Annotated in this window: 48 protein-coding genes and 2 pseudogenes (1 of these 50 only partly in view); 47 read left to right on the top strand and 3 right to left on the bottom strand. The window is 50.9% G+C overall.

Annotation, left to right across the window (positions count from 1 at the left end; translation table 11 throughout):
* The first annotated feature begins 327 nt into the window (after window positions 1–327).
* From BLS62_RS27210 to BLS62_RS30855, 15 genes are all read left to right on the top strand, one after another.
* Window positions 328–1074 carry a hypothetical protein gene (locus tag BLS62_RS27210; protein ID WP_143521619.1) on the top strand — a complete coding sequence of 249 codons (747 nt, stop codon included), beginning with the start codon at window positions 328–330 and terminating at the stop codon, window positions 1072–1074.
* Window positions 1075–1255: 181 nt separating this feature from the next.
* Entirely contained in the window at window positions 1256–2527 is a 1272-nt protein-coding gene (locus BLS62_RS27205) for an autotransporter outer membrane beta-barrel domain-containing protein (protein WP_093189932.1), read from the top strand.
* 454 nt (window positions 2528–2981) lie between these two features.
* Window positions 2982–3722: an amino acid ABC transporter ATP-binding protein gene (locus tag BLS62_RS27200; protein WP_093177470.1), complete on the top strand. Its 741-nt coding sequence runs from the start codon at window positions 2982–2984 to the stop codon at window positions 3720–3722.
* A 30-nt stretch (window positions 3723–3752) separates the two neighbouring features.
* Complete coding sequence (locus BLS62_RS27195) at window positions 3753–4550, top strand: transporter substrate-binding domain-containing protein (protein WP_093177467.1); 798 nt, start codon at window positions 3753–3755, stop codon at window positions 4548–4550.
* A gap of 84 nt (window positions 4551–4634) precedes the next feature.
* Window positions 4635–5327, top strand: coding sequence for an amino acid ABC transporter permease (locus tag BLS62_RS27190; RefSeq protein ID WP_093177464.1), 693 nt, complete (start codon window positions 4635–4637; stop codon window positions 5325–5327).
* A gap of 11 nt (window positions 5328–5338) precedes the next feature.
* The gene (locus BLS62_RS27185) at window positions 5339–6028 is read left to right on the top strand and encodes an amino acid ABC transporter permease (protein ID WP_093189929.1); all 690 of its coding nucleotides are present in this window, start codon (window positions 5339–5341) and stop codon (window positions 6026–6028) included.
* Between the two features lie 371 nt (window positions 6029–6399).
* On the top strand, window positions 6400–9108 hold the full coding sequence (locus BLS62_RS27180; RefSeq protein ID WP_244283670.1) for a DEAD/DEAH box helicase: 2709 nt from the start codon (window positions 6400–6402) through the stop codon (window positions 9106–9108).
* Window positions 9109–9110: 2 nt separating this feature from the next.
* On the top strand, window positions 9111–10097 hold the full coding sequence (locus tag BLS62_RS27175) for an SWIM zinc finger family protein (RefSeq protein ID WP_093189923.1): 987 nt from the start codon (window positions 9111–9113) through the stop codon (window positions 10095–10097).
* Window positions 10098–10273: 176 nt separating this feature from the next.
* Window positions 10274–11254 (top strand): IS5 family transposase, encoded by a 981-nt coding sequence (locus tag BLS62_RS27170; protein WP_093189921.1) that lies wholly within the window; start codon window positions 10274–10276, stop codon window positions 11252–11254.
* A 521-nt stretch (window positions 11255–11775) separates the two neighbouring features.
* Window positions 11776–13014, top strand: coding sequence for a group II intron reverse transcriptase/maturase (ltrA, locus tag BLS62_RS27165; RefSeq protein ID WP_200798628.1), 1239 nt, complete (start codon window positions 11776–11778; stop codon window positions 13012–13014).
* A 385-nt stretch (window positions 13015–13399) separates the two neighbouring features.
* A complete protein-coding gene (locus BLS62_RS27160; RefSeq protein ID WP_093189915.1) occupies window positions 13400–14269 on the top strand; it encodes a class I SAM-dependent methyltransferase in 870 nt (289 codons plus the stop codon).
* 40 nt (window positions 14270–14309) lie between these two features.
* Entirely contained in the window at window positions 14310–14765 is a 456-nt protein-coding gene (locus BLS62_RS27155; RefSeq protein WP_093189913.1) for a hypothetical protein, read from the top strand.
* A gap of 385 nt (window positions 14766–15150) precedes the next feature.
* Window positions 15151–15612 carry a DUF5983 family protein gene (locus BLS62_RS27145; protein ID WP_093189907.1) on the top strand — a complete coding sequence of 154 codons (462 nt, stop codon included), beginning with the start codon at window positions 15151–15153 and terminating at the stop codon, window positions 15610–15612.
* A complete protein-coding gene (locus BLS62_RS32850; RefSeq protein WP_093189904.1) occupies window positions 15572–15949 on the top strand; it encodes a type II toxin-antitoxin system prevent-host-death family antitoxin in 378 nt (125 codons plus the stop codon). Before BLS62_RS27145 ends, BLS62_RS32850 begins: the two co-directional genes overlap by 41 nt.
* Window positions 15949–16278, top strand: coding sequence for a hypothetical protein (locus tag BLS62_RS30855; protein ID WP_143521617.1), 330 nt, complete (start codon window positions 15949–15951; stop codon window positions 16276–16278). Before BLS62_RS32850 ends, BLS62_RS30855 begins: the two co-directional genes overlap by 1 nt.
* Here BLS62_RS30855 and BLS62_RS27135 read toward each other — a convergent pair.
* A pseudogene (locus BLS62_RS27135) lies at window positions 16241–17625 on the bottom strand (IS3 family transposase); the annotation flags it as partial. The gene BLS62_RS30855 and the pseudogene BLS62_RS27135 overlap by 38 nt on opposite strands.
* 736 nt (window positions 17626–18361) lie before the next feature.
* Here BLS62_RS27135 and BLS62_RS27125 point away from each other — a divergent pair.
* From BLS62_RS27125 to BLS62_RS27060, 13 genes and pseudogenes are all read left to right on the top strand, one after another.
* Complete coding sequence (locus BLS62_RS27125) at window positions 18362–20224, top strand: ParB/RepB/Spo0J family partition protein (protein ID WP_093189901.1); 1863 nt, start codon at window positions 18362–18364, stop codon at window positions 20222–20224.
* A 392-nt stretch (window positions 20225–20616) separates the two neighbouring features.
* Window positions 20617–21234 carry a hypothetical protein gene (locus BLS62_RS27120; protein WP_093189899.1) on the top strand — a complete coding sequence of 206 codons (618 nt, stop codon included), beginning with the start codon at window positions 20617–20619 and terminating at the stop codon, window positions 21232–21234.
* A 692-nt stretch (window positions 21235–21926) separates the two neighbouring features.
* Window positions 21927–23321, top strand: coding sequence for a group II intron reverse transcriptase/maturase (gene ltrA / locus BLS62_RS27115; RefSeq protein WP_348271861.1), 1395 nt, complete (start codon window positions 21927–21929; stop codon window positions 23319–23321).
* Window positions 23322–23675: 354 nt separating this feature from the next.
* Entirely contained in the window at window positions 23676–23903 is a 228-nt protein-coding gene (locus tag BLS62_RS31420; protein WP_093189897.1) for a hypothetical protein, read from the top strand.
* A 39-nt stretch (window positions 23904–23942) separates the two neighbouring features.
* Window positions 23943–24332, top strand: a pseudogene (locus BLS62_RS27105) (DDE-type integrase/transposase/recombinase); the annotation flags it as partial.
* Window positions 24333–25429: 1097 nt separating this feature from the next.
* Complete coding sequence (locus tag BLS62_RS27095; RefSeq protein WP_093189891.1) at window positions 25430–26155, top strand: P-loop NTPase family protein; 726 nt, start codon at window positions 25430–25432, stop codon at window positions 26153–26155.
* Window positions 26156–26172: 17 nt separating this feature from the next.
* Window positions 26173–26694, top strand: coding sequence for a hypothetical protein (locus BLS62_RS27090; protein ID WP_093189888.1), 522 nt, complete (start codon window positions 26173–26175; stop codon window positions 26692–26694).
* Window positions 26695–26701: 7 nt separating this feature from the next.
* Entirely contained in the window at window positions 26702–27028 is a 327-nt protein-coding gene (locus BLS62_RS27085; RefSeq protein ID WP_093189885.1) for a TrbC/VirB2 family protein, read from the top strand.
* Between the two features lies 1 nt (window position 27029).
* Window positions 27030–27353 carry a hypothetical protein gene (locus tag BLS62_RS27080; protein ID WP_093189882.1) on the top strand — a complete coding sequence of 108 codons (324 nt, stop codon included), beginning with the start codon at window positions 27030–27032 and terminating at the stop codon, window positions 27351–27353.
* Window positions 27350–29710 carry a VirB4 family type IV secretion/conjugal transfer ATPase gene (locus tag BLS62_RS27075; protein ID WP_093189879.1) on the top strand — a complete coding sequence of 787 codons (2361 nt, stop codon included), beginning with the start codon at window positions 27350–27352 and terminating at the stop codon, window positions 29708–29710. Before BLS62_RS27080 ends, BLS62_RS27075 begins: the two co-directional genes overlap by 4 nt.
* Entirely contained in the window at window positions 29692–30156 is a 465-nt protein-coding gene (locus BLS62_RS27070) for a hypothetical protein (protein ID WP_093189874.1), read from the top strand. Before BLS62_RS27075 ends, BLS62_RS27070 begins: the two co-directional genes overlap by 19 nt.
* A gap of 50 nt (window positions 30157–30206) precedes the next feature.
* A complete protein-coding gene (locus BLS62_RS27065) occupies window positions 30207–31253 on the top strand; it encodes an AAA family ATPase (RefSeq protein ID WP_093189871.1) in 1047 nt (348 codons plus the stop codon).
* Window positions 31250–32029 carry a TrbJ/VirB5 family protein gene (locus BLS62_RS27060; protein WP_093189869.1) on the top strand — a complete coding sequence of 260 codons (780 nt, stop codon included), beginning with the start codon at window positions 31250–31252 and terminating at the stop codon, window positions 32027–32029. Before BLS62_RS27065 ends, BLS62_RS27060 begins: the two co-directional genes overlap by 4 nt.
* 23 nt (window positions 32030–32052) lie before the next feature.
* On the opposite strand, the gene BLS62_RS27055 is transcribed toward BLS62_RS27060, so the two are convergent.
* The gene (locus BLS62_RS27055; protein ID WP_143521616.1) at window positions 32053–32757 is read right to left on the bottom strand and encodes a hypothetical protein; all 705 of its coding nucleotides are present in this window, start codon (window positions 32755–32757) and stop codon (window positions 32053–32055) included.
* A 76-nt stretch (window positions 32758–32833) separates the two neighbouring features.
* Here BLS62_RS27055 and BLS62_RS27050 point away from each other — a divergent pair, with 76 nt between their 5' ends.
* From BLS62_RS27050 to traI, 11 genes are all read left to right on the top strand, one after another.
* Window positions 32834–33655 carry a hypothetical protein gene (locus BLS62_RS27050; RefSeq protein ID WP_143521615.1) on the top strand — a complete coding sequence of 274 codons (822 nt, stop codon included), beginning with the start codon at window positions 32834–32836 and terminating at the stop codon, window positions 33653–33655.
* A 41-nt stretch (window positions 33656–33696) separates the two neighbouring features.
* Complete coding sequence (locus BLS62_RS27045; protein WP_093189860.1) at window positions 33697–33876, top strand: hypothetical protein; 180 nt, start codon at window positions 33697–33699, stop codon at window positions 33874–33876.
* On the top strand, window positions 33860–34618 hold the full coding sequence (locus tag BLS62_RS27040) for a VirB8/TrbF family protein (RefSeq protein WP_093189857.1): 759 nt from the start codon (window positions 33860–33862) through the stop codon (window positions 34616–34618). Before BLS62_RS27045 ends, BLS62_RS27040 begins: the two co-directional genes overlap by 17 nt.
* Entirely contained in the window at window positions 34615–35601 is a 987-nt protein-coding gene (locus BLS62_RS27035) for a TrbG/VirB9 family P-type conjugative transfer protein (RefSeq protein ID WP_093189854.1), read from the top strand. The genes BLS62_RS27040 and BLS62_RS27035 overlap by 4 nt, the downstream gene beginning before the upstream one ends.
* A gap of 1 nt (window position 35602) precedes the next feature.
* Complete coding sequence (locus BLS62_RS27030; RefSeq protein WP_093189851.1) at window positions 35603–36745, top strand: TraB/TrbI/VirB10 family type IV secretion system protein; 1143 nt, start codon at window positions 35603–35605, stop codon at window positions 36743–36745.
* Between the two features lie 50 nt (window positions 36746–36795).
* Window positions 36796–39027: a hypothetical protein gene (locus BLS62_RS27025; RefSeq protein WP_093189847.1), complete on the top strand. Its 2232-nt coding sequence runs from the start codon at window positions 36796–36798 to the stop codon at window positions 39025–39027.
* A gap of 122 nt (window positions 39028–39149) precedes the next feature.
* A complete protein-coding gene (locus BLS62_RS27020) occupies window positions 39150–40085 on the top strand; it encodes a CpaF/VirB11 family protein (RefSeq protein WP_093189844.1) in 936 nt (311 codons plus the stop codon).
* A complete protein-coding gene (locus BLS62_RS27015; RefSeq protein ID WP_093189841.1) occupies window positions 40085–42082 on the top strand; it encodes a type IV secretory system conjugative DNA transfer family protein in 1998 nt (665 codons plus the stop codon). The genes BLS62_RS27020 and BLS62_RS27015 overlap by 1 nt, the downstream gene beginning before the upstream one ends.
* Before the next feature lie 45 nt (window positions 42083–42127).
* The gene (locus tag BLS62_RS27010; RefSeq protein WP_093189838.1) at window positions 42128–43774 is read left to right on the top strand and encodes a DUF5710 domain-containing protein; all 1647 of its coding nucleotides are present in this window, start codon (window positions 42128–42130) and stop codon (window positions 43772–43774) included.
* Window positions 43774–44136 carry a hypothetical protein gene (locus BLS62_RS27005; protein ID WP_093177696.1) on the top strand — a complete coding sequence of 121 codons (363 nt, stop codon included), beginning with the start codon at window positions 43774–43776 and terminating at the stop codon, window positions 44134–44136. The genes BLS62_RS27010 and BLS62_RS27005 overlap by 1 nt, the downstream gene beginning before the upstream one ends.
* Window positions 44137–44139: 3 nt before the next feature.
* Window positions 44140–45252 (top strand): TraI/MobA(P) family conjugative relaxase, encoded by a 1113-nt coding sequence (gene traI / locus BLS62_RS27000; protein ID WP_093189835.1) that lies wholly within the window; start codon window positions 44140–44142, stop codon window positions 45250–45252.
* An 84-nt stretch (window positions 45253–45336) separates the two neighbouring features.
* On the opposite strand, the gene BLS62_RS26995 is transcribed toward traI, so the two are convergent.
* On the bottom strand, window positions 45337–46263 hold the full coding sequence (locus BLS62_RS26995; protein ID WP_159436587.1) for a M48 family metalloprotease: 927 nt from the start codon (window positions 46261–46263) through the stop codon (window positions 45337–45339).
* 621 nt (window positions 46264–46884) lie between these two features.
* On the opposite strand from BLS62_RS26995, the gene repC reads away from it, so the two are divergent.
* From repC to BLS62_RS26955, 8 genes are all read left to right on the top strand, one after another.
* Window positions 46885–48324 carry a plasmid replication protein RepC gene (gene repC / locus BLS62_RS26990; protein WP_159436586.1) on the top strand — a complete coding sequence of 480 codons (1440 nt, stop codon included), beginning with the start codon at window positions 46885–46887 and terminating at the stop codon, window positions 48322–48324.
* Window positions 48325–48660: 336 nt separating this feature from the next.
* Window positions 48661–49089 (top strand): putative periplasmic lipoprotein, encoded by a 429-nt coding sequence (locus BLS62_RS26985; RefSeq protein ID WP_093189829.1) that lies wholly within the window; start codon window positions 48661–48663, stop codon window positions 49087–49089.
* Window positions 49090–49310: 221 nt separating this feature from the next.
* A complete protein-coding gene (locus BLS62_RS26980) occupies window positions 49311–49781 on the top strand; it encodes a hypothetical protein (protein WP_143521613.1) in 471 nt (156 codons plus the stop codon).
* Between the two features lie 166 nt (window positions 49782–49947).
* Complete coding sequence (locus BLS62_RS26975; RefSeq protein ID WP_093189823.1) at window positions 49948–50424, top strand: hypothetical protein; 477 nt, start codon at window positions 49948–49950, stop codon at window positions 50422–50424.
* 731 nt (window positions 50425–51155) lie between these two features.
* On the top strand, window positions 51156–51965 hold the full coding sequence (locus BLS62_RS26970; protein ID WP_093189820.1) for a tetratricopeptide repeat protein: 810 nt from the start codon (window positions 51156–51158) through the stop codon (window positions 51963–51965).
* Window positions 51966–51984: 19 nt separating this feature from the next.
* Window positions 51985–52512: an invasion associated locus B family protein gene (locus tag BLS62_RS26965; protein WP_208991266.1), complete on the top strand. Its 528-nt coding sequence runs from the start codon at window positions 51985–51987 to the stop codon at window positions 52510–52512.
* Window positions 52512–54266 (top strand): ShlB/FhaC/HecB family hemolysin secretion/activation protein, encoded by a 1755-nt coding sequence (locus BLS62_RS26960; RefSeq protein WP_093189817.1) that lies wholly within the window; start codon window positions 52512–52514, stop codon window positions 54264–54266. Before BLS62_RS26965 ends, BLS62_RS26960 begins: the two co-directional genes overlap by 1 nt.
* Window positions 54267–54305: 39 nt before the next feature.
* Window positions 54306–57671, top strand: the beginning of a protein-coding gene (locus BLS62_RS26955) for a two-partner secretion domain-containing protein (protein ID WP_093189815.1). Its footprint extends 6681 nt past the window's final position; the window shows 3366 of its 10047 coding nt (coding positions 1–3366); it begins with the start codon at window positions 54306–54308; its stop codon lies beyond the right edge, outside the window.

The following is a 57671-nucleotide window of genomic DNA, read 5'->3' as shown; positions in this document are numbered from 1 at the left end:
ATCCGCGTTTCGATATATTAGATACATTCAACATTTAGCGAGCCATTTGAGCTAATAGTAAGCCCAGTTTTGAATTTTCAAACCTCTAAGCTTATATTTGAGACCTCAATGTAATTTTACTAGAATTAGAGAAATATTAACTTGCAGTCGGATGTTTATCAATCTATTAAAATTTAACAAATATTTAGTATTCAAACATTAATTGTAGTAAAAACAATTTCATCATTAGTAAATTTCATTTAATTTCCCTAACTTATCATTTCAATACTACATAGAGTGCATGTTATAATTTATGCAACTTTCACACATCACGCAAGGGGATATATTATGTCCGTCATTTCAAGCTCATTTAGTAGCGTTTATAGTTTTTCAAAAACCATGAATAAATCACCAAAAGAGGCTACCAGTACACAAGCAGAAAAGACCAAACCAGCACCTGAGGTTGCCTCCCCTACAAAAAAAGCAACTGATATTCCAAAGTCAAAAGCGATTTCAGAAGTAGCATCCGATGCTCGCTCTGCTTTGGATGCCCGCTATAAAGAAACTGGTGTCACTTCCAGTCAATACCGCAACATCACGGGTACATTCAGACGAGAAACGTTTGATGCTCTTGATTTTGACCGCAGAACTCTCTTTGCAATAGTTAGCAATGAAGGTGGACAGTTCACCACAGAGGAAATGAGTGCAGCTGATTCCGCGATGGACGATCAGGTGCGAAAAGCGATGTACGGAGAAGCTCCAAGCTTGAAACCTCATGCCCAATCATATCGAGATGCTATCAATTTCCTAGATAACGAAGCTAGCCCAGAAGAAAAAGCGTCCTTTGAGTGGGCGAAGGCGCGAGCCACAGCGATGACAAGTTACAAGATGCAAACAGGTCGAATAGATGACGACTTGAAATCTGATAACCCTACTGTCAATCTTTTGTTAGTCGCCTATGAAGAGCTCTTTGAAGCCTATAATAAAGATATGCACTCACGCTTGGAAGATATGCCGTCCTATGCCAATGCCCAACAACAATGGAAGGATGAGAGCACCTTTTATGGTGAGTACAGCATTAACTTTGTCGTCTAATGGTTTTGCAAGGAGGATGCCAATTACATGGCATCCTCACGCGTAGAGATTTTAGTCCATTTCTAGGCATGGTTCAAACCAAGTGAACACTTTTGTGTCTTGCGGGATAAGAAGGAGGCATATTTAATGCCGCCCCATGGCTGAATGGTGTGTGCTCGGTGTTCACTAAAAACTGCTGTTTTTGAACCATGCCATCAAACCGGGTAACTTCGTCAAAGTCGCGTTTCAAGGGGATGCTAGCGTAACAGACAATGGTATTGACCTTGTAACCCAGAAATCTGTTGTGATTAACTTCGACAGCGGCAAAATCAATGATAACCAATATGCCCTGCATTACGCTGTAGATTTTGCTGTGAAGGGGACAAATACCAACGAGATGGAAGTGGGAGAGTATATCAACCGTGTCCAGATGGTAGGCAGTACAAAAGCATTAGCACCAACGATTATATCTCAGGTTGATACTGCAGAGATCTCCGACTATCGCGTTGAGATGACCGATCTTTCCGGCGAATTATATAGCCGCAATCAGGCAGTTGCTTTACGCAACTCTGATTACTTCACGCAATCATTGATGATTTGCGGTGGAAGTGGGGGAGATGTCTTCAGGGTTATTAAGGATGAATCCTGTGGCTGGTTCTACGGTGGCGGAGAATGGTCCAGAACAGGCGGCAACTTCGAGTACAAGGGTACAGGAACAAATACCATGCGATATGCTGGTGGTGCCCAAAAAGCCATTGATGCTAACTGGAACATTAGTCTTGCTGGATCACTGGCTCAAGATTGGTCGAAAGGGTATGGCGGCGCATGGAAATCTCGCAGTGTTACCGGTCAGGTCGGCATTGCCGCAAAGTACAGCTTCGATGCAACCAAACTCAGTGCTGGCTTGAGTTATAGCTTCTCTCACTCGGAGAGCCAGCGCGCTGGTGTGATGTTGTTTGACGGAACAGCTGAAACCGGCCGAAGCACAGATGTAGTAGGTGGTATCCTTCGCCTTTCCCATGACTTTGTTTCTAGCGGTGTTTATGCACGTCCCTATATGGATTTAGGTCTTGCTTACATGACAGGGTACAGTGCGGAGGAACACGGTGCGGGTGCATTAAACTTACAGATCCGCCGGAATTCAGAGGGCCATGCTTGGATGAGGCCAGGCTTTGAACTGGGCTATGAGGGCATCATCCCTGGTCAGGGCACGTTGAACCTGTTTGCAAACATCTCTTTGCAGCAAAGGCTAAGCGGCACTGCAACGGCGGCGTATTCCACGTTGGAAGGTGGACCGGGCGGTGTAGACCCAATGAAGGCACTAGCCAATCTCGGAGAGACTGCATTTGAAGTGAAAACCGGTCTGGAACTCAAGTTAGATGATTTCGGTACAGTTGGCTTACATTTCGAACACAGAACCGCAGGCAATCTTCACGACAATGCGGCACGGTTAAACTTATCCATTCCGTTCTGAGGAGCTTCTCCAATAGAGGGCGAAATCCCCTCGGCCTACTCGACCCACAAAAGTGGTCACTCGATTTAAACCATGCCCACTTTTGGTGCTCTCAATAAATAGACACTTTTAAATTTTACATGGTCAAACACTGTTTAGTTAGGCATTGTTACGTATGTGCAGAATCATCCTCGGCCAATTGAACATTTTTCTTTCGGTAGTCCGCCTTAGCTCATTGTGATGCCGTTGGTGTGGTGGGGCATCGATCCTTCAACGCCCCGCAGCTTCCATATCAGCGCGCCCATCGCAATTGCTGAGCTAAACCAGTGAAGGATACACGCGGATCGAAATGCTAGCGGGGCCTGTCAAAATAACTCTGGATACGGACAACAATGCCGTAACGGCTGGTCCCGTGGGATTTTTGCTTCAGCGATCGCTTGTCCGGCCAGGAAAGGCGAGGTGTATAAGTGAGCCTATGATTGTCATCGAAAAGGTATGCAAGGCATACCACCTTAAAAATCGTTCTGAACCAGTGCGTGCACTGGATAATGTGACTAACCATATCGACCGGGGTGAAGTTGTGGTGATCATCGGGCCTTCGGGTTCGGGGAAGTCCACTTTGTTGCGATCATTGAATGGGCTTCAAGGGGTCGACAGCGGGACTATCACCATTGATGGGCAGATTGTTACTGACAAAAAGACCGACATTAACAAGTTGCGCACCGAGGTGGGCATGGTGTTTCAGCATTTTAACTTATTTCAGCACAAGACTGCGCTCGAAAATATCGCGATGCCCCAACGGATTGTGTTGAAACGTGACCGTAAAGAGGCTGAAGAGATCGCCCATGATCTGTTGCGGAAGGTTGGCATTCTAGACCATGCAAACAACTATCCGTCAATGTTATCTGGGGGTCAACAGCAACGGGTGGCGATCGCGCGCTCACTAGCGATGAAACCAAAGGTAATGCTGTTTGATGAGGCGACTTCGGCATTGGATCCGGAAACCGTGGGCGGCATTCTTGGACTTATGCGCGAACTTGCCGCTGAGGGAATGACCATGATCGTCGTGACCCATGAAATGGGTTTTGCGCGTGAAGCAGCGGATCGAGTGATCTTCATGGATGCAGGTGCGGTGATTGAAGAAAATACACCTGACAACTTCTTCGACAATCCGCAATCGGATCGGGCTCAGGAATTTTTGAGGCAGATTCTCTAATACAATCAACCAATATGAAGGAAAATTGTAATGAAACTAAAATCATTCATAGCAGGTGCCGTCGGTAGTGCGGTTATTGCACTGGCGTCAACTGCGTCCTGGGCAGAATCCACAATGGAAAAGATCGTCCGCACCGGTCAGATGACTATTGCCGTTCAGACCCAAGGACCGCCGATCAGTTTTGTCAACAAAAACGGTGACCGTGCCGGACTGGCGATAGAGATTGCGCAAATGATGGCAGACGACATGGCAGTCGAACTGGTCATCAAGGACTTCGATTGGAAAGGTCTAATCCCAGCGCTGCTGTCGGGTAAAGCTGATTTCATCGCCGCTGACATGACCCCGACGGCAAAACGCCACATGCAGATCGTGTTCACTAATCCGGTCTTCTATTCTGAAACCGTCGCGTTTACACCCATGGATTCTCCATATTCTTCCTGGGAGGAGCTCAACACATCTGATGTATCGGTTGCAACTACGCAGGCATCGTCTTGGGCCGAAACTGCACGCAAGGTTCTTCCCAAAGCTCAGCTGAAAGAATTTGCAGGCGGAACTGCACAGACGGTTCAAGCCGTTGCATCGGGCCGGGCCAACGCTGGTTTGTCGGACACGGCCACCATCGCGGGCTTCATTAGCTCGATCGGAGGCCTCAAGGTTCTGGACGGCAAGCTAGCCCGTGAACCGCTTGGGTTTGCCACCCGCCCGGATTCGTTGCACCTACTGAGCGCTCTAGATAATTATGTGCGCCTGATTGAAGCCGATGGTCGTCTTGAGGATCGCCTAGATTACTGGTGGAATTCCATCGCGTGGGAAGCAGATCACAAATAGCCACGACTTTTCGTCCGGGGCAATTAATGTATTGCCCCGGCTCACCATAAAAGGTCCTCTTCCGACCTTATAAGCGGATTTCACATGGAATGGCTGCAATTTTACTTTAACATCAGGATTGTTGGACAATATGCTGACGTGTTCGCCACGGGCATTGTGCAGACGCTTTGGATAGCTGCCTTGTGCCTTGTCCTGTCTCTGATCTTCGGAACATTTATTGCCCTAGGCCGGATGTCGAAGAATCCACTGATTTGGCGGACCATTGCAGGGTACATTCAGTTCATCCGCGCAACTCCACTGCTGATCCAGATTTACCTGATCTATTATGGCCTTCCGATGCTGTTGCCTTTTGGCAATCTCTTTGACGAAACCCAGACCGGCATCATTGCTCTGACCATCCATACCTCGCCCTATATGGGCGAAATCATCCGCGCTGGAATTGAATCGGTTAATCGCGGTCAAGTCGAGGCTGCCCTGTCGGTCGGAATGTCCTCGCGCCAGACTTTGGTCAACGTCACATTGCCACAGGCGCTAACCAATGTAATGCCCCCCCTGTTGGGCCAGACGGCGGTGCTGATCAAGGATACTTCACTGCTATCAATCATCGCCGTTTTTGAACTGATGGGCGCAGGCCTGCAGATGTTCTCGGAAACTGTGATTGCCACCGAAAGCTATGTCACGACAGCAATTTGCTATCTGGGGATCTACGCGATGATGCTAGTTCTGTCTGGTATCCTGCAAAATAAGCTGGGTGGAAAAGCCTGGAAAGAGAACTAGGGAGCAACGACATGGACATGATTGCTGATAAACTTTCCATCCTCCAAAGCCTTTTTCCGTTCTTGTTGAAAGGGCTATGGATGACATTCCAGATCTCGATGATCTCCATAATCGTGGGGTCTCTGATCGGCTTCTGCCTTGGTGTGACCAAGACGTTGGGGTATTTTTTCCTCAACAAATTGATTAACGGATACTTGCATATTCTGCGCGGCTCACCTTATTTGGTCCAGCTTTATATTATCTTCTTCGTGTTGCCATCACTTGGAATTGCGTGGCTGTCCTTTGACGGATATACCGCCGCGATTGTGTCTCTGTCGCTTTACACCTCCAGCTACGTGACGGAAATCGTTGCGTCGGCCATCTTTGTGGTGCCCCGAGGTCAAAGCGAAGCGGCCCGCTCGGTTGGCATGACCTTGGGACAGACCTACCGCAATGTCGTCATCCCGCAGGCGTTGAAATTGACAATCCCGCCTATGGCCAGTGTCTATGTTATCGTCATCAAAAGCACCGCTGTCTTCTCGGTGATTGGTATCGCCGAACTAACACGGCAGGGGGAAGTCGCGATCATGCGCATGCCTGGTGATATTATGTTCATCTATGGCCTGATTGCGGTTTTCTACTTCATCTACTGTTACCCGGTGCTGTGGTTTTCGAAATGGGCAGAAGGACGATTTGGCTCACTAAGCGCCGAAAATCACTGAGATCGGCATTGCCAAAGCCGTGTTGAAGGAGAACACATAAAAGGGGTCGAGTCCGGTAGGGGACAATGCACTAAATCGCTTTGCGATACTGGCGCTGTTTGTGAGCATTGCACTGGATATGAATTTATTGTGCTGGGTTGGCGTTGGGGTGTGCTGTTGCTGCAACAGTTCTCATAATGAATATTGTCATCGCCGAAAGTGCCTTTGACACAGTCGGTAGAGCTCGTTCTCCTAGAATATGCGGCATGGTTCGAACCACGTGAACACTTTTGTGTCTGTTGCGGGCATAATAGGAGGCGCTGCCGTTAAAGAACAGCTATTACGGTTTTTCTATTGTCAAAGATTGTTCTGTCACCATGACCTGTATCCAGTTGTACCTTACACCCCTTGGCCATCTACTGCTTGAGAGCGCTGAAAAGGCGCCTGTCCTCAATGATAAAGTCGCGGCAAGACTAGCGGGCGCCTTTGAACAAGATACTGGGCATGGTCTATTGCAATTGGGGGCAGGGGAGGTCGGCCAACCCCTACCGCCCACATTTATGTGGTGGCGCGATTTCTCTATCCGCTTCGTAGAAGCCGTGTGTCTTCATGCTTCGAGCGGGGCTGTACAGGCTTCCTCATCGCGAATTCTGGCGACGGTCCCCGCCCTAAACGAGGGCGAACTTGCAACGCTGTTGTTGAGCGCACCAATGATGACGGGCGCTGAATACCTGAGCGCAGACGTTCTCCTCAGGCTTTGGGACGATCTAGGCGCGGCACTTGTCAGCTCTCTTGAGGGTTGTGACGGCGACTTACAGTCTTTTATGCAGGGAATGAACCCATCTTGGAACCTGATTGGCCGTGTCCACTTCAATCTGGCAGTGAACCGCAAAGACCCCGACCATCCATTCGCTTTCATGGCCACATATACCACGCGGCTGTCTACTCAAGCCAAATTGCAGCACATGCCTTTGGGGCGCGCACTGAGCGAATACGCTGGTGCTGCCAATCGAGATAAATTGTTGTCCTTGCTTGTGCCAGTGCAGCGTGCTGCACTGGGGTGCAGTTGGCTTAAAACAGTTGTTGAGAGCGGGGAAGTCTTTCACCCCTTACGCTGGAGCGCCTCGCAAGCCTCCCGGTTCCTGAACAGTGCCCCTCTACTAGAGGATGCCGGGGTGATATTGCGTATGCCTGCCAATTGGTCAGCGGGCCGTCCCAAGCGGCCTCAGGTAACCGCCACGGTTGGCGGCGCACCTGCAGTCGGGGCCGGTCTGGAGGCACTGCTTGACTTCCAGATGAGTGTGGTGCTGGGGGACGAAGCACTTAGCGAAGATGAAATTGCCTCTTTGCTGGCTGGTACCGAAGCACTTGTGTTGCTGCGCGGTGAGTGGGTGGAGATTGATCGCCAGCGTCTTGAGAGCACCATGCGCCAATTTACAAAGGTGCAGGATCTGGCCGATAGCGACGGACTTACATTTTCAGAGGCCATGCGCCTGTTATCCAGCGCTGCGATCAATGATGATGACCAAGCCAGAGCCGTAACGCAGGAATGGGCAAACATAACAGCCGGCACATGGTTAGCCGACACGCTGTCCTCGCTGCGCAATGTTGATGGTGCCAGTGTCGAGCCCGGTCCCGCCTTGAAAGGGAAGCTACGCCCCTATCAAAAAGTGGGCGTCGAGTGGCTCCATCTGTTGTCTGGTCTAGGTCTTGGTGCCTGCCTTGCCGACGACATGGGATTGGGAAAAACCATTCAGGTTCTGTCCCTGTTACTGATCCAAAAAGAAAAGCAGCGGCAAAAGGGGAGCGGGCATAAGCCGAGCTTGTTGGTGGCTCCCGCTTCGCTACTGGCTAACTGGGCAGCAGAGAGTAGACTCTTTTCTCCGGATTTACGTATCAAGATCATGCATTCTTCTGCCATGATGTCGAGCGAGCTGAAACGGATGGGACCAGACGAATTGTCCGCTCAAGACCTGGTGATCACAAGCTACGGCTCGTTGCTACGTATGCCGGTCTTAAGCCAAATGCCATGGCGGTATTTAGTGCTGGACGAGGCACAGGCTATCAAAAACCCCAAAGCCAAACAAACGGTGATGGCGAAGGCGTTAATTAGCGAGGCTCGCATTGCTCTAACCGGAACACCGGTGGAGAATAATCTCAGCGATCTGTGGTCAATTTTTGATTTCATCAATCCGGGGCTGCTGGGAAACATCACAGAATTTAGCCGTTACATCAAGAAGCTGACCGAGCGCGAGCATAATCCCTACGGCCCCTTGCGCGACCTTGTGCGGCCCTACATATTGCGTAGAATGAAGACCGACAAAAAAGTAATCACCGACCTTCCCGAAAAAACCGAAATTAAGGCACTTTGCACGCTGAGCCACAAGCAGGCTGCGCTTTATGGCCAGACAGTTACCGAGCTTACAGCAGCACTAAAGGAAGCCGACGGCATCCAACGCAAAGGTATTGTGCTGGCAACACTGATGCGGCTGAAACAGATCTGCAATCACCCCTCGCAGTGGCTGAAGGATAGTGAGTGGAGTGAAGGCGACAGCGGCAAGTGGGCGCGCCTTCGAGAAATTACCCAGGTTGTCGCCGCGCGTCAGGAAAAAATGCTGGTCTTCACACAGTTCCGCGAGATGACGGAGCCACTTGCAGCGTTTCTTGGCGAGATTTTCGGTCGCCCTGGACTGGTTCTCCATGGTGGCACGTCGGTAAAAAGCCGCAAAGGTCTGGTGCAGACTTTTCAGGAAAACGAAATGGTGCCCTTTATGGTCCTTTCCCTGAAAGCAGGCGGCGCGGGGCTAACGCTCACTGCAGCATCGCATGTGGTTCATGTTGATCGCTGGTGGAACCCGTCAGTGGAAAATCAGGCCACGGACCGCGCTTTCAGGATAGGCCAGAAGAAAAACGTGCTGGTTCACAAATTCGTTTGTCAGGGAACGATTGAAGAAAAAATTGACACCCTAATCGAGGCAAAAAAAGAGCTGTCCGATGATGTGTTGTGCGGTGGTAAGGAGATCAATCTTACCGAAATAAGAAATGAAGACTTACTGCGTATGGTCGCTCTTGATCTAAAAACAGCCATGGAGGCGTGCTAGCGATGTCCTACGGATCCTTTGGCGTATGGGGAGCCCCTTATATCTCGGTTGCAGAGCGGCGCAAAATCGCCGAACGCGAAATAAAGAAGCTACGCAAGAAGGGGCGAAAAATAGCACCCGTCACCGTGGAAGGGCGCAAAATCGCCAATACTTTCTGGGGCAAAGCCTGGTGTGATAATTTGGAACGATACCTTGATTACGAGACGCGATTGCCTCGGGGCCGTTCCTGCGTGCGCCACAGTGCTGTTATCGACCTGCAAATATCTCCTTTGAAAGTCAAGGCGATGGTCAGCGGATCGTCGATCTACGACGTTACTATCAACATTAAGGCGTTAGAACCGGAACAATGGCAGCAAATTTGCGAAGACTGCATAGGCGGCATAGATTCACTCGTAGAGTTGCTGCAAGGGAAATTTTCTGATGCGGTGATGGAGCGGATTTGTCGTCAGGATGAGGGGTTATTTCCCAAACCATCTCAAATCCAGTTTACCTGTAGTTGTCCCGATTGGGCTTATATGTGCAAACATGTGGCGGCTGCAATGTACGGCGTGGGTGCAAGACTCGATCACAACCCAGAACTTCTATTTGAGCTGCGTGCGGTCGACCAGAATGATCTGGTTGTGCGCTTTGGCGGTAAGGTCCCGTTTTCAAACCAGCATGTGGACGCGGCAAAGATTCTCAATACCGACGATATGTCTGCTCTGTTCGGACTGGACATGGAAGGAGACGAGGATACGGGCCTTGCAATTGCAGAAATCCCCGAACGTCCAACGTCTCCTACTCCTGAAAAGGAAAAGCGCGCACGAGCTCGGAAGCCAGGGGCTAAAAGAAACGAAATAAAAAAAGCTTCGGCGGAAACAGCTGAAGTCAAACCATCTGCCAAAAAGAAGACAGTTCGCAGCAAGACTGTCGCAAGACCAGCTGCCACTCGTGTCAAAGGTAAACCAATACCACCCGGTGCAGACAAAACGCCCTCTTCAAAGATATAGAAAAGGCGACGTCTATTATGACGGGCCTTGATGGGTTGGATGCCCCACCCCGACGGCATCATAATGTGCCATTATAGTGATCTTGTTGCATTAATCTCCTGATGAGGGGCGTTGTTGCATTAATCGCCTGATGAGGTGTATCTTCTCTGAACTTTCCTTGTCCGAAGATTTTCCTTATGCCGTTTACACACAACGCTGACCGTCAACACAAGTTCGATAAAGCCCAATTTAAGGTGACGAACTGGCCGCAATACAATGAGAGTTTACGTCGGCGCGGTGACATCACAGTCTGGGTTGAAGAAAGCGTTGCGACAAGCTGGTTTGCTCCTGCGGGTAACCGACGTGGACGACCCGCCAAGTACTCAGAGTTGGCCATTGAAACCTGTTTACGCGTCCGGTCTGCATACGGCTTTGCTTTGCGGCAAACCCAAGGATTTGTGCGTTCAGTGTTTGCCCTGATGGGCCTGACTTTACCAGTTCCTGACTCTTCCACCCTATCTCGCCGCGCAGGTTGCTTGAAACTTTCAAGACCCAAACTTCAAGCGAACTCCGGGCCAGTTACTCTTGTGATCGACAGCACGGGCGTGAAGATGTTCGGGGCTGGTGAATGGCTAGAAACCAAATATGGAACCAAGAAAAAGCGCAGAATATGGCGAAAACTTCATCTTGGACTGGATCTGGAGAGCGGCATGATCGTCTGCTCTGAACTGACGGAAGATACGGTTGGCGATCCAACTGTTGTTCCGGATCTACTGGACCAGATCGAGGGGCCGGTTGCCACGTTCCTTGGTGATGGTGCTTATGACGGCTCCCCGACACGACAGGAAATTGCAGACCGTTATGATGGGGTCGAGATCATCATACCACCGCCCAAAACAGCCGTCCCCAGCCCAGAGGCTGCGACAGCTCCTAGTGCTCGTGATAGAGACATATTTGCCATTGAGAAACATGGCAGAATAGGGTGGCAGAAGCAGACCGGATACGGGCGGCGCTCAAGAGGCGAGACCTTGATGGGGCGCTATAAACAAGTCATCGGGACAACACTGAAGTCCCGTAAGTTTGAAAATCAGAAGACGGAGGCCAAAATCGCTGTCTCCGTCCTCAATACGATGACCGCACTTGGACGTCCGACGTTCGAGCGCGTAGCTGTGACCTGAGTTAAGCGGGTAAGGGTGAGCTGTAAGCTGAATATTCTTTCTGCAACAACGCCCCTCGGAACCGTCTTTCAGGAGGAGGTTCCAAACCACCTTAAGCTGCTGTGGTTAAGAGCCATGGTGGTGAGCGTTAAGGAAAAGGCATTCTAGAAATGTCAGGTGCGTATCAAAGGAGGCGAACGCAAGTGAACCGTTGATGAGGTGTCGAAATGGCTAGATGATGTCAAAACCAGCTACAAGTGGGTAGTTGGGATTAGTTCAGCGGCTACCTGATTACTGGCTGAGCGGCATCCGGCATAAAGACGGCGCGACCTTGATACAGGCTTATGCACGGAACGTGAGAACCTGTCGTCCGGGTGCTAAGGGAGAAGCTCAAGCAGAGGACCTGCAAGAGCCTGAGTACCAAGACCGGGCACAGGGGCGGAGCAGTCCGTAGTAGTGAGGAAAGGTCTTTAATGGACCCGGAGCGAAGGGGCTGCCCTGTTCAGTGGAAATTATTAAACAACCGGCAACGGGATGACTTAATGACAAACACAAAGCCCTTCGATGTTTCCAAACAGCTTGTCTGGGAAGCGTGGAAGCGAGTTAAAGCCAATAGAGGAACCTATGGGATTGATCTTGTAAGCTTGGAAGAGTTTGAGGCTGATCTGCCGAAGAACTTGTACAAGATATGGAATCGGATGTCGTCAGGTTCCTATTTTCCGCCTGCTGTTCGCAGGGTGGATATACCCAAAGATGATGGCCGCACACGACCCCTTGGCATTCCCACAGTGGGAGACCGGGTGGCTCAAACGGTTGTCAAACTGGTGTTGGAACCGCAGATTGATCCAATCTTCCATCCCAATTCCTATGCTTACCGGCCTGGAAAGTCAGCAATCGATGCTGTTGGCCAGACCCGGCAGCGCTGCTGGAAGTATAACTGGGTGGTGGATCTGGATATAATGGGGTTCTTCGATACCCTTCATCATGATCTCCTGATGAAGGCAGTCAAGAAACACACCCAGAACAAGTGGGTGCTGCTTTACATCGAGAGATGGCTGAAAGCGCCTGTTGTCTATCCCGATGGAACAACAGAAAGCAGAACTGTCGGTACGCCACAAGGTGGTGTTGTAAGCCCCTTGCTGGCAAACCTGTTTCTGCACTATGCGCTCGATGTCTGGGTAAGCCGTCACTTTCCGCAGGTTCGTTTTGAACGGTATGCGGATGATGGCGTCTACCATTGTGCTTCTCAAGGTGAAGCGGAAACACTATTGGAAGCGTTAGAGCAACGCTTGAAGGAATGCCACTTATCCCTCCACCCGCAGAAAACTAAGATTGTTTACTGTAAGGATAGATACCGTAAGGGAGCCTATCCTGAGATCAGTTTTGACTTTCTAGGCTTCACCTTCCGGCCAAGACGGGTCATGCCAAAGCATGGAATGGTATCCATTGGATATACACCTGCACTTAGTCGCAAGGCTCTTAAACGGATCGGTACGGTCATCAGGAAGTGGAAACTTCAAAGATGGAGCGGGCGTTCTATTGAAGATATTGCGCGTGTGCTGAACCCGGTTGTGGCTGGGTGGATAGGGTACTATGGACATTTCGGCAGGCGGGAACTCTCTCGCATTTATAACTTGCTCGAATTTGCGCTGATCAGATGGGCTCGGCAGAAATATAAGAAGCTGCGACGTAGTTACCGACAGAGCAAAGCATTCATTGGGCGGTTGCGTAAGCAATCCCCAGAGTTGCTTGTGCATTGGAAACTGTATCGCTTTGGCTGAACAGGAAGAGCCGTATGAGCTGAGAGGTTCACGTACGGTTCTGTGAGAGGCTGGGGGTGAAATCCCCCCGGCCTACTCGACTAATCTTACAACCCAGCTCACTCATGTTTGCCAGTGGGCTTGAAGCTGGCAAGCGCCGGGCGCACCCGCCACATGCCAGCTTCAAGCAAGCCGCACCTCATTCATTTTTTCCTCGTCGTTTTGACCTGATGCAATGCTTCAAGGGCTTACGCCCTCACGTGAGCTAGATCGTCGTTCCCCTGACCACAATCTTCCTCGCCCTTCGGTCTGCGGGAGAATGTGGACAGCCTCTCTCCTCACAAGCTCCCGCACACCCGTTTTAGTGGCAAGGGAAATGAAACGGACCTCACAGGGAGCAAGAACAATGGCTAAACTCACCAAAGCAGAAGCAAAGCGCCACGCACAAGCAGTGGAGATCCTCAACAAAGACGTGCTCACCGAGGACGATAAGGATTTCGTTTTTCAGAACTGGCACGAAGGCGCTGAGTTTGAAAACGGCTCGCGTGGTGCGTTCTTCACCCCTTGGGATCTGGCCTTTGATTTCTCATTTGACTGTGGCGGCCACCGCATCATTGATCTATGTGCCGGCATTGGAATGCTGTCCTTTGCAGTCTACCACCGCTTGAAAGAGCGCAACGACAGAGTGCCGGAAATCGTATGCATTGAACGCAATCCCGCTTATGTCGCCGTTGGCAAGAAACTGCTTCCAGAGGCAACCTGGATTTGCGCAGATGTGTTTGAGTGGGAAGAGCTCAATCTTGGCAGGTTTGATCAGGCAATCAGCAATCCGCCTTTTGGTAAGGTGCGCCGCTCAGGCAATGGCCCGAGCTATAAAGGCGGACTGTTTGAACACCATGTCATAGATATCGCCTCAAAACTTGCTTGCGAGGGTACATTTATCATTCCTCAGAACTCCGCCAGCTTTGCTTATTCTGGTGTGCAGTACCACCGCCAGACGCCAACCAGCGCAGGCGGTGAGTTTGCGGCCAGTCAGGGTTTTGAAATGACGGCGGGAATTGGAATTGATACCGCTTTTTACCGCAAAAGCTGGAAAGGGGTTTCCCCGCTGTGTGAAGTGGCTCTGATCGATTTTTCAGAGTGCCAGGCAAAGGAAACGCAACCTGTCATTAAGCCGGTTCCAATAGCTTCGGTCGTAACCGTGGAGGCTGTTTGCCTTCCTCCTCTTGCTGCCATCTCCAACGCAGCCCCGACCGCTCAGCTCTCCCTCTTTTGAGGGAGACACGGGGCTAATTTTGAAAAGGAGATCTGACACTATGGAAATCAAACAAGATGCAGCGCACTGGTATTGTGAGGGATGCAAGACGGTTCATTTACCTGACCAGGAGCGGCGGGTTGATGATATGGGGGATTATCACTGCGCTAAGGCTTGGAAACGCCTCACCAACCCGCAAAACACGACCTTTAAGCAGCGGGTGAATTATGCGCGGGAAGCATTCTTCCTTGGAGAAGACAGCCGCGCCTTTGATAATTGCTTTGAAACGTATGATGGAGCTTTTGTTGTTGCAGCTCTCATGCGCCTTTGTAAAACCGACCTCAAGTTAAAGCAGGCCATTGAGCGCCATATGAGCAGGGCAGGGCTTAATGAATGGCAGCAGACAACGGCCAGCCTTTCGCACATCCCAACGCACAGGCTTTCTCAAAAGGCAGCAGAGCACAGAGCGTTCGAGCAAAATCGCGTTTCTGGGTATGAGCAGCCAAGTCTTTTCTAATAGCTTCCATTTTTCCAAGTCGTCTTATTAACGGGGCGATCTGGCTTGCAAGTCCTGCGCGGGATCTGCCGATCCCACGTCGAACTTTCAAACCAGCTCACTCATGTTTGCCAGTGGGCTTGAAGCTGGCAAGCGCCGGGCGCACCCGCCACATGCCAGCTTCAAGCAAACCGCACCTCATTCATTTTTCCTTGTCGTTTTGACCTGACGCACCGCTGCAAGGGCTTGCGCCCTCACGTGCCCTAGATCGTCGCTCCCCTGACCACAACTTCCTCGTCCCCTGGACTGCGGGAGAATGTGGACAGCCTCCCTCCTTACTAGCTCCCGCACACCCGTTTTGTTGGCAAGGAATATGAAACGGACCTCACCAAGACGGGAACACAAAATGCCCATCAAAGAAATTCTTCTGATTGCTTTGCCAATCTTTTTAGTCGTCGGATCAATTGGCGCATATGCCCTGCTGCTTAACGACATGCGCAAGCGTCACCGTGTGCAAGGGGAATTGGTTCCTCCTCAAAATTCGAGCAATGCCCCTAAGCCTAAGCAGGAACAGCCAGTGGGCCGACCTGCGAATGTCTTATCTGTTCTTGATCTTTCGACTGCTCACCTGTCACCCCAAACGCTTGCAATGCTCAGCGAGAAGACGCCTGAAACCTTTCCGCTTTACGGTGGCAATCTCATGAATGGCCTGTTTGTCTCCGCGTGCAGAGACTACGATTATAACGACAAGAAACTTCCCATTGATTTGCTAGGTTGTCTCACGGCTGCATGGGCGCAGGACTGCTCGCACATTCTCTTTGACTGTGATGGGCCGATTGATGAGTGTTTGTTTATCTACTCATCGTGAACACTGCGGTGAAAAGGAAGAATGGTGCAAGAATACATACTTTGCGCATTATCTGAATATTCTGTATAATGCGCAAAGTGGTAGCGCCGGAGAGACTGAAATGAAAGAGTACACGTTCACCCAAATTAATAGAGAGTGCGGCAGCGTATTAGACGATGCAATGAGACAGCCGGTAACGCTGTGCAAGAATGGAAAGCCCAAAATCGTGATGATCCCTTATGAGGCTTACGAAGAAGCGAGCAACAACCAAGCCGCTTACAAGCTAGGGGAAGAGCCGCCAGAGGTTTCCGCCCTTCTGGATGAGGGATTAGATAACATATTGAAAGATGACGACTAATGAGACAGGGCGACCTTTTCCAATATCGTTATCTATGGGCATACCAAGCCAAACGCGGAGAAGAAGCGGGACGCAAGAGCCGCCCTTGCTGTTTGGTAATCAAGGTTAGAGATCAACTTGCACTCTTCCCATGCACGACACAGGAACCAGAAGGGCGAGGCCGTATCTACCTCGAAATTCCAGACTTGGAGCGTAAGAGAGCTAATCTTGATACGCGGTCCTTCATTGTGCTTGATGAGTTCAACATCGTTCGGAACGTGTCAACGACTTTGAGACAGTGGCATTTGGACTTTAAGCTTGATTTTCTTTCTCTGGCTTTGGTGGATTGATCCAGACGGCCGTCGGGATTTGAGGTGGTTTTGGCGGTTTTAGTACGAAGCGCTCGGGTGTACTGATGAACGCAGCCTCGAGAGTTGCTTGGCGTGCGGCATAGACAGCCTCGGCCTGTCCAAAGTGGACCTGATCAGGGGTCATGAGTCCGATGCCTGCATGATGGTGTTGTTCGTTGTACCATGCAAAGAATCTGCGGCAAAAGTCGCGAGCTTGCTCGATGGTTTCAAACTTCCTGGGGAATTCGGGCTGATATTTCAGCGTCTTGAAGTGGGCCTCTGAGAACGGGTTGTCGTTTGAGGTATGGGGTCGGCTGTGGGATTTGAGCACACCAAGATCCACCAGCATCAGAGCCGTTGTCTTTGCCTTCATTGGCCCGCCACGATCGGCATGCAATGTCAACTGATCGCGTGGAACAGCATGCTTTCCCATCGCATCCATGAACAGTTCCTTGAACTGGCTGGCGCTTTCGGCCTGCTCAATGCGCCAGCCAACAACACGGCGGCTGAAGATGTCCAAGATGACATAGAGATAGAAGTAAGACCATTTCACCGGGCCCATCAGCTTGGTAATATCCCAAGACCAGACCTGATTGGGAGCTTCGGCTAGAAGTTCCGGCTTTTGATAGACAGGGTGCGTGCGCTGACGGCGACGCTCAATGACTTCGCCCTGAGCGGCCAGTATCCGATACATCGTGCGGATCGAACAGAGGTAGGTGCCTTCATCCAGCAAAGTGGCGAATACCTCGGTGGGGGTCTGGTCGGTAAACCTGGGCCCACACAGATGGTCCAGTACCCGAGCCCGTTCATTTTCCGGCAAGGCACGCGCTGAGGGGGGACGTGGCTTTACCGCGCGTGGCGGAGCAGCCAATGTAGCGCGATGGCGAAAAACGCTTGCCCGCGACAAAGAGAGCGCGGAGCAAACGGCTGAGGTCAGGCCGCTGCCTGAGGGCAGAGCAATCGCGACGGCCATCATGACTTGCCGCTGCGCTCTGGCGTCTGCTCCATCTCGTCCAACAATGTCGCCACTTTTTTTTGGATTGCAAGGATGGCTTCCGCCTGGTCCAGACGCCGCCGTAGTGCTGAAACTTCACGGTTAGCCTTGGACAGTTCGGCCTGTAATGGGTTGGCGGGTGCTTTTTGTGGGCCACGTTGACGCGGCTGCAATGATCCCAATGAGCCTGCAGCGCGCGCCCGACGCCAATCCGTTAGCGCAGAAGAATAAAGCCCTTCGCGCCGTAGAATGGCTGTAACACCACCTGTGTCTGCTGCTTGGTCCGTCTCGTCCAGAATGCGCAGTTTGTATTTGGCTGTGAAACTTCTCCGCTTAGGGATAGCGGTCAACTCGGCTGTAGGCTGCACTGGCGCTGTCACCATGCGGGTTGGCGGTGGCGGGGGCACAATATCATCAGGTCCAGTATCGGGTGAAAGCGGTGTCTGTGAAGGCATAACCATGGGTTCGTTCTCCTACGCCATCAAGTGTAAACTTTGGCCAGTGGAATGTCTCACACTTATTGGCACGGAGGGGTTCGAGATGGACTGCTATACGACTTTGAGAGCCTTAGACCTCAAGGGCAATTCTCAGAGCAATTCTTGCGCAAAATTGCTCGTGTCCTGAAGGATGCAAGAGCTGAAAAAAGACAAATTCAAAACACTCATCGTACGTAGGGGAGCGCAAGCTCCCTTTTTCGTTCTGGCTAACTTTCCAGATCCGGTGATCTAAGTGCGGGGCGATCTGGCTTGCAAGCTCACAGCGTGATCGGCTGATCCCACAGTGCGCTCACAATCCAGCTCACTCATGTTTTCTTAAGAGAGCTGGAAGCAGGCAAGCGGCGGCCGCACCCCCCACATGCCAGCTTCCAGCAAGTTGCGCCTCAATCAGTCTACCTTGTCATTTTGACCTGATGCAACCCTTCAAGGGCTTTGCCCTCACGTGCCCTAGATCGTCGCTCCCCTGACCACAATCTTCCTCGTCCCCTGGACTGCGGGAGATCATGGACAGCCTCTCTCCTCACTAGCACCCGCACACCCGTTTATTAGGCGAGGAAAATGAAACGGACCTTCCCAAGACGGAGACAACACCATGACCAAGACCGCAAATGTAAAACTGCTTTCCAACGTGCCGGTATCCAAACTCACCTTGTCCGCGCTCAATCCCCGTCAGAACGTAGACCACAGCGAGATTGAAATGTTGGCCCAGTCTATTAAGGCTTGCGGCTTGATTCAGAACCTTGTCGGTTTCCCTGAAGGGGACAGTATCGGGATCGTTGCAGGAGGTCGCCGCCTTCGGGCGTTGCAAGTCCTGCAAGAGAGCAAGGATATCCTTCCAAACTACGCCGTTCCTGTGCGCCTTGCAGCGACCGAGGAGCAGGCAATTGAGTGGGCCAATGCAGAAAACACAGCCCGTAAAGACCTCAATCCAGCAGAAGAGATTAAAGCCTATGGTGTGATGCAGGCAAAAGGCCATGCACCTGAAAAGATTGCCATCGCATTTGCCCAGACCGTGCGCCATGTCAAAGGACGCCTGCGCCTTGCTGGACTGGCAGACTGCATCCTTGAAGCGCTGGAAGCTGAAAAAATTACGCTTGATATCGCGGCGGCTTATACCATTTCCAGCGATCAGGAAAAGCAAGCGGAAGTGTTTGGCCGCTTGAATGGGCAATGGAATGGGGATCAGCTCCACACCATCAAACGCAGTCTTATGAATGAGGTTGGACAGAGCAACGACAGCCGAGCGGTGTTTGTTGGGCGAGAGGCTTATGAAGTTGCGGGGGGAGCAATCCGCGAAGACCTGTTTGGGGAGGACGTTTACTATCTGGACAGCACCCTTTTGGAACAGCTCGCCACCGATAAGCTTGAAGCAATCCGCCAGAAGCAACTTGCACAGGGCTGGAAGTGGGCGACCGCCAGTATTGACCTACCGGAGATTTACGAGCGCCAGCAACTCACGCGTCTATTTGCTGAAGATGTGCGCTTAACCGAGGAACAGGAAGAGCGCAGACAGGCTCTTATTGATGCTGAGAATGAGGAGCGGGCAACGCCAGAAGAGCTTGAGGAACTGGAAACGTTCTGTGAGCTTCAGTTCCGTCCAGATCAAAAGAGCGTTGCCGGTGTCTTTATCGCGATTGGTTATCATGGAGAGCTGCGTATGGAGAAAGGTTATGTTGCGGCAGACGATCAGGCCGCAGCGGTTGAAGCTGGTGTGGTAAAGGAGCCAAAAGCAGCAGGCAACTCCAACGAACCAGAAAGCAAAGAGTACTCGCAAGCTCTGATTGAAGACCTGAACGCCATCCGTACCGGTGCCATGCAGGCCGCAATTTTAGGTGATCCAGAGCTTGCCAAAGACATTGCGATTTTCGCGATGATCACGAAAAGCTATGAAGGCGACCTGCCTTGCAAAATCCAGTCAGGGACGTGGCGCAATGAGGCAGAAGATCATGGTCAGAACCTACCTGAAGAACTGACAGTTACAGATGATACCCGTATTTATGGGGAAGACGTTGCACAGAGCTTTGCTGCATTCCGCTTAAAGAGTGAGCAGGAGAAAACAATCCTCCTTACCAATGCGGTTGCGCTTTCCTTTGCGGCTCGTACCACCAGCGCAACCAGACAAGTACCGTTTGTTGAATTGGTGGCCGACACAGTAAACCTTGACCCGCGCAAGACATGGACCCCGAACAACACGTTCTTCAAACGGCTTAAGTCCGGCCAACTGGACGAGGTGAAGAGCTATATTGACGGCAAACCAGCAGGACCAGAATTTGCCAGCCTGAAGAAAGGCGACAAGGTGGCCCGCCTTCATGCGTTGTTTAACAACGAGGCAGACCGCAACGGTCTTTCCGGTGAGGCCAAGGAACGCATTGCAAACTGGATGCCTGAGTGTTTGAAAACTCAGTATCAAGCCCTGTCAGCCAAGGAAGAGGAGAGTGAAAAGCTTGCCGCTTGAGTTGCTGGCAAAGCGCTTGTCTCCTTCTTCCTGTCATTTTAGCGAAGGGTGCCGATTGCGCACCCTTCATAATCAATTCGTCAATCAGACGTTGCACCTCACAACTTCCTTTTGAATGCGGGGCGAGCAGGCTTGCAAGCGGTGGCCGCACCCGCCACATGCCAGCTTCCAGCAAGCCGCACTTCATTCATTTTTCCTTGTCGTAATCATTTGAGGTGAGGCTGTTAGGGCTTGCGCCCTCACGTGACCTAGATCGTCGCTCGCCTGACCACAATCTTCCTCGTCCCCTGGACTGCGGGAGAATGTGGACAGCCTCCCTCCTCACTAGCTCCCGCACACCCGTTTATTAGACATGGAAAATGAAACGGACCTCACTAACGCCGGAGAACAAAATGCTTTTAACTCTCAATATTGTAACCCTCATCCTTGGTTTTGCTGTCACTATTTTGCTTCTCAAACGCAGCTATAAAGTTGCAACTATTCAAAACGAATTGAATAAGACCAAAGCTGATTTTGAAGGTGCGCAACAAGAGCTTAGCGACTTGGGGCAGAAATTCAGTGAAATCGAGAAGGAGCTCACCAAGGCGATCAACGACTATGACAATATGGAGGAACGTTACACCGAGACTTTCGGCAACATGCAAAAATACAGACAGCAGGTCCTGAGTTTAACGGATGAGGCTGAAGAAGAGCAGCCAGAAGAAAAGTTGAATGAAGGCGAGTTCAGCTGCACCATTAGTATCTTGCAGCACGAAGGCTTGATCCACGAGGTTGATGTAGATTTTGTAGAGATCATCAAGGCGATAAGCCCAGCTAAATTAATCGAAACTCTCGCAGATCGTTACAGCCTTGAAGCCTCGTGGAGCGTCAACGCTCGTGATTGGACCGGCGCAGAACACAGCCATAAACACAAACTTACACCGGAAAGCATTGACGCCCAGCACGAGGCAATCGAGGCGCAGCAAATCAAGCGCAGCGAGTTCCAAGGCGTTGGTGAGATTGCGTTCTGAAAATCCAACGGAATAACTGGATCAGTCAAGGGCAGGATGCATTGCTCATAGCAACCAAGGGGTGCATCTGCTAAAAGGAATTGAAAGTTTTAGGGCAAAAGCAGCGGCGCTGAGCCAACCAGCGCATCGGGAAAGATAGGCTCTCCCGACTGAGGCAACAGCCTTGCCCCAAAACCGGAGGTGTGGAAATGTGGTTTATGCCAATTTCTGTTACACTTAAAATGAAAAAAACCCGGTGCGCCGGCACAAACCGGTAAAGAATAGATGGTGGAAGTCCATTACATTGAAGGAGTAGCGACCCACAGTGGCCCCGAGTCATGCGGGTATGATCGTGAGGTCATACGCGAAGCGTTGACAGGTGAAGTGCAGGCTAGCCATTGAGCTGCGATAATTTAAATGTTCTGGGTGCCGACGTTCTCGGGTTTGGCGGAAGGCAACACGAGGCGGTGCGCTATATCGCAAGTGCCGTCCTCGACCCAGCGTGGTCTTAGACCCTAGCATGCACGGACATTCTTTACACGGGAGCCGGGAGGTCTCGGATACTGGCCAGAGCTGACTTCATAAAAGCTGCTGGTCCGCGATGGGAAGACGAGGAGTCGTAGCCAAAGATGAACGGTACCGAGAAGTCCGATCTCGCCATAGTAGCTAAGAAGTCTGCGAACAAAGCTGAAACAATGAAGGTGGCGGAGTAGATGGAGCCAAGGGCGGGAACCAAGGGGAATGCGAAGCAGCAAAACACGCGCCGGGCACAGGACCGGGAAAGCGTGCTAAGTGCGCTGGATCGCATACGCAACGCTGCAAAGCACAAGAAGAAGGATAAGTTCACTGCGCTCCTTCACCACATGAGCCCAGCAAGTCTGCGGGAGGCATTTTACGCAATAAACCGTGATGCAGCCCCCGGAATCGATGGGGTGACGTGGCAAGCATTTGAGGCGGAGAGTGATCAAAAGATTAGAACTCTACACCACAAGGTACGAACAGGAGCGTACCGACCTAAACCGGCTTTACGGACATACATACCCAAAGCAGATGGTCGGGAAAGACCACTCGCGATTGTTACGCTCGAAGACAAGATTGTTCAGAGAGCAACGGCAACCATATTGAACCAAATCTATGAGGAAGACTTCCTCGGGTTCAGTTATGGTTTCCGGCCAGAGCGCGGCCAGCACGATGCGCTGGACGCCCTTTACGTTGGTATTACAACGCGCAGAGTGAACTTCATACTCGATGCCGACATCCTAGGTTTCTTTGACAACGTCAATCAGAAATGGTTGCTCCGTTTTCTGGAACATCGTGTCGGTGACCCTCGTATCATTCGCCTGATCCGTAAGTGGTTACGGGCCGGGGTGCTGGAGGATGGTGTCACATCGATTAGTGATAAGGGAACTGGTCAAGGGGCGTCAATTTCGCCGCTACTGGCTAATATTTACCTGCACTATGTTTTCGATCTTTGGGCAAACCGCTGGCGACAGCGGGAAGCTAAAGGGGCCATGATTGTCGTTCGATATGCGGACGATATCGTGGTTGGCTTCGAGCACGAAACTGATGGATTGCACTTCCAGAAAATGCTGCGGGAACGACTGGGACAATTCGACCTCCAGCTCCATCCCGATAAAACCCGCCTCATCGAATTTGGGCGCCACGCGGCCTATCGGCGAAAGAGGCGGGGAGTATCGCGACCAGAAACCTTCAATTTTCTAGGCTTTACCCATATCTGCGGGCGATCCCGAAAGGGAGCATTTCAACTTCAGCGCAAGAGCAGGAGTGACCGCAGAACGGAAAAGCTAAAACAGATAAAAGAAGTGCTGCGGCGGCATATCAACCGCCCTATTCCGGAACAAGGGGTGTGGCTGAAGCGAGTCCTCAATGGTTATTTTGCCTACCACGCAGTGCCGACCAACTCTCGGTCAATCCGAGCTTTCAGGCATTATGTCAAAACGATCTGGATGCGTGTGCTTCGGCGGCGTAGCCAGAGACATAAGATGTCGTGGCAGCGAATGGAGAACATTGCGGAGGAGTGGTTACCAGTCCCGAGGGTCCTTCACCCTTGGCCTAACAAGCGATTTGCCGTCAAACACCCAAGGTAGGAGCCGGATGCGGTAGTTCCGCTCGTCCGGATCTGTGCGGGGGGCACTCAGTAATGAGTGTCCCTACCGCGAGAAGCAGTTGGTCACTGGAACTTCGGGTTAATTTCAAAAGATAGGTAAAGGGAAGGGGACTTAGGTTCCCTTCCACTCCGGTATACTAATACGAATTTCCCTAAAAATCAAATACCTCGGCTCTCAAAATCCGCTGTGATATTGGGCTTGCTCTGAAGGCTTCCAGGACACGGGCGATCTGCCGATCACACCGCGCCTTCCAGCCTTCAGAGCTGCGCGCATTTTCTCTGGACTTGTCAGTCAAACATCGCGTTTTGGCATCGGCTCCTTGCAGGAGACACGATGCCAAAACGCTCAGCTTGCCTGATCAAGTCCGCCTCGGCGCGGGGCACTGGCTCGCTTGCAGCTCACACAGCACCCCGCGCCTCTCATGCGAGCGTTGCTCGCGAGGCCCTCCGTGCCAATAAGCGTGAGACATTGCACTGGCCAAAGTTTGCACTTGATGACGTAGGAGAACGAACCCATGGTTATGCCTTCACAGACACCGCTTTCAGCCGATACTGGACCTGATGATATTGTGCCCACGCCACCACCAACCCGCATGGTGACAATCAGGTCTGGTCTTGGGATATTACCAAGCTGATGGGCCCGGTGAAATGGTCTTACTTCTATCTCTATCTCTATCTCTATGTCATCTTGGACATCTTCAGCCGCCGTGTTGTTGGCTGGCGCATTGAGCAGGCCGAAAGCGCCAGCCAGTTCAAGGAACTGTTCATGGATGCAATGGAAAAGCATGCTGTGCAACGCGATCAGCTGACATTGCATGCCGACCGTGGTGGGCCAATGAAGGCAAAGACAACTGCCCTGATGCTGGTGGATCTTGGTGTGCTTAAATCCCACAGCCGACCCCATACCTCAAACGACAACGCGTTCTCAGAGGCCCACTTCAAGACGCTGAAATATCAGCCAGAATTCCCCAGGAAGTTTGAAACCATACAGCAAGCTTGGTTTTGGTCGAGGAAATTCACAGTTTTGCTCAGCAGCGAGGCAATTCTCCGAGTTTACCCTGAGTGTGCCTGAGTTTACCCTGAGTGTGCCCGAGTTTACCCCGAGTGTGCCCGAGTTCACCCCGAGTGTGTCCGAGTTTGCCTCATGTGTCCGAGTTTACCCCGAGTGAATGTTGGCAAGATATGCTAACCGGCGCCGGTTAGCGGAAATTCTACGAGTTGAAGCCAACCCGGAGAATTGAGCTTATTCGCACTGCCGTGCTCAACGCCTTTTGCTGCGCAAAATTGGAGTATCTCCAATTAAGTATATCTGTGGATAAAATAATTAGGAATTTGCGCAATTTTGTATCAAAACCCGCAGTTTGACTCGTGATTTAAATATTGAATAAAACTGTACTTATAATAAACCTTGCCCACGGCTTAATCGTGACTGAAATGGGGCTGGTTAAAGGTGTAATAATGCTTTATGCACGTCATCACTTGTTGCGCATGGCAAATGCTATGCGGCTCTGATGGTTATTATTTGGAAGATCATAACCATCAGAGCCTAGCAAGTACCAAACAGAACTTGGCACTCGCATAGGGAGAACCCACAACTCACAAATTGGTCGTAGCTCATCTCATGTCCGTTAACGGCTTGAGGCCTAACGCATTTCGTCTTGGAATGCGATAAGCCGAGCTATGCCTAATTTATTTATCCAAACATTAAACATCAGGGATATCCGTTTTACACGCGGGTAATCGAACAATGGCGCTTCCTTGGGGAAATGCCCGAACTCAGTTTCAGCTTGTGCGTGCGCAGGTCGAGGCCGAGCTCGGGAGAGGTGTATCTAAACGTAAGATCTTTGAGGCCCTTCGTGATGAAGGAAAGATCGATATGACAAAGAGGACCTTTTATAAGTATGCGGCTAAGGCTTTGAATCCTATGGCTGAATTGGCTCAAGGAAGTGCCATTGGACCCCCACCAAAAACGGGGGGGAGCAGGACTAATTCACCCCCGGTTCCGCTCCTCCCATCTCAACCAGCAGCTAAAAACCGGTTCCAGATGGCCTCCAAAATTCCCGATTACGAGTAGTAGGTATAAGTAATATGAAATACGTGAACTTTGTGATGCAAGGAAAAGGCGGCGCCGGTAAGAGTTTTATTTCTCTTTGTCTTGCAGAATTTTATAGAACTAAAGATAGAAATCTTGTTGCTATTGATACTGACCCAGTAAATCCAACATTCTCTTCTTATAAGGCGCTCAATTGTACTCTCATTCAAATGATGGAAAATGCCGAAATCGACCATCGAAGCTTCGATAAAATAATTGAGGGTATAATTAGCGCTCCTGACGAAACTCACTTCGTAATTGACACCGGAGCCACCACATTCCTGCCCTTGGTGAAATATTTGGCCGAAAACGACGTACTGATTCTCTTGGATGAGCACGAATGTGAGGTTGCCATCCATACGGTCGTGAGCGGGGGCGGGGCAATTGATGCGACACTCTCCTGTATTGAGAAGTTGTTCGAAGTATTCCCAGAGCAGAAAATTATCATCTGGAAGAACGAATACTCAGGCCGTGCAGAAAAAAACGGCAAGCCATTCGAAGAGCTGAAGTTGTTTAAAGATAATCAGGCTCGTATTTACGCAGTGCCTACTTTAGAGCAGCGCACCGGCTCCTCCTTCAATCACGACATTCAGACCATGATTGAGCGGCGAAAGACCTTCTCGGAGGCAATTTTGGACGAGAATTTCGGCCTCATGTCGCGCCAGCGCCTTAAAAAAATCTGGTCTGATATCTCAGCGCAACTCGAAGCTATGGCCTTGTAAGCGTGAGTGGGGATGTGATGACAGCAAATTCAGCTCAAATTGATGAGAATCAGCCGAATTTCGACTTTATCGAAACGGAGAAGTCAAGTGCTCTTGAGGGTGCGCAGATCTCTTCCCTTGATGAGGTGAGGGCGCTTATCGCCAAAAAACACAGCGGAAAGTCCGTTGGATCTGATGATCCGATCTGGATGCTCTACTCCATGTTTGAGGTGTTTGTCTCTGATTTGTCGGTGCTGCTGGTGGAGGCTGAAACCCGCCTGACGGGCGAGCGCGAAAAGCTGAAAGCCGTGGTGGGCGAAAGTGCCAAAATACTGGCGGAACAGATGGAAGGCGAGCTTTCCAATCTTGAAACCACTCTTGGTCAGATCCGCCATGATGTTGAGGCCAGCTCAATTGAGGGGCTTTTGAAGCAGCAGGCTCAGTTCTCCGCTGAGCTTGGCGCTCTCACATCAAAACTCAAACGCTCTTCACTGCCGATTTATATCTTCACCGCTCTCAACTGGCTTGCCGTTGGAGCTCTCTATCTCATTATGAAGTAGGTCTGTCATGCAGTCTTCCAAAAACTCAAATTCGTTCCTGACCCGTGAGGTCAAACTCTTTCTCCTTGCCGTTTTGCTCTTAACCCCGACCGCCGTTTTTGCTGCTGGGAGCGGGGACTGGGCCGCACCTGCGGTCACAACTTTTGAAAACCTTGAAAGCGGCATGGTCAAAATCGGCACCGTGGCCGTTGGGATCGGTCTTGTCGGCTACGGGGTTTACTCCGCAATCTTTGGCGAAATGCGCTGGCAAAAAATGTTCCAGTACATTCTTGGGGCCGTCCTTATTGTCGCTGCCCCCACAGCAATCCGCGCTCTTGTCAGCGTAGGAGGCTGACATGAAAGTGCAGGACGGCGTTTATCGGCATCTTCAATCCCCCTCTACCATCTTTGGTATGCCGCCCATGTTTGCAGCTCTTGCACTGGGCGGGGTGTTTTTCATCGGCATCGTCTTAACAACGGTGATTGATCCTCCCATTGCCATGCTGCTCTGCATTTTCGCAATCCCGCCCGCGCTGATTTTCACGATCACGCTGCGCCGCAAGGATGCTCATTGTGAGGCGACACTGTTGCTGCCTCACACCTTCTTCAAGGGAAAAAAAGATCGCTGCCTTGTGGCTGGCGCTCGCTCTTTGACGACGAAAAAAGGATTGAAAAAATGAGCATCTTTGTTTCAACCGCAGCGACTTTGGGATTTGCGGGCGGCGCGGCCTTTTATGCAAACAAGTTGCTGCGCGCGGCTGATGGCGGCGGGTTTGAGCAGGACTGGCTTGCCGATGAGCTGGACTTTGATCATCTGCTTGAAGACCGCACCACCGTTGCCTTGAAGGATGGCACCTTGTTTCGGGTGTTTCGGTTGAAGGGCGTTTCTTACGACACCATGAATATGGCAGAGCAAGAGGCCCTGTTTAAGCAACGCTCCAATATCCTGCACCAACTTGGCGGGTCTGGATCTGCTTTTCGCCTGATAGCCGTCAAACAATTAAAAGATATCTCCTTTGACTCTGAGTGGCCCTCTCCTGCCTTACGCGAGATTGGCAAGGCCGAGCAGGATCTGTTCAAACGCGCTTACACCATGGACTGGTATGTTGTGCTGGAAGCGACCACCTTTGAGACCTTAAACAAACATACCAAAACGCTGCTGTCTGGTTTTGACAGATACCAAATTGAGGTGGTTGAGGGCGCTGAGGATCTAAAGGCACACTGTGAACTGACCGCCTTTCTCACCTATCTGGTGTGCGGGCATATGCCGGAGAATGTGAAACGGGTCAGCCGCTCCATCAACGCAAATCTGCCTGCCTGTGATCTGATCATCAATAAAGACGGGACGATCCTCACGCAGACCCCGCGCAAGCACATTCACAGAACCATTGGTGTGAGCGAATATCCAGACAGTGTTTCCGGGATGATGATTTCCAAAATACTTGCGCTGCCAGCAGAGCTGGAAGTGACGCAAATCTGCATTCCGCTCAATACGGAAAAGACCATCCTTGAATACACCCGCAAGAAGGCAGAGCAGTTAAACGGGTTCCTCACATCTGTTTCTATGGTCGATCAGCTGGAAGCTGCCACGGAAGAGCTGACCAACAACTCAAACACCCTGTATCAGACCCAGCTCCAGTTCACGGTTCGCGCCAAATCGGAAGAGGAGTTAAACACTGTTCTGGACCAGATCTCTGCGATCTTGAACACGCGCCGTGTCAGGCATTCAGTGGAGACAGCTCCAGCGGCAAACTGCTGGTTTAACCGTCTTCCGGGCCGCAATAAGCTGGTGCGTAAATTACGTCTTTTTGACTCCAATATCGCAGCGCTTTGGCCGTTCCAGTATTCGCCTGAAGGGTTGTATTCCTCCCCATTCGGGAACCGTCCTTTGCGTTTGTTCAAGACCCCAACGGGGCAGAACTATGCGCTTCAGTTTCATGTGTTTGATAAAAAAGATGTAGCGGGCCATTACCTTTTGTTTGCCCCAACTGGCGGCGGTAAATCCACGTTTATCATGCATCTGCTAGGCGGCATCGCCAAGTTTCCAGGCGTCCCGAATTACATCTTTGATAGTATGCATGGCGCCCAGTACATGATTGAGGTGATGGGCGGACGCTATCAGTCCTTTGATACGCTTTCCCTCAACCCACTTGATTGTGATCTGTCAGATACAAACGCCCGCCAACGGGCAAACCGCATGATGCGGGTGATGCTGGGAGAGCAATACACCCAGGACATGAGTGATCAGATCAATGATGTGCTCGATATGGCAAGTGTTCTGGATGTTGGGGAGCGGACCTTCAGCAACATTTATAAGACAGCGTTCCCGGTTGACACCCAGATCAAGCAAAGCTTCCAGCAATGGGTGAGCAGTGAGCGACAAGGAGCGGGGGCTTACAGCCATATCTTCAACGCCCCGCGTGACAGCATTCGCTCCTTTTTGGATCAAAGCTATCTGACCGGCATCGACATGACCGAGCCGCTTAAAGACCCTTTGCTTGGACCTGCTCTGGTGACACATATTTCCAGTGCGATTTTTGAAGCAGCTCACGCCAACCGCAATGGCTTTTCAATCTTCATTGATGAGGCTGCAAATCTCCTGAAAAACAAAGGGTTCAGGGACCTTGCAAGCCAGATGTACAAAGAATACCGCAAACTTGGCGGTGTTGTTGGCATGGCGTTTCAGTCGCCCTCAGATCTGGTCATCCATGGCAAGGAAGCAGACGGCATTATCAGCAATGCCCCAACCCTTTTCTTCATGTTCGGCTGTGGTGGCAGTGACGCGGATCTTGAGCCGTTCAACTTAAGTGAAGATCAGATTGCCTTTATTCGCGGTGAAACCGATCTGGCGGGAGGGCGACAGGTTCTTGTTGTCAAGCGAGACAAAGCCTCCAGTTACAATGAGAGCACCATCATTGATGTGGATCTGACCCCTTATGGCGATGCGCTGCGCTTTTATCGCTCTGGCCCGGATCCGGTAGCAGAACTTCGCAAAATTCAAGAAGTGTGGGGGGATCAATGGCTTTCTCACGTTTAACAGCAGACCAAACTCAAACGGGGATGACCGCAATGGGCTCCACTCTTGTTAAAGAAAAGACGACCTCGATCACCCAGGCCATACACTCGATCTTCAAGTCAGTCGAAGTCCTTGAAGGCGATATCCGCCAGTTTGTTTTGCATCACAAACACACAGCTCCCCATGACTTGCACACGGGTGAATTCCAAATTTATGCAGCTGTCTACATCAACGGCGAACAGGAGCAGTTGCCTCGGGTTGAAGGCTTGGTTGTTCTGGCGACCAGAACGCCTGATGCGTTCAGCTACAAATTCATCAGCGAAAATCTTAACCCGCATGCTTGTGAGTGTCCGATTTGTGTCTTGGACTTCCTGACACCGACTAAGCAGCCGTGGGCACTCTTCTGGCGCACAAAATGCCGCAACTCCCAGCTCAACCAGCATCCGTTGTTACGCATGTCCGCTTAGGAGGACTGCAGCCAAAGACTGTCCGGGACCTCTTCAATAGGAAATTTGTAATGCTGACCAAAGACGAGAAGATGCAAGAAACTGCCAATGATGATGCGCGGCACCGGGACAATCTTGACCGGGAGCAGGGCAGAGATAATCTTGACGGCCTGGACAGGGCGGCTCGCGATGATAATGGCGCGGGAGATTTGAAACATCATGAGACAAATACCCTTATCAAGGAGTTTCTAGCGAACCTTGTTCGCCTGGAAAAGCGTGAGGAGTTGCGCAAAGAATTATCTGAGCTGGGTGATATCGACAAACTTTGGATGGAGCGTAAGCGATATCGTGAACTCGAAAAACAGGAAAATCCGAAGGCTAGAAAAACTTTAGATGAGTACACTTTGGCAGATATCAATGCGTTGATGAAGAGAGCCAGTAAAGGGGACGCTGCAAAAAGGGAAGTGATGAATGATCTCGGCGTAGTTGTCAGTAAGTCAATATCTGACACTGTGAATGCAGATCTACGGTCTATTCAAGTTACTCTTGATCACCTGAAAAAATCTGTCCTTAATCTCTCTCTTGATCAGTTCAAAGGTTGCAGACATCAGATTGACCTTAATCCTTTACAAGTGACAGCGGGCGAAGTTCGAGAGGACCTGGCGTCGATAAAGGGCGAGCTTTCCAAGCATAACCAAGACTTAGGACAGCTGAAGGAGGAGCTTGATACCAAGGCCCTTTACACAAAAAAACGTGATGGCTGGCTCGTGCTTGGCGCGGCAGCCATAGCCTTGGTTATGGTATTCAATAATCAGTTTATCGACAGCTCTCAAGAGAGGGATATAGGCGGAATTGAACGCCAGCTTACCCGGCTTCAGCAAACGATAAAATACGTTGCTGAAGAACAGGGTGTGGATTTTCCTGAAGTGGTCCGGGTCAGTCCGCCGCACTATCCTGTGATCACAAAGGTTGAACCGACCCTCCTTCCTTCCCCGCCTCTTTTAAGCCCGGCGGAAAAGCTCGTGATTACGCGTAAACCAGTGATTGAAGGGCCTGTCGTCACATTTTCAGGAAAATCACCTAAACCTGCCACGCAAAAAGCGGAGGTGGGGCAATGAAGATCTCACGGTTTCTCGCGATCACCGCTTTAACACTGTCGCTCAGCCTGACTGCTGGGGCCAGCTTTGCCGCGCAGCCGGTTATTGATGTGAAGGCTTTGGCGGAGTTCAAGAAGCAACTGACGCATATGAAAGATCAGATCAAGACGCTTAAAGAGCAGCTTGATGTGGCTAAGGATGTGCGAGCTGGCGTTGATAATACGCTCAAAAGCATTGGTGAGGTCTCCTCGATCTCCATCCCGTCAATCAACTTCAGCGATATTACCGGTCAGATCATGTCGGACAATTCTTGTCTGGTTCCTGATTTTGACAGCTTGATGCCTAATGTCAGCTTTGAAGACATGGATATGGGCTCGCTGTGCTCCAGATCTGATGCCTACCAGAATGGATTGGTGGCAGAGCCTGAAGACATGGAATCCATGACCTGGGAAGAGAAGGGCGTGACGCAGGACGCCGTCAAACAGGCCCGTGTCAATACGGTGGCCGATTCCGCGTTTAAAGGTCTGGCTCAGGCTGATATGGCGCAGGAAAACGCAGTTCAAACCCTTAAAGCAGCGCAGGAGTTAAAGAGTGCGGGCGCGTCTGCTCAAACCGTCAATGATCGCCTGCAGGTGCTTATTGAAGTCAATACTGCCCTACTGCAAAGCCAGTCTCAAACCAATCAGTTGCTTGCACAGATGCTTAAGGTCTCGGCGGCGCAGTCCATTGTTCAGGGCGTTCCCATCGAGAGCGAGCTGGCTAAAGGCGACATGAAGAAAAAGGGAGGCTCAAAATGACCTCCCTTTGTGTGACGACCAGATCAACCATCTTGCAGGAATTCAAGCAGGCCTTCGCGTTTTCGTTCTTCGTACATGCTCTTGTAAAATTCGCGCGTATCGGGTCTGCGCCAGTTGGGAATGGCACAGCCGTCCATAGCAAAGCCAAGGACCCGAGTGTGCTTGTCGCAATAGTAAGTCTCAAAGGCTTCCCAGTCCTCAGGATGCCACGGCGCAGTGTTGCCGAACTTGCCGTTCCATTTGTATTCCAGCAAGGTCAGGTCGTGGTAGCGGGCAATGGCGGCCTGATCGGTACTTTGCAAAAACACCTCCCGGTCCACCTGGGCGCGAAACTTTCGTTCTGCCTTCGTCTCCTTAAAAATCGAAATACCCTTACGCGCCACTTTCCATCGTGGTTTGAACTCGGCTTCCGCCGCTTGTTCAAAGGCCTTGTAGGTCCCCTCGTATTTTACAAGTTCGGCAGTGACCTCTTCATGGCTTTTCAAAGTGGTCCACGCCCATTTGGCGTAGGCCAGATCCAGAATTCTGGCGGCGTTCATACCATCCATAATGTTTGTGGAGCCATCGCCTTCCAGAACAATAGATCCCTTCAGATTGTCAATATCGGGTTCGGCATGGGCCAGACTGGAAAACCCCAGAAAGGAGAGAGCAATGAGTGATGCCTGTATCAGCTGCCGGTTGATTGAGGAGTACGTCAAAAATGGTGACAAGTACGTCAATGATCTCATGAGTATAGCCTATGATCCTATGGTGACAATATTTGCCAGTCTAGCATGTTTATGGGCGGTCTGGCAGGGGTTTAAGTTGGTCACAGGCACCACGGATATGAGCTGGGTTGTCACCCAGTTTGTGTTTATCTTTTTCGGGTTCGGGGTGCTCACCGCCCTCAAATTCGGTCTTGCCGGACAGGTCTATACGGCCACCACGACCTTGATGTTCGGCATTCCCGGCGCTCTCATGGGCGCAGGCAGTGGCTCCGATGCGATCACGGGCCTGGTCTCCAATCTGGAGACTGCCTTCACGCAGCCGTTCGATATGGGAAAAGCCATGATGAACGGAGCTGGATGGCTCGATAAGGCAGGTGTTGTCGTGTTTGTCGCCGCGCTCATGCTGCCTTTTATTCTCATGATGATTGCCTTTGTCACCCATGTGGCGATTGGCCTGTTCCGCGTCATGATCGTGTGCCTGCTGGCCCCATATGTGATTGCCATCAGCGCGTTTCCTTTTGGCCGGGACAAGATCGGAACCGGGATCTCAACCCTTTTGACCGCGATTTTGACACTGGTCGCGGTCTCACTGGTGTTCTTGCTGGTTATAGCAGGTGTGGGTTCTTTAATGCCAGCTGGGCAGAAGCTCAGCACCGATATCTTCCAAGCAGAAACATGGGGCAAATACGTTCTGGTGATCCTGACCGCGTGGTCCGGTGTGGCGCTGGTGCAAGAAGCGGTCTCGCTGGCAGGCACATTAGCGCAAGTCACACTCAATGCTGCCACCCCCGGTATGATGATGTCCGGTGTTGGTCAAACAGCTGGGGCTTACGGCAAAGGCATTGGCATGGCGGGCAAAGGTGCTGCCAAAGGCTATGAGAAGCTGCGCGATATGTATGTGGGCAAGAAATCTTCCTAGCAAAAACAACAGCCTGACCTTTTAACCCGAGAAGTAATCCAATGACCAAATTGTACGTTCCTGTTCTCTCATTCGCCCTGTTTCTGGCTGGCTGTGCAACCAACGATGAGATGCCATATGAGCCGGTTGATACCGACCTGATGCGGCCCTCGCCTTGCGCCTGTCTGGAGCTTGATTATCAACCCCTGACCTTTGAGTGGATTGATGCTGCAAAAGTTTAAGAGATCGCACGCGAGTGAGGCAGTTGAGAAGCGCGAACCTGCGATGGATGTTGTTGGTCAGGCTGATCGAAATGCTGGAAATGCAAGCCATAAAGCGGTGTTGGAAGCTGATCCATTTGCGTACCAGAGCTCTCACCGCAGGCTGGTGTTACTCTTCAGGATCGCGGTTGGCTACGGTGTTGCAGCTACAGTCATAGCGGTGTTGTTGGCGCAAGCGGTCTCAGTCTTGGTGCCCTTGAAGACAACGCAAATTGCCTTGCTTCGCGTCGATCCAGCAGATGACCGCATCTACCGTGTTGAGCCAATCTCTGTCGAGGTGGATGGTTTTGAATTGATGTTGGAGAAGATGGCGCGGCGCTATGTGGCGCAGATCCTTGCCATTGATCCAATCTCTCAAGCGACGCGGTTTCAGGAAGTTGCTCTTTATTCTGACCAGGACTTTTACCGTGAGTTCCTGAAGGAAAACGAGGGCCGCATCAATGAGGCAATTGAAGATGGTTTGAACCGCTCAATCACCATTGAAAGCGCCAATCAGGTTGATGCGTATGGCGGGATCTATCAGTACGCCGTTGATTTCATCCAGACAGATCGGATTGGCAGGCAAAAGCCGGAACAAGCCAAGCTTCGCGCCTATCTGGAACTGACCACACGTCCGCAAGAGGTCACCACAGTGGAGCGGTTTGAAAATCCCCTTGGCATTCGCATTTTAAAACTGGCTGTTCAGGAAAGACCGACCACATGAAGTCTTATTTCTCCCTTCTTGTCGCAACCACCTTACTTGTTTCAAACACAGCGGCCGCGCAGACAGGCTTGAACCGTGGTCCGCAAACACCAACCCAGCGGATCAATCAGGGTCAGCAGGTCGCCTCCAGTGTGTCTGCAAGCGTCCCTCAAGATGCCTTGCAACAGGCAGCAGCACAGCGGCGCGGCCAGTTTGGCTCCATGAGCCGGACCACAGTCCCACTCGGCCAGATCCAGAAGGCATGGGACAAAGCAGGCAATAAGAGCGGTGTTCATACCCAAGTTGAGTGCGGGACCTGTGTCTACCGTGTCCGCCTTCGCGAGTTCATGCTCACCGTGATCCAGCTTCCTGAAGGCGTGAAGATTGAAAACGCAGATGTGGCTGATGTGAGCTTGTTTGATACGCAGGTTCGCAATGACAACACACTGGTGATCAAGCCACTGGCGGCAGGGGTGGACAGTTCGCTTCAGGTCTACGCCGAAGATGGGCAGGTCTACAGCTTCTACCTTCGCGCCGAGACGGTGAATTCAAAGCATATTCCAGACTTGCGTTTTAAAATCGAAAAGCCGCATTACACCCGGTCTGCTCTGATTGGTGTTGCAGCTGGCGGGGCTCCAAGCCCACTGATGAACATGACCTATCCTGCGCAAGTCCCGGCTACCGAGCCAGTGCCAGGCGATTACGTTAAAAAGGCCAATATTGATCCCTCCAAACTGCGCGGCTGGGGCGACTACAAGCTTTGGGGATCTGATGACAGTTTGAAGCCCGAAATGGTGCTTCGCGATGATCATTTTACCTACATTTTTTATGGCGACAAGTTCAATTCTTTGGAGCTCCCAACAGCCTACGTGGTGGTTGATGGCATTGATGAACTGGTCAATACGCGCCGGTCAGGCTCCACTTACATCGTTGAGAGCACGAATAAACTTGTGACTTTAAAGTCCGGCCAGTCCTTCATGTGCATTGAATACAAGGGGAGCTGACATGAGTGTATGTGAGTTTTTTCTTGCAATGTCGATCAGCTTTGGCGGGGCTTGTGAAGCTGTGCCTGCGCAATCGCGCGGGTTGCCACCAACTGATCCTGAGGTGTTTGAGTACAAACGTCCCCCGGCACCTAAACCGGTTGCACCTCCTGCGCCACTGCTGCCACGCATCATTATGGCTCCGCCGCTCATTATAGAAAAAGAAGTCAGTAGGGACGCACCACCAAGGACGATTATCAAAAATAAATATGTGACGATTGAGAGGATTGCCGAACCGCAAGACCTGAAAGATCCTGACCCGTTCGAGCTGGAGTTACAGGCTGCTCGTGCTGCACGGTTTGGCTCGCAAGGGTTCATAGGTGCGGGCGGTGTTAAAGCCAATGGGGCTGGTGCCAATGTTCCAGGTCTTGCTGGTGGTCTTGCAAAGACAGCGGGCATGAATGTGGCTTCAGCCGGGGCTGATGTTGCTGGGTCCCTCAAAGCGCCAGAGGGAATTGATCCAGAAAACAGCACCTACCGGGCGTCGGGGCGCATCTCTACCAGTGCCGTTGATAACAGCCGGATTGTTGCTGCCGATCGCTACATCACCGGCATCATGGAAACCGGCATTAACAGCCAGCTTGCTGATGAAGGTTCGGTTGTCATTCAGGTGAGCCGGGACGTGTTCGGGTATCACGGCTCCAATATTTTAGTTCCAAAGGGCAGCCGGATGATCTGTCGTTATGAGAGCGCCAAGAAGGTTGGTCAGACCCGGATTAGTTTTACGTGCGAGCGTATCTTGCTGGCTGAAAGCCGCGCCGAGATCTATCAGCTCAAGTCCAAAGTGGGCGATGCACAAGGGTATGGCGGCATGTCCGGGCATGTCGATAACCGGTGGTGGGAAAAATATGGCACGGCCATTACCACCGTTGCCATTGGTGCTGCTGTTGAATCGGCAGTCACGCTTTCCTCTTCCTATGGTTCAAAGAATTCCGACACAGTCTCTTCTGCGCTTTCGGGCATTTCAGAAAATGTGGGCGAACTGTCGGCTAAATTTTTGGAGGACACGGTGAATTTGCGCCCTGTCATCCGAATATCCCAGGGCACCAGAGTTCAGATCAGACCTGAAAACGACTGGTACCTGGCACCACCTACCCAGCAGTAATAAGGGTTTTTTAGATGCGGAATATTTTAAGACTTAGTGTGGTTGGGGCCATGTTGCTGACAAGTACAGCAGCAGGGTTTTCCCAAACAGCCCCGCCACCAACACCCACACAGCAAGCTGCACAAGCTGGCAAACAGAACACGAGCGCGGCGCAGGCCACCGCGGCGCTCAAAGAAAAACTGTTTGCCGTTTCTGTGAAGCAGAAAACGCCAATCTTTGAAGGTAAGGCCGTTGAGCTTGCCTTAAGGATCAAAAAAGCACCTGAGTTCACCACTGCGGTGAACAAAAACGAGGTGTCTGTAGCTGGTGTGAGCGCAGAGGGTTTCTCCCAATATGTCATGCATGATGGGAAGAAGATCGGGCAAGCTGTGCTCACACGCCTGACGAAAGGCGAACGCTTTGTTGAACTCAATGCGGAGAATTTTTCTTCCCAGTTTGATGTCAATGATGAAGCCATTAATCCAGAAGAAACGCTGGATGTATCGGGAAATGAGGAAGAGCTGATTGCAGCTTTAAAGAAGCTCAATTCAGATGAAGAGGCAGGCGAGGACAAAGACAAAGATAAAGAAGGCGAGCGAGAGAAGACCGAGGACGCCGAGCGTGATGAAAACGGTGGATCTGGAAATGGATCAGGCCCTTCAGGGGGCGGTGATAAGCCCGAGACAAATGGCTATGAAACTCCAGAACGTCGCGAGATTGATGACAAGGATGCACCTGAAGACGTGCCCGAAGAGGTTCGTCTTACAGGGGAAGGATGCACGCCGGTCATCGACCGCAATCAGAATCTGATCCTGATGCAGTCCAAAACCCAAACTCTCAAAAAGGGAGTGGTGGTTGAAGAAAGCGCCTGTTCCAACAACGGGGTTAATTTTGCAATTCAGCACAGCTCGGCTTCTTGCGACGACAAGATAGATCTGAGTGCAAAAATCGCCAAACCTCAATTTGTTGAGTACTACATCAATGACAAAGTGGAACGCATCCAGCTATCCGAATGTCAGCCAGATCCTGAAACCACGTTCTCAATTTCCGAACAAGACAGCTGCCCGCTAGATATCGATCTGGATAAAGGGGAAGCCTACGTTGAAACGTCACTGGTTTACACGGACGGTAACAACAATCTTCAGATCGTACGTACTTGTGAGCGCTCAGCTGAGGCTGATCCTATTCCGATGAGCCAGGTCGCAGACGGGTGTTCCATCCGTCATGATTTTGCAAATTCCCTTTCAACTGAAATGGCTATGTGGACTTATGAGCGGGAGGGTCAGTACTTCCAGGCCTCGCCGTGCAGCACGACAGAAAACACTTATCCGCATGAGCAGGTGTTTAAGCAGAACGGCGTTGAAGTGTGCCAGATCATGGTGGATCTGAGTGGGCGCAGGGCAATCCCGCAATACCGGACGCAAATCACCGTCAATGGTTCATCGCAGTACATTGATCAATGTACACCAGATTCATCCGCGTCCATTGATATCAAATCCACGAGTGAGGGGTGTCTCAATCCAGCAGAGTTTAATCACGATATCACAGCGGGTGTCTCGTACGGACTTGAGCGGTTTTACTATGAAAACCCAAGCCGGGTCTATGTAAGTGCCTGCCAGCAGGGCGGCACAAGCTACGTTCACAATGTGGATGTGTCCTCATGGAAGTACAATGATGAGGAGCTGAAGGCGCAGCCTTTGTCGAGCGTCACTATCAATGTGTCTGGGCAGACCTATCCGATTGCCACCAATATGCTTTTGCCCGGTGCCCCGGAGGTAGCCTACAGTGAGGAAGACATTGAAGAAACTCAGGATCTTGCAGGACGTTACTATGAGGGCTGCAACGCATTTATTCCGACAAAACGTAGTAAAGTCTTTGAGCGCCCGGATGGAACACGTCATGCCGTTGCAATCGGTGCAGGCACGCCGATTGATGAAGGTGATCAATGTGTCCGTGAAACGGAAACCATTGAGCGATGGTACGAGGCGCTCGTTACACGTAACGATAATACGGCACGATCATCCGTGGAAGATGCGAATGGGAAGGTCATTAATTATCCAGGAGGAGATGGGTACGATTCATACCATGAAAATGGTCCATATGCCGCTGCGAGCGTAAAGCACGCCAATAGAAATACTTATTGCGAAAAAGCGATCATCACAGTTCTAAATAGAACTGAGATAGTACAGCGGATGATTATTACAAATCCCAACAAGACAGTTACTTACACAGAATGGGTTAGTCTGGATAAAAAAGCGAAACAAACTTCTAAATCGGTGATGAATTCATACTTTGGTTGTTGAATATATTTGACAAAAGCTGGCGCGGGGAGCTGCGTCAGTGCTTCGTGAATTCGTAAAATAACGACAAATCAAACAGTTGATAGGTGTTCAGACCGTACCCCGTCTGAGCAAACGGGTAAGCTATGTCTAATGTACTCATAATGAAGCTTATGGAACCTTTATCACAAATCTACTGTGATCCTGACGTGGTGGAGCTGCGCCAGATGCGGCCTGACAAGCTTGTACTGGAGCATCGCAAAGCTGATTTGTTGGAGCTTGATGCGCCAGGTATTGGGTTCAATCAGATCCGGCGGATGTGTCAGGCGCTTGCCAACTACAACGGATTGAAGTTTTCCGAAGACAAACATCCCAAGCTTTCTGTGACATTACCTGAACGCCACCGCTTTGAGTGTCTGGTTGGACCAAGCACGCGCACCGGCCTGTCCATGGCAGTGCGCTGCAAGCATCCCTATGAGGTCAAATTCGAGGACATGGGGCTTCGCCAAAAGATGATCGATTACATCAGTGAGGCCATGAGCAAGCGCTGGAATATCGCGATATCCGGCTCCACCAACACAGGCAAAACCACCCTTTTGAACAAACTGCTTGGTATGCTGCCCGCCCATGAGCGTGTGGTTTCTTGTGAGGATACGCCAGAGCTTGAGATTGAGCGCTTCTGGAATGGATCAGCCCTGTTTGCAGCACGTGATTCCTCGCAAGGAGCTGGCCTGCAAACATGGCCTCAGCTGTTCGATCACAAGATGCGTATCTCACCAGACCGCATCATCTTCTCCGAAATCTCCGTTCAAAATGCCTACTCAGCTTTGAACGTGCTCAACACCGGGGCAAAGGGCTGGATGTGCACCATTCATGCCGATAGCGCCCAGAAGGTCGTGGACCGGTTTCAGTCCAATATCGATATGTCTGGCGGGGTAACAACCCCCATACGCGGCTACTTCAATTCGCTGGTGGATGTGATTTTTCACATCACCCGCTTTGAGCGCGGTGTGCGCCATATCACCGACATTTATGAGGTCAAAAACGACCGCTTCATCCTCAAAGACGGGAAACTTCAGTGATGCATATCTTTCCTCGAATTGTCGCGCTGATTTCCATTTTTGCCTTTATAGCCGTCACGCTTGCCGGTTGGTATTACACGCTGGAATTTGACCCCACCAACATGGAGTGGTGGAAATGGCTTTATGCGTATTACAAACAGACCAATGAACTCCCAAACACCATCCTGATCCCGTTTGGTGGTGGGTTTGTTGCCATGATTTTAGTCATGATCGCTGGCCGGATCGTCATGGAAAAGGCCACCAGCTCCACCGTGTCTGGAGGTCGTGATTCAGAATCTTTGCACGGCACGGCTCGGTTTGCCAAACGTAAGGAGGTCGAGAAAATGGGCCTGCTACGCGACAAGGGCGTTGTCGTTGGTGGGTTTGAGGAGAAAAACGGCTCTACATCGGTGTTGCGCCATAACGGGCCAGAGCATGTGTTTGCCTTTGCTCCTACCCGGTCCGGTAAGGGTGTGGGTGTGGTGGTGCCAACACTTCTGACCTGGCCGGGCAGCACCATCGTGCTTGATATTAAGGGCGAGAACTACGCCAAAACGTCCGGCTGGCGTGCCTCGCAAGGCCAGAACGTGTTTTATTTCGAACCGACTGCAATGGAGGGATCAGCTCGTTACAACCCACTAGGTGAGGTCCGTATCGACACCGACTTTCAGGTTGGTGATTGCATGAACGTTGCCAAGATGATTGTGGATACCTCGGGCAAGGGTCTTAAAGACTTTTGGGAACAAGAAGGGTTCTCGTGGCTGTCGACCGCAATTTTGCATGTGCTTTACCGTATCCGCAATGAGGAAGAACGCACGGCCAGTCTGGGCGATGTGCTTCATTTCCTCTCAGTGGGGGATGATGAAGCTGCCGGTGAAGCCTCCGATAAGCTCGATGCGCTGGTAAAAGCCAAAGGCAAAAAAGACGAAGACGGTTTTGAAAAGTTGCTGCTCGACATGGAAAGTTATGAGCACAACAATAAGGGCGCGAACACAGAAGTGCGACGCGGGGCATCACGGATGCGTAAACGCTCTAGCAATGAGCGTTCCGGTGTGTCGTCAACGGCCACGGCACAGCTTGCCATTTTTGCAGATCCCATCATTGCCCGGAACACCTCTGCTTGTGATTTTACCATTGATGATCTGATGAATGCAGACCAGCCGACCAACGTTTATCTGGTCCTGTCACCTGCCGAGATTGGGCGCATGAAAGCGCTTATTCGCATCATCTTGAACCAGATGCTCACCCGTCTGACTTCCAAAATGTCGCATGTTGAAGGCGAGACCCTTTACAAGCACCGTATGCTTTTGATGCTCGATGAGTTCCCCCAGCTTGGCAAGCTGGATATCTTCGAAAGCTCGCTGGCCTTCATGGCTGGTTACGGTCTCAAGGCCTTCCTGATCGCGCAGGATATTACCCAGCTTCAAAGTGCGTACACCCGCGAAGAAAGCATTATTTCCAACTGCCATATTCGCATTGCCTACGCCCCCAACAAGATTGAAACCGCCAAGGTTCTTTCTGACATGGCGGGCAAAACAACGGTCGTGCAGCGCAAACGTTCAGTTTCCAAAAACCTTGATCGTGCCTCTTCCACTGTATCAGAGAGTATTTCTGAAGTGGCACGGCCGTTGATGACACCAGACGAATGCATGCTGCTGCCAAAACTTGAAACTGATGCCAACGATAAAGTTACAGGCCCCGGCAAGATGCTGATTTTTGCTGCAGGCGAGCCGACAATCTACGGCCAGCAATACTTGTATTTCCAGGATGAGGAGCTGAATGCACGCTCTAAGTTCAAGCCTTCTGGAAACATCAAGAATGGTGCGCCGGTGGGTGCTGCGCGGGCCATTGGGTCAAAGCCTCCCAAGCACAGTACACCCGCCCAGAATGTGTCTGCAAAACCTGAAAATGATCAAGTGAACGATGGCGTTGAATCTCAAGGACCATCTGTAAGCGATCCCATTTTTGATCGGCTCTTGAAAGCAAGCGGCAGCGCAGTCTCTCAGACCGGATCATGATTTTATTTTCCATTTCTTCGCCATTTAAAACCGGGAGATCCTGCCATGCAAAACTTAGAAAATAAACATGAGGTGCAGCCTACAAAAGAAGCACCCTTGCCGACCTCAGGCATTTTCAGTGACCCTATCAGTGATAATCGGGAGTTTTTCGTAGACTTTGATATCCCCCAGAAGCCAGGCCACAGCGTTTCCATTGATGCACATCCCGATGATGAGCAGGTCTGGGCGCATTATAGCGCGCCGGATGCTAAGGACTACCGGTCTCGTTCCATTGATAAAAGCTGGTTCGTTAATGCTGGAGACAAGCTCTACTACAACGCAAAAGAAGATGCTCTTGTTGAGTACAGCAAGGGAGACAACCCAGCGGTGATGGAGCGCCATTCTGTCAGCTTCAATCTCGTTGAACAGCAGAGCGAAGTGGCAGTAGGTGTTGGTCTGTCTAAGGGTGATACTCTCGTTTATGATAAGGCGGCACGCAGAAAAAGCCGTGAACGCACCTATCTGGCCGTTCCTTACGCTGAGCGAGATCAGGCCAAAGAGCTTGGAGCCAAGTGGGACCGCAAAACCAAGAGCTGGTTTGCCCCGAGCGCTAAAGTCGTGCAGGCCACCAGAAAATGGTCGGTGGAAGGTAAAGCCCCCAAAGCAGAGCAGAGCCGGGAGCCGCAGCAGGAATTCAGCGATTGGGTCAAGGCCAGGGGGATGGACCTGAAGGGTTTGGCAACCATGGACGGTAAATGGCACCGTATTGCTATTGTTGGAGAGAGGGAAAAGAACGCCTCCTATCGCGGTTTCCTTGAGGGCGGCGTTCCAAACGGGATGCTCAACAATTTTAAAGGCGAGCAGGATAAGTGGGTTTTTACCGGACAGCAGCTTTCCAAGGATGAGATCACCCGCGCGATTGAAGCTGGACAACAGGCCAAAAAAGAGCGGGCTGAAGAGCTGAAACAAGAACAGCAGGCCACCGCGAAAAGAGCCTATGGGATCTGGGCCAATCTGAAAGACTGGGCCAAGCCGTCAAACTGCGAGTACTTGAAACGAAAAAACGTCCTTGGCTATGGGGTCAAACTCGACAAAGACGGCCGCATGGTCGTGCCGCTGCGCGATACAGATTTCAAGATCCATTCCCTGCAGTTTGTGGGCGAGGAAAAACATTACCTCAAACATGGCCGCAAAGAAGGCCTGTTCCATGCAATTGACCCAAAGCGCTACCTCAATGACGAGCGCGAGCCCACAAAGGAAGACACGCTTGTCTTCACAGAGGGCTATGCGACCGGCGGGTCGGTTCACAAGTTGGTGGGTAAGCCAATCATTGTGACCTTCGATGGTGACAATCTGGTCAAGGTTGCCAAGGCCATGCGTGAGAAATTCCCTGATGTGACCATGCTGTTTGCAGCTGATGATGATCATCACTTGCCGAAGCGAGAAACCCCTTTGCCCAACAAGGGGATGGAAAAGGCGGTTGAAGCAGCAAGAGCTGTTGGCGGCTATGTGGTTGCCCCTCCCTTTACCAAAGCTGAAAAAACCAAAGGTCTGACGGACTGGAATGATCTGTGTCAGGAGCGCGGCCAGGACAAGACAACTTACCAGTTCATCACACAGGCGCGGGCGGCGCTGAGCAAAAACAATGAGCGTGAGCTTCAAAATGAGGCGACAAAATCTCCAAAAAAAGAACAAGAAATGGAGATGGCGTAATGAAGACTGGCAAGAAAAAAATTGAGATCGGCAGAGGAAACAGAGAGAGCACGGCTGCGTTTAACATCTACCTGCCGAAGTCTGTGATTGCAGATATCAAGGAGCGAGCCGACAAAATGAAGTGGAGATACGGCCACTACGTGGCCTACGTTTATGAAAACGTCTCTCATCCAGATCCCTCAAAAATGACCGCCATTGATGAGCTGAAAAAGATCAATCACGACCAGGCGCGGCTTGGGAACCTGTTGAACTCCGGGTTGGCTGATGCTGCGACAAAAGCCAATCATGAGGAGATGGAAAAGCTGCTGCGGGATATTCGCGATACGCAGGCCGCTTTGAAAGCAAAAGTACGAGCGCTCTGACCCATGATTGCACACAAGGTAGGCCGCAAGTCCGGCGCAAATTCATTCAAGGCTCTGGCGCGTTATGTGGCAGGCGCGCGCGAAGACAATGAAAAGCTAGGGGATCTTTGGATTGAAAATTGTGAGCTGGCAAGCACCAAGGAAGATCTGGACCTTGCCATTGTCGAGATTGAAAACACGCAAGGGCACAACACCCGCGTGAAGGGCGACCGCTCCTATCATCTGGTGATCTCGTTTGCTGAAGGGGAAGTGCCCGAGCTGGAGGTATTGAGGGACATTGAAAAGTCCTTTGCCAAGGCGCTTGGGTTTGAAGAGCATGAACGCATTATCGGCACCCATACCAACACGGACAATTACCACATGCACGTGGCGATCAACCGGATCCACCCGGAAACCTACAAAGTTCATACGCCTTATTATGATTTTGATGCGCTGGAGAAAACCCGGCTTGAGATGGAGCTGAAATACGGACTGACCCGGACCAATGCCAAGGGCGAAGCGCTGGACAAAGCAAACCCCAAAGCGCGGGACTATGAGGCCAACACGTATGAGGTGTCCTTCTCCACCTATGTGAAGGATTACAAGGACGAGCTGTTGAAGATCAGGCAGACTTCCAAGACGTGGCCCGAATTCCATGAGGGCATTGCAGCCTATTCGCTTGAGCTCAAAAAGCGGGGCAACGGCTTTGTGTTTAAGGAACTGGACGGGCCGCGCATGGAAAAAGCCAGCACGGTTCATCGCGACTTTTCAAAGAAATCCATGGAAGACAAGTTTGGTCCCTATCAGGCCCCAACCAAAGAGCTTGATCCATCCAAGCGCAAAGATCGTTATGAGCGCAGACCGCTGAAAGAGCGTCACAAAAACACAGAGTTGTGGGGCAGTTACAAGAAGCAACTGGGCAAGAAGAAGGGCAAACACAGCTGGCGCTCTTTCCTGAACGCCCATGTGCAACTCAACCATGCAGCCGTTGAAATGCTCAAGGGAGAGGAGGCCATGCTGTCCCTGATGGGACTTGGGTCAAGACGACAACCAAAGCAGCTGAAGGAGCGTTTGAAACGTCAGGGGCAACGAGACAAAACAACACAAAAGAGCAAGACCACAGGCCGGGACAGATAGGCAGAAAAGCGCCCTGCCCGTTTTGCTGGTGGTGCTAGCAGCAAGACAAACAGGGCGCAGAGCGGACGTTCAGGACACCGCGTCTTAGTGTTTACGGAAGCGGGCAATGAGATCGATTGAGGGAGGACCATTGAATTGAGGGCGATAATCGGAACGCAATTGCAAATTGTTATGGCGCAGTTCTGTGGGCGGATGGGAGGCCATGTAATGGGCCATGATGTTGGTTCCCTCTCGTTCATCACCAATGCTGCCAAAGACCTGACACATGCAGTCTTTGCCAAGCAGCTTTTGAGAAAACTCATCGGCGCGGTATTCAGCCATGCGAGACGTCAGGTCCGGGATGCGGTTCCCCAGACCAATAATCAAGCTGCATGGATAGAAGAAGAACATCACGGCCAGATTGAGGATAGGAACGCGGATAAACAGATTTGCAAAAAACAACAGCACATTGAACGGCGTGAAGATTGCAGAAGAGATTATCGCGTGTTTTGTATCCCAATACCGCAAATGTGCGATCTCGTGAGCAATCAGGCCCGCCAGCTCTTCAAGTCCGCGCTTGCGGAATTTGGTGTCGTAAAGCGCGCCCCTATGGATGGCAATCCGGTTGCGGCCATAGGCTGTGGCATTGTAGCCCTTGTCGTCAACCACACGCCAGACAATGCGCGGCAGCTTGATGTTCTTAGCATCGGCGCTGTGTTGAAGGTACGCGAAGGCAGCTTCAATCTGGTCCAGTTCGCGCTGCGAGGCGCATCGTGCGCCCAGCCTGATATCGCTGAAAAATTCAGAAACCCCCGGTATCAAAAACAGGATCAGAATGAGCGTGATCTGAACGCAAAGAACGAACAGCTCGTTCACGTGGGGGACTGCGAACGGGAGCAAGGCATAATTATTGATGACGGAAGTAACGGGGATCATCGCATAAAACAATATGAAGAAGGCAGGCGCGAAAATAACGGCCCACGAGATAAACCAACTCAAATCAATAGCTATGTGTCTGAAAATATTGCGCATTTGAACCATTCTCCATTGGCTCTATTCTACAAAAACCTGAGGTTGTACTCAATCAACTTCGCCCGTGTTCTTACTTTGTTCACAACTAACTCAAGTCTAGTTAATGCAAGTAAGTAAGGGTTACGATTATCAATAATGTGAGAGATGAAGAGCTTGAAGTATTCGTCATGACACGAAAAGAGCCACTTAGGAGCCTCATGGGATTTTACAAAAGATCCATGACTAAATGACCGAATTACGGCGCTAACATGTGCGTAACATACAAAGTGATTAGGTTTCTACTTTTGGAATGGCAGGGAGATTTGTACTATTTGAATGAAATTTAAATCAGCTGAAACAGCCCTCTAACGTGATCTGAAGATCGCTAGAGCGGCCAGATGTTTCTATCAAGGATGAGAGCAATCGGGGCACTGCCCCTTAAAAAAGAAAACCCTGGAAGCCAGAGGCCACCAGGGGAGAACAACATAGAATTCAAGATTAGCACCTGAATTTCTATGTTGTCCTCCCCAAAATTGCAAGAGTGAAGACCGCATTATTTTTTGCGAACGGGATTGATCACTCTGAATTTGGCTCAAAGCTTCCGGTTTAGACGGAATTTTTGGAATGCAGATTGATACTTTTATGCCTGAACAACCAGCAAGACTGTTCGGGATTGGCAACACATCGCGCCAGCAAAATGAATGTGCTGAAGCGGCAGCAAAAACCTTTAACGGATTGCGGGAGGGCGTGAGCCGCTGGGAGCCTCTGTCTCTTGTAAAGCGCTTGCAAAGCGAGGTGGGCCTAACTGCCACGCATGTTGCACACCTTGAGTTTCTGGTGGGCTACACCCGCGATCAGGATTGGAGCTATGGCAGTAATCCGATTGTCTACCTGACCGTCAGTGCGACCGCCAACAAGCGCGGCATCTCAGAGCGACAGGTTTTAAATATAGAACGCGCCTTGAACCGGGTTGGCTTGGTGTGCTGGCATGACAGCGGCAACCAACGTCGCTACGGCCACCGATCTAAGACCGGTGAGCTGAAGGAAGCCTATGGCGTGAATCTGGCGCCGCTGGCCGCCCTCTATGACCGTCTTCTAGGCTTGGTTGAAGAGCAGGAGCAACGGGCGCGGGTCTGGAAGCAGGAAAAGGCAGCGGTGCTGCTTTGCAAGCGTGTTTTGCGCGAACAGCTCACTTTGACCCCCGGCCATGCAAGTGCTGATCAGGCTATGGGCCTGCTGGCCTCGCTTCCAAGGCGCGTTGAAGCTCGGGTGACAATCACGCAACTGGTTCAGTGGAGCCAGCAGATGAAGAGCCTCATAGAACAGTTTGAAGAGAACTCTCAAGACGAAGGCGAAACTGGACCACTAGTAGGCGGAGTAGCTCAGTTTGAGCCGCTTGAAACAGAGCATCACAAAGACACGCAAAACAACATTGGCCGGAAGAATACTTCCGGCAGGTCGGAACTATATTTCCGACACATAAATACAAATAATACAAAACCAACACTTTCTAACGAAAGAAGTAATAGGCGGACATTGCCAACCGGCAATGACTTGAAGAAACCCCCGTCCGCTAAAGCGGTAATGGCTCTTGAGAAATATAAGCGTGAAAGCAAGGCTCATACTCGTCAACACCTGAATGCATTTGCGGACAGGTCCGATCAACCTCCCCTGCCCCAACTTGAACAGCCCTCACTACCAACGTCTTTCTTCGGTTCGGGCATCGAGCATATTACCCTCAAACAGGTTATGGCCTGCGCCAGCCCCATGCTGCGCGATATGATCCGCAATGCCTCAAAAACGGGTGGAGCCGACTGGTCTGCTGTCGTCGAGGCGGCAAAACTGGCGGCGGGTTATCTGGGGATCTCCGCTCCTGCCTGGCAGGACGCCCGCGACAGGTTGGGAGCAAGTGCGGCCGCAACAATTGTTGTGATTGCCGAGCGCAGAAGCACCGATCCGAAGACAACGATCAACTCATATGGTGGGTTTGTTCGCGGCTGTGTGGCCAAAGCTCAGGCTGGAGATCTGCATCTACACAAATCTGTTTTCGGACTGCTCAGCAAGGGAAACCTTGATGAATAGCAGTAAAAAAAAGTGGGGCGCTGCCCCCGATCGCTGTCAAGGACAAGGGAGCTATCGCTCCTCGGACCTCCCGCCTCCCCATCCTTCCTGTGTGAATTTCGCGCCGGCAGTTCCGGCCCGAAATTCACACAGGAAGGACACGACCTGCAACCGCTAATCGCTCCTGCAGGTCGGCCTGCGTGCAAGAGCACTTCGGTGGGAGAAACCCCACCAGAGGCCCGATCCTTGACAGCGCTCTCCCCCGTTTTGATGGCGGGAAAATGGAACGCGCAATGAGAGAAATCTCGCAAATTAACCCAAATCGAAATCCGATAAACCTCTGAAATGGAACCATTAATGAAAAAGCTATTTGTTATTATTGCCGCTACCATGATGCTGGCCGCGTGTCAGACAACATCTGTTGTGGTCTCATCAAAACAGCCGCCCCGTGTGGTGATGCAAAAGCCTCTTCCAGCAGCGAAAAAGGCTGTGATTGAAGAGTTCAAAAGCAGAGGCTTCAAAGTTACTCGCAGTGCCGGCACTACGGTTGTCGTGGAGCAGATCCTCACCCCAAACAACGATGAGCGAAAACAGCACGCGTCCTACAGTGATGGTGTTCCTCGTGCCCGAGCCGTCCTGCGGTTCAGCAACGTTGATGGCGGGACAAAGATCACAAGTTCCTACGACATGATCATCAATCCGGGCAAAGCCAATCAGGAAAAAGTGACGTTGCTGGACAGCCCTGATGGTGCGCGGCTGCAGGGACTTCTGGAAAGCATCAAGTAACCAATCGAAGTCTGACTACGGGTGGATACAACGCCCTTAATCAAAGAGTATAAAACCTATGTCATTTTACAAAAAAATCACTGAAATACCTAGCAATTCTCAGTCTCTTCGGTGCCTTGTCCGCGTGTGTTGTTCCAGAACAATATGAAGCGGAGCTCTCAATTTATGGAGATCAGCTTTCAGTAGAATTCGAAGGAACGCTAAAGGAGCTGGTCAGTGTCATGAGTAGCGGTGGACGCCCCATCGCACCGGATGATCCTCAACTCCAAGAGCTTCTGTCGGATCTGGCCGCTGATTTTGAAAAGCAACCAGGCTATACATCTGTCCAGATCACTGACAACAACCGTATTTATGTGAAATTGAGTGACACTCGGGAAATTTCGGATATTGGCTATATCTATGGCCTTCCTGCCACGCAAAGACCGAAATCTAAAGACAACTTTCTACGCATACAACATCTGAGTGACGGTGAGATCTTGATTACGTCCTCCAAATTTAAGGCCAAGGACTTAGCCGCGCTGTTGGGATCAGATTACGATCCAGACGGTGTTATTTCAATTTCGACTGACCATGAAGTTCTGGAACATAATGCAGATGAGACGCCTGGATTGTTCTCAAATGCCTACGTTTGGAATATTGCTTCAGAAGATGCCTTGCTGAAAGGTGTCAAAATGCGATTGAAAATGAACTGAGTTGATTGATAGAGAACATTGCAGCGTCACACAGACATGGCTGGTGATGCTGCAATGTCATTGTAGGACCTAATACAAGCCGGGGCTGGACAATGTGCAGCAAAGCCGGAGATTGGTTTGCCTTTAGAGCGCAGGCTTTTTGTATTTGAGCGAGAAGACCACACGGATGAAAAAACACACCCCGCTAAGCGGCGAGCAAAAGTATCAGGCCTTCGTGGACCTGATGCGAGCTGATACGACTGACCAAGAGGTCGCAGAGCGGTATTTTATAACCGTAAACCAGCTGCAGTTTCTCTCAAAGGAGTTGAAGAAGGTGCTGCGCGAACACCTCAACGTTTCTTCCCAAAAAGCAGTCATTGCCCCAAAGTTTTCCGACCTGGACTGTGATGTGTGGGAGGACTTTCGTAAGGGAGAGTTGCCGGAAGAAGAGATTGACAAGCAGGCCAAACGGCAATGGAAAGCTGCGTTAAAGTCAGGGCGCCTTTCTACTGACAGTTCTAAAGCCAACTTTGCCGATGACTGGATCTTGATTGAAGTGGAAGATAACGGTGCTGGCGTGTTTGAGCACAAGGACAATGGTGACCACTTGCCACGTAGCAAAAAAGAGGCCGAGCGCTACGTGGTAGGTCCTACCGGCTCATAGCTCCAATGGTCGCATAGCTCCAATGGTCGCATAGCTGCACCACAGGCCATCTCAAAGAACGTATGAGGTTCGAATCTGCCCCTTTCGTTCTCCCAAGGGGCTCACAAAATAAGTGAATATCCTTTTGAACATGGTCCTCATTAGGGATATCTTTTTCGGACATGCCAACGTTCTCTGTCTGTCATACCGTACGATTTCTGACAGATCTTGTTCTTGCCCAAGTTGGTATGAGCTCACCTTGCAGGTGAATATTGTTGTCCTGCCATCCATCCTTTGGCCATTTCTGTCGATGAATTCGCCACGGAACGCTCATCTTTGTTTCAGATTTCGGCAAAAAATCAATTTGGTCTCCGCTTTTTTGTGAGCGGAGACTGCATGCGTGAATTCATCTATGTGATGTGCAACTCGCATAGCAGCAGAAATCCACGTTTCTATCCGTTGTGGGAAGATCCAGTTATTAATATTTGAAATTTTCGTTGAAGTTTAAACGTCTTATTGCCATGTAAAATAGGTATTTAAATTTATGAAAATTCTAATAAAAAGTATTAATTAGCATAAATAATGCTTAAATATATTCATTTGACTCTAGGTTTATGAATATATATTTCATATTAATCAATTGTTTAATATTAATATATCCCATTACTGTGTTAAGATTACTTCATATCGATGTCTTCTTTGAAGTGCTCTGGCCGTAGTTATGGTGAAATTAGTTTGGTTAAGCTGGTTCTATGAAATTGCTACGAAACGTTACTCTTGCTGCAGTTGTTATGATGCAAACGAATTCTGCTTTCGCGGATGTTACCTCCGGCATTAAAATGCTTGAAGCTGGTAATGTTAAAGGTTCTGTTGAGGTGTTTCAGCAAGCTTATGACGAAGGTGATGCGGATGGAGCATTTTACATCGGCCGCCTATTTGAGCTCGGTCTTGGAACAGACAAAGATATGGTTCGTGCGGCTCAGCTTTTTGGCGCTGCGGCCATAAAGGGAAGCGCCAAAGCGCAAAACAGACTTGGCCTTATGCACCTTAATGGCCAGTTTGTCCTGGAGGACTATGAGCGTGCGTTTGAGTTGATATGTAAAGCTGCGGAAACCGGCGATGCTGACGGCCAGTTTAATTGTGGCATGCTCTATAAGGATGGCAAGGGTGTTGCCGCAGACGAGGCAAAGGCCGTTGCTTATTGGCAAAAGGCAGCTGCTCAGGCCCACGTTGCATCAATCAACCTTCTCGCTCAAGCTTACAAAAATGGTGCTGGAGTTAACGCAGATGCAGAGCATGCAGCGAAGCTCTTTGCGAACACTGCCGCTGCCGGCAATCCACTGGCGTTATTTGAGCTGGCAAAAGCATATACCCACGGTGCAGGGGTCAAGAAAGATCCGGTTAAAGCTTATAGCTTCGCCAACCTAGCAGCGACACGCTCAATGGAAGGGGCAGCTGAGCTACGCGATGCATTGCGCGCGCAGTTGAGTGTTGAGCAGATTAAAGAAGCTCAAGCGTTCTCTCGGGGCTGGAAAGCCAAACCTGTGCAGTTTGTTCAGTAAATTATACTTCGGATTTTCAATGTCTCGCTTAGTTGTAGTTCCTCTGGCAATGCTGCTCATTGTCGGCCTGGCGTTTATTGTGCCTGGCCTGGTGATTGCCGGTTCCCAACCTGTTGCAGATACATTCGCTGATTGGCAAGTGGATTGCGGAACCCACCTTCAAGATGGCTCATCTCAATGCCTGTTGGTGCCAAACCGTGGCGCTAGCACCATAGAGACTGATCAATTTCAGCTTGTGATCGCTCCCGGGAAACCGCGAGGCACCAGCTATGCAGTGATGAGTGTTCCTAACGGTGTGTATCTTGCGCCCGGAATCCTGCTCACCGTTGATGCTCAGCGTCCTTTCAAGGTGCTTTACGAGGTGTGCAACTCATCTGGGTGCCATGCTGGTTTTAAGTTAACTTCCCAGGTTTTAAAGGCGCTTCGGCGCGGCAAACAAGCCAGCGTACGGGTGTGGTTACACAAAGGCCGCGTTGTTGATTTTCCGGTTTCTCTTTCTGGGTTCACAAAAGCGTATTCTCACTATCAAACGCAGGTTGTTCCCTAATGTCTTTTTTTGCTGCGTTTATGGGCTCTCGTTACCTCACGAAAAGGTTCTCTGCGCATCTCATCGTATGTGCTGGTGTCGTGTGTCTGCCTCAGCTTTCCATGGCTCAATCTCTCCCCCCTGCAGACCAGAACCGTTTGCAACGCTCGCTTCAACGCGAAGGTGCTGCTCAATCTCAGCAACTCCAAAATGATCGGCAGCAGGCTCGTGCGCGGCGAACGAATGCAGGCCGGATTGAAATGCCTGCTGATCTGCTTAGTGTGTCCGAAGGAGGGCCATGCTTTGATATCAAGCGGGTTGATGTCAGTGGGTTTGAGCGGTTCGGCAAAGTAGCTGATGCTCATAGTAACCTAATCGGTTCTTGTGCTACCCTTGCCGATATCGTGCGCTCCCTTAATGCGGTGAACGCGCATTATAAAGATCTGGGTTACATTACGACCCGTGCATATCTTCCCAAGCAAGATGTTTCAGATGGTACATTAAGTATCATCATCATTCCTGGCCTGATTGAGGGCTACATCTATGCCAATGGAAAGCAGGCGGATGCGCGTATAAAGGCTGCCTTTCACGGTAAGCGCGGTGACCTTCTAAACTTGCGCGATTTGGAACAGGGGCTTGAGGTCCTCAATGGCCCACGGTCCAGCAAGGCAAGTTTTAAGCTCATTCCAGGTGAACAGCCCGGCGGCTCATTTATCCAGATTACCCTTACAGAAACGCTGCCACTTCACGGTTCTTTGAAAATTGACAATACCGGCTTTGATAATACCGGAGCAACAAAAGCTTCCGCCAGCGTTGGTATTGATAATTTATTGAACCTCAGTGACCAGCTCAGCCTGCGTATCGGTGCCACACCGTTTGACGCGCGTGAGGAACGTTTTTCGGAGAGTTTCTCAGGACGTTTTTCGCTTCCCTATCAAAACTGGTTGTTCACTTTCGAAGGTGGAGCGAGCCGTTATTTCTTCCTGCTTGATGGGACGAACCAAAACTTCCCCGTAGAAGGACAATCACATTATCTGAGCCTGTCTATTGAGCGGTTGCTTTGGAGAAACAAGCTATCCAAGCATTATGCCTATGGCGGCATCAAAGTTAGTCGTAGTCGTTCCTACATTGATGACTTTGAAATTATGAGCCAACGCCGGCGCTTAAGCACTGGCTCTTTTGGGCTGCGCGGAGAAACAAAATTTGGAGCTGCGCAAGTTCAATGGGATGTGGGTGCCAAATTTGGCCTGAACGCGTTTGGGGCTCAGATCAGCGCAGAAAGCATTGTAGGCCCGCAGTTCCGGCTTATTCATGGCCGACTTGATGTTCAAAAGCCAATCTCCAATACACCGCTCACGTATTCAACGACCCTTTTTGCCCAGTATTCAAAGGACGTTCTGCCAGGAACGGAGCAGATGTCTATTGGCGGCTGGTCAACAGTGCGTGGATTTCATCAAGACAACATGTACGGCGATGTTGGGGCTTATTGGCGCAACAGCATTGAGTGGACTGCCATTGACCATGCGGACTTTCGTCTCAAGCTCACCGGCGGTGTTGATGCAGGCCTGATTAAACCATCTGAGCTGCGATCCTGGTCTCAAGATTATCTCATAGGCGCTCATTTTGGAGCCAAGGCAACGTTCGGGAAGAAGGTCACGCTCGATCTGCAACTCGCCCACGCCTTGTCACGTCCAGAGCGGAACCTACCCAATACAGTTTCAGCGTTTGAAGCTGACAAGACGGTCGGTTTTGCCAGTTTGAATTTTATATTTTAGCGATTTTGCTGCGCATTCGCGGCACGAAGGGGTTTTATAATGTTGAAGAAGATTGAACGGGCAATTGCGCTGCTTCTCAGCCTTGTTCTCACACTTCAGCCGGTGATTGTATATGCGGGTGATGTCCGCGCAGTCAATCCAGGCAGTGGTTCGCGCCCCCACGTGAGCGAAGCACCCAATGGCACACAGACGATCAACATCTCCACTCCAAACAGCACCGGTGTCTCTCATGATCGCTATACCAGTTTCGATGTCGATGACCTGATCTTAAACAACTCAGCGACTATTACTGATACCCGACTGGGAGGTTGGATCGAAGGCAATCCAAATCTCAAGCCAGGCATTGAGGCAAAAAGCTGGATCGGCGAAGTCATTGGCGGCAATCAAACCCAATTGAATGGCATTTTGGAAGTTGCCGGCGAGCGCATGGACGTCATTCTTGCCAATGAGTTTGGCATCACATGTAATGGGTGTGGCTTTATCAATACCGGGCGCGCCACTCTGACCACCGGTACGCCTGAGTTTAACAGCAACGGTGCTCTGTCAGGATTTGATGTGCGGCGGGGGACTGTCACCATCGGGTCTGGAGGGCTCAATCAAAATAGCCGACTGCTTGCAACAGATAGATCGCGTGTTGATGTGATTGCAAGAACTGCTGCAATCTATGGGGCCATGCACGCAGATAGCCTGAATGTGGTGAGTGGAGCCAACAAGGTTGATTACGACTGGAGCTATGATCGGGAAACAGGCGACATTACAGGGATCACTCCGCAATCAGGCTCAGAAGACACACCTGAGCTTGCAGTTGATGTTTCAGCGCTTGGTGGCATGTACGCCAATGCCATTCAACTGGTTGCTACGGAAAATGGGGTGGGCGTACGTCTAAACGGGGAAATGGCTTCTGCCACCAACATCTCGCTCAGCGCGAATGGGCAATTGAACCTCGGTAAGACAATTGGTGCACATACGCCGCTCATCAAGGCTCGCAAAAAGGTATCTATCCGCAATCACGGCCCGCTCCTCCTGGAAGGAGCCATTATCTCTGAGACCAACGACAATGTGGATGTGTATACATCAGACGGGAATCTAAGCGTAGCCGGTGAGATTTCTGGTGGCGCACTTACGTTAGAGGGCGCCGGCCTTGTCACAATTTCTGGCGTGTTAAACAGCCAAAGTAGTTTGCACGTTGCCTCTACAAGTAACTCGGTGACACTAAGCGATGAAGCCAGAGCAAGTGCTTCAACCCTTACGGTTTCTTCCGCTGCGGATATCTCTTTGGGCGGAAACGTTACAATTCAAAATTCTGCTGCTCTAAATGCGGGAGCCAAACTCACTACTCAATCTACGTCAGCTCTCTCAGCTGACACAATTAAGTTGGACGGAGAAGCCCTTCAAACTGATGGACATGTAACTGCGAATGACGATCTTGTCCTGACAGCAGGGACAGGCGGCATTACCAATAATGGTGCGCTCAAAGGGCAAAATTTCACTGTCAACTCTGCTGCAGATTTTGCGAACATTGGCAAGATTGATGCTGATGTCACCGCCCGCCTCACTCTGGCAGGAGCATTCACAAGCGGTTCGAGTTCGGAATTGTTTGCAAAGAACGCCGAGCTGACCGTTGGCGCCGCTGATTTAGAAGGTGTCATAAAAGCGGATGAACGTCTTAGCATCACGGCCATCAGTGGCTCGCTTGATAACAAAGCGATATTGACTGGATCGGTTGTTCACTTGTCATCAGCAACCGACCTTCGAAATGAAGGCACTGTCTCAGCCACAAAATCAGCAATGATCTCTGCAAATAATTTGGTTTTCACGTCTGCTGACTCGGAAATCTCCGCTGATGTCATCACTATTGACGCCGGTAAGGTTGAAGCAGATGGCAATCTAATCACCCAGACCGATGAAGGGGGGGAGGCTGAGACTGTAATAACGATCACCACGCGCTCTGGTGATCTGATCACCCGCGGCGCTGTTACCGCAGACAAAACAACACTGACTTCAGCAGCTGATCTGATCACAGATGGCACGGTGACGGGATATAGCACTGCGACCTTGAACGCAGGGGGCAGCCTTGTCATGAATACAGGCTCTGAACTTCATGGCGATGATCTGACCCTAAGCGGCCAGAGCGTAACACTTAACGGTATTGCGACAGCCGGTACCCTCTTAAAGGCAGACACCACAGCAGGCGATCTCCTCATTGGCGGTCATCTGTCCGGTAAAGACATAGAGCTCACGTCTGTGGCAGATATTGTTCACTCAGGTGTGATTGATGCGGATGGATCAGCAATCCTGACCGCTTCTACTCTTTTGCAGACCACAGCAGGCTCAGCGCTTTACGGCAATATCATCACCGCTAAAGCTGCGTCTCTTGAGACCGGCGGAGACATGATCGCCGATGAGACAGCAACCCTCACCGCAACCGCAGGCATCTTTATCAATACAGGCCTGATCGGCGGGAAAGACATTGTTCTGACTGCGGCCTCTGATCTTGATCACAGCGGCAAGATTACCGCAGCAAAGAGTGTGAGCCTGGATGTCACGGGTGATTTTACTTCAGGCACAGGTTCTGAAGTCTCTGGAGATGCGATCACCATCAAAGCTGCCCGAATTGAAGCTGATGGCGACATAATCGCCGAGGTCGATGATGATGCGGTGACTGAGGCCACTCTTGAGCTGGTCACGCGCTCTGGTGATCTGATCACACGCAGTGCAGTTACCGCAGACAAAACAACACTGACTTCAGCAGCTGATCTGATCACAGATGGCACGGTGACGGGATATAGCACTGCGACCTTGAACGCAGGGGCCAGCCTCGTCATGAATACAGGCTCTGAACTTCATGGCGATGATCTGACCCTAAGCGGCCAGAGCGTAACACTTAACGGTATTGCGACAGCCGGTACCCTCTTAAAGGCAGACACCACAGCAGGCGATCTCCTCATTGGCGGTCATCTGTCCGGTAAAGACATAGAACTCACATCTGTGGCAGATATTGTTCACTCAGGTGTGATTGATGCGGATGGATCAGCAATCCTGACCGCTTCTACTCTTTTGCAGACCACAGCAGGCTCAGCGCTTTACGGCAATATCATCACCGCTAAAGCTGCGTCCCTTGAGACCGGCGGAGACATGATCGCCGATGAGACAGCAACCCTCACCGCAACCGCAGGCATCTTTATCAATACAGGCCTGATCGGCGGGAAAGACATTGTTCTGACTGCGGCCTCTGATCTTGATCACAGCGGCAAGATTACCGCAGCAAAGAGTGTGAGCCTGGATGTCACGGGTGATTTTACTTCAGGCACAGGTTCTGAAGTCTCTGGAGATGCGATCACCATCAAAGCTGCCCGAATTGAAGCTGATGGCGACATAATCGCCAAGGTCGATGATGATGCGGTG

Source organism: Pseudovibrio sp. Tun.PSC04-5.I4 (assembly GCF_900104145.1).
Taxonomy (GTDB): domain Bacteria; phylum Pseudomonadota; class Alphaproteobacteria; order Rhizobiales; family Stappiaceae; genus Pseudovibrio.
Note: the sequence above shows the minus strand (reverse complement) of the source record. Positions and strands in the feature narration are given on the sequence as shown.

Bases quoted from the DNA above. Each gene is read 5' to 3' on its own strand.
- BLS62_RS27155 (WP_093189913.1), top strand. From the start codon at position 14,310: ATGGAAATCAAACAAGATGCAGCGCACTGGTATTGTGAGGGATGCAAG.
- BLS62_RS31420 (WP_093189897.1), top strand. From the start codon at position 23,676: ATGCCAAAACGCTCAGCTTGCCTGATCAAGTCCGCCTCGGCGCGGGGC.
- BLS62_RS27030 (WP_093189851.1), top strand. From the start codon at position 35,603: ATGAGTGTATGTGAGTTTTTTCTTGCAATGTCGATCAGCTTTGGCGGG.
- BLS62_RS26980 (WP_143521613.1), top strand. From the start codon at position 49,311: ATGAGTAGCGGTGGACGCCCCATCGCACCGGATGATCCTCAACTCCAA.
- BLS62_RS27070 (WP_093189874.1), top strand. From the start codon at position 29,692: ATGGCTTTCTCACGTTTAACAGCAGACCAAACTCAAACGGGGATGACC.
- BLS62_RS27040 (WP_093189857.1), top strand. From the start codon at position 33,860: ATGCTGCAAAAGTTTAAGAGATCGCACGCGAGTGAGGCAGTTGAGAAG.
- BLS62_RS27005 (WP_093177696.1), top strand. From the start codon at position 43,774: ATGAAGACTGGCAAGAAAAAAATTGAGATCGGCAGAGGAAACAGAGAG.
- BLS62_RS27035 (WP_093189854.1), top strand. From the start codon at position 34,615: ATGAAGTCTTATTTCTCCCTTCTTGTCGCAACCACCTTACTTGTTTCA.
- BLS62_RS27145 (WP_093189907.1), top strand. From the start codon at position 15,151: ATGCCCATCAAAGAAATTCTTCTGATTGCTTTGCCAATCTTTTTAGTC.
- BLS62_RS30855 (WP_143521617.1), top strand. From the start codon at position 15,949: ATGAGACAGGGCGACCTTTTCCAATATCGTTATCTATGGGCATACCAA.
- BLS62_RS27065 (WP_093189871.1), top strand. From the start codon at position 30,207: ATGCTGACCAAAGACGAGAAGATGCAAGAAACTGCCAATGATGATGCG.
- BLS62_RS27060 (WP_093189869.1), top strand. From the start codon at position 31,250: ATGAAGATCTCACGGTTTCTCGCGATCACCGCTTTAACACTGTCGCTC.
- BLS62_RS27045 (WP_093189860.1), top strand. From the start codon at position 33,697: ATGACCAAATTGTACGTTCCTGTTCTCTCATTCGCCCTGTTTCTGGCT.
- BLS62_RS26965 (WP_208991266.1), top strand. From the start codon at position 51,985: ATGTCTCGCTTAGTTGTAGTTCCTCTGGCAATGCTGCTCATTGTCGGC.
- BLS62_RS27010 (WP_093189838.1), top strand. From the start codon at position 42,128: ATGCAAAACTTAGAAAATAAACATGAGGTGCAGCCTACAAAAGAAGCA.
- BLS62_RS27085 (WP_093189885.1), top strand. From the start codon at position 26,702: ATGCAGTCTTCCAAAAACTCAAATTCGTTCCTGACCCGTGAGGTCAAA.
- BLS62_RS26960 (WP_093189817.1), top strand. From the start codon at position 52,512: ATGTCTTTTTTTGCTGCGTTTATGGGCTCTCGTTACCTCACGAAAAGG.
- ltrA (WP_200798628.1), top strand. From the start codon at position 11,776: ATGACAAACACAAAGCCCTTCGATGTTTCCAAACAGCTTGTCTGGGAA.
- BLS62_RS27015 (WP_093189841.1), top strand. From the start codon at position 40,085: ATGCATATCTTTCCTCGAATTGTCGCGCTGATTTCCATTTTTGCCTTT.
- BLS62_RS27190 (WP_093177464.1), top strand. From the start codon at position 4,635: ATGGAATGGCTGCAATTTTACTTTAACATCAGGATTGTTGGACAATAT.
- ltrA (WP_348271861.1), top strand. From the start codon at position 21,927: ATGGAGCCAAGGGCGGGAACCAAGGGGAATGCGAAGCAGCAAAACACG.
- traI (WP_093189835.1), top strand. From the start codon at position 44,140: ATGATTGCACACAAGGTAGGCCGCAAGTCCGGCGCAAATTCATTCAAG.
- BLS62_RS26970 (WP_093189820.1), top strand. From the start codon at position 51,156: ATGAAATTGCTACGAAACGTTACTCTTGCTGCAGTTGTTATGATGCAA.
- BLS62_RS27160 (WP_093189915.1), top strand. From the start codon at position 13,400: ATGGCTAAACTCACCAAAGCAGAAGCAAAGCGCCACGCACAAGCAGTG.
- BLS62_RS26985 (WP_093189829.1), top strand. From the start codon at position 48,661: ATGAAAAAGCTATTTGTTATTATTGCCGCTACCATGATGCTGGCCGCG.
- BLS62_RS27020 (WP_093189844.1), top strand. From the start codon at position 39,150: ATGTCTAATGTACTCATAATGAAGCTTATGGAACCTTTATCACAAATC.
- BLS62_RS27120 (WP_093189899.1), top strand. From the start codon at position 20,617: ATGCTTTTAACTCTCAATATTGTAACCCTCATCCTTGGTTTTGCTGTC.
- repC (WP_159436586.1), top strand. From the start codon at position 46,885: ATGCCTGAACAACCAGCAAGACTGTTCGGGATTGGCAACACATCGCGC.
- BLS62_RS26995 (WP_159436587.1), bottom strand. From the start codon at position 46,263: ATGCGCAATATTTTCAGACACATAGCTATTGATTTGAGTTGGTTTATC.
- BLS62_RS27200 (WP_093177470.1), top strand. From the start codon at position 2,982: ATGATTGTCATCGAAAAGGTATGCAAGGCATACCACCTTAAAAATCGT.
- BLS62_RS27090 (WP_093189888.1), top strand. From the start codon at position 26,173: ATGACAGCAAATTCAGCTCAAATTGATGAGAATCAGCCGAATTTCGAC.
- BLS62_RS27025 (WP_093189847.1), top strand. From the start codon at position 36,796: ATGTTGCTGACAAGTACAGCAGCAGGGTTTTCCCAAACAGCCCCGCCA.
- BLS62_RS27080 (WP_093189882.1), top strand. From the start codon at position 27,030: ATGAAAGTGCAGGACGGCGTTTATCGGCATCTTCAATCCCCCTCTACC.
- BLS62_RS26975 (WP_093189823.1), top strand. From the start codon at position 49,948: ATGAAAAAACACACCCCGCTAAGCGGCGAGCAAAAGTATCAGGCCTTC.
- BLS62_RS27170 (WP_093189921.1), top strand. From the start codon at position 10,274: ATGCCGTTTACACACAACGCTGACCGTCAACACAAGTTCGATAAAGCC.
- BLS62_RS27195 (WP_093177467.1), top strand. From the start codon at position 3,753: ATGAAACTAAAATCATTCATAGCAGGTGCCGTCGGTAGTGCGGTTATT.
- BLS62_RS27185 (WP_093189929.1), top strand. From the start codon at position 5,339: ATGGACATGATTGCTGATAAACTTTCCATCCTCCAAAGCCTTTTTCCG.
- BLS62_RS27210 (WP_143521619.1), top strand. From the start codon at position 328: ATGTCCGTCATTTCAAGCTCATTTAGTAGCGTTTATAGTTTTTCAAAA.
- BLS62_RS27055 (WP_143521616.1), bottom strand. From the start codon at position 32,757: ATGAGATCATTGACGTACTTGTCACCATTTTTGACGTACTCCTCAATC.
- BLS62_RS32850 (WP_093189904.1), top strand. From the start codon at position 15,572: ATGGGCCGATTGATGAGTGTTTGTTTATCTACTCATCGTGAACACTGC.
- BLS62_RS27095 (WP_093189891.1), top strand. From the start codon at position 25,430: ATGAAATACGTGAACTTTGTGATGCAAGGAAAAGGCGGCGCCGGTAAG.
- BLS62_RS27175 (WP_093189923.1), top strand. From the start codon at position 9,111: ATGTCCTACGGATCCTTTGGCGTATGGGGAGCCCCTTATATCTCGGTT.
- BLS62_RS27125 (WP_093189901.1), top strand. From the start codon at position 18,362: ATGACCAAGACCGCAAATGTAAAACTGCTTTCCAACGTGCCGGTATCC.
- BLS62_RS27075 (WP_093189879.1), top strand. From the start codon at position 27,350: ATGAGCATCTTTGTTTCAACCGCAGCGACTTTGGGATTTGCGGGCGGC.